43 protein-coding genes, 2 pseudogenes and 1 riboswitch are annotated in these 56,248 nt (G+C 71.5%); of the genes and pseudogenes, 28 read left to right on the plus strand and 17 right to left on the minus strand.

Annotated elements, in window-relative coordinates:
• A partial coding sequence (locus ABH937_RS34610) for a tectonin domain-containing protein (protein ID WP_370220541.1) occupies window positions 1–305 on the plus strand: 305 nt, incomplete at its 5' end.
• A gap of 318 nt (window positions 306–623) precedes the next feature.
• On the opposite strand, the pseudogene ABH937_RS34615 reads toward ABH937_RS34610, so the two are convergent.
• The 7 genes and pseudogenes from ABH937_RS34615 to ABH937_RS34645 form a co-directional block, all read right to left on the minus strand.
• Window positions 624–965, minus strand: a pseudogene (locus ABH937_RS34615) (diguanylate cyclase); the annotation flags it as partial.
• A gap of 374 nt (window positions 966–1,339) precedes the next feature.
• A complete protein-coding gene (locus tag ABH937_RS34620; protein ID WP_370220542.1) occupies window positions 1,340–2,185 on the minus strand; it encodes a cyclopropane-fatty-acyl-phospholipid synthase family protein in 846 nt (281 codons plus the stop codon).
• 61 nt (window positions 2,186–2,246) lie between these two features.
• Entirely contained in the window at window positions 2,247–3,821 is a 1,575-nt protein-coding gene (locus tag ABH937_RS34625; protein WP_280694326.1) for a terpene cyclase/mutase family protein, read from the minus strand.
• Entirely contained in the window at window positions 3,818–4,831 is a 1,014-nt protein-coding gene (locus ABH937_RS34630; RefSeq protein ID WP_280694327.1) for a terpene synthase family protein, read from the minus strand. Before ABH937_RS34630 ends, ABH937_RS34625 begins: the two co-directional genes overlap by 4 nt.
• Before the next feature lie 425 nt (window positions 4,832–5,256).
• Complete coding sequence (locus ABH937_RS34635) at window positions 5,257–5,955, minus strand: HtaA domain-containing protein (protein WP_370220544.1); 699 nt, start codon at window positions 5,953–5,955, stop codon at window positions 5,257–5,259.
• On the minus strand, window positions 5,925–6,938 hold the full coding sequence (locus ABH937_RS34640) for an SDR family oxidoreductase (protein ID WP_370220545.1): 1,014 nt from the start codon (window positions 6,936–6,938) through the stop codon (window positions 5,925–5,927). The genes ABH937_RS34635 and ABH937_RS34640 overlap by 31 nt, the downstream gene beginning before the upstream one ends.
• Window positions 6,939–6,952: 14 nt before the next feature.
• A complete protein-coding gene (locus ABH937_RS34645) occupies window positions 6,953–8,170 on the minus strand; it encodes a wax ester/triacylglycerol synthase domain-containing protein (protein WP_370220546.1) in 1,218 nt (405 codons plus the stop codon).
• A gap of 300 nt (window positions 8,171–8,470) precedes the next feature.
• On the opposite strand from ABH937_RS34645, the gene ABH937_RS34650 reads away from it, so the two are divergent.
• The 4 genes from ABH937_RS34650 to ABH937_RS34665 all read left to right on the plus strand — a co-directional run bounded on the left by ABH937_RS34650 (window position 8,471) and on the right by ABH937_RS34665 (window position 12,141).
• Entirely contained in the window at window positions 8,471–10,258 is a 1,788-nt protein-coding gene (locus tag ABH937_RS34650) for a fatty acyl-AMP ligase (protein ID WP_370220547.1), read from the plus strand.
• Window positions 10,255–10,545 carry an acyl carrier protein gene (locus ABH937_RS34655; protein ID WP_370220549.1) on the plus strand — a complete coding sequence of 97 codons (291 nt, stop codon included), beginning with the start codon at window positions 10,255–10,257 and terminating at the stop codon, window positions 10,543–10,545. The genes ABH937_RS34650 and ABH937_RS34655 overlap by 4 nt, the downstream gene beginning before the upstream one ends.
• Before the next feature lie 69 nt (window positions 10,546–10,614).
• Window positions 10,615–10,839: an acyl carrier protein gene (locus ABH937_RS34660; protein WP_280694334.1), complete on the plus strand. Its 225-nt coding sequence runs from the start codon at window positions 10,615–10,617 to the stop codon at window positions 10,837–10,839.
• Window positions 10,840–10,917: 78 nt separating this feature from the next.
• Entirely contained in the window at window positions 10,918–12,141 is a 1,224-nt protein-coding gene (locus ABH937_RS34665) for a beta-ketoacyl synthase (protein WP_370220550.1), read from the plus strand.
• A gap of 717 nt (window positions 12,142–12,858) precedes the next feature.
• Here the strand turns inward: ABH937_RS34665 and ABH937_RS34670 are convergent.
• Window positions 12,859–13,296, minus strand: a pseudogene (locus tag ABH937_RS34670) (2'-5' RNA ligase family protein); the annotation flags it as partial.
• Window positions 13,297–13,604: 308 nt separating this feature from the next.
• Here ABH937_RS34670 and ABH937_RS34675 point away from each other — a divergent pair.
• Complete coding sequence (locus ABH937_RS34675; protein WP_370220551.1) at window positions 13,605–14,108, plus strand: hypothetical protein; 504 nt, start codon at window positions 13,605–13,607, stop codon at window positions 14,106–14,108.
• Window positions 14,109–14,464: 356 nt separating this feature from the next.
• Here the strand turns inward: ABH937_RS34675 and ABH937_RS34680 are convergent, their stop codons facing one another.
• Window positions 14,465–15,718 (minus strand): YncE family protein, encoded by a 1,254-nt coding sequence (locus ABH937_RS34680; protein WP_370220553.1) that lies wholly within the window; start codon window positions 15,716–15,718, stop codon window positions 14,465–14,467.
• A gap of 301 nt (window positions 15,719–16,019) precedes the next feature.
• Window positions 16,020–19,133, minus strand: coding sequence for a carbohydrate-binding protein (locus ABH937_RS34685; RefSeq protein WP_370220554.1), 3,114 nt, complete (start codon window positions 19,131–19,133; stop codon window positions 16,020–16,022).
• Window positions 19,134–19,694: 561 nt separating this feature from the next.
• On the opposite strand from ABH937_RS34685, the gene ABH937_RS34690 reads away from it, so the two are divergent.
• The 9 genes from ABH937_RS34690 to ABH937_RS34730 all read left to right on the plus strand — a co-directional run bounded on the left by ABH937_RS34690 (window position 19,695) and on the right by ABH937_RS34730 (window position 31,699).
• Window positions 19,695–23,528, plus strand: coding sequence for a discoidin domain-containing protein (locus tag ABH937_RS34690; RefSeq protein ID WP_370220555.1), 3,834 nt, complete (start codon window positions 19,695–19,697; stop codon window positions 23,526–23,528).
• A 158-nt stretch (window positions 23,529–23,686) separates the two neighbouring features.
• The gene (locus ABH937_RS34695; protein ID WP_370220556.1) at window positions 23,687–23,896 is read left to right on the plus strand and encodes a hypothetical protein; all 210 of its coding nucleotides are present in this window, start codon (window positions 23,687–23,689) and stop codon (window positions 23,894–23,896) included.
• A 329-nt stretch (window positions 23,897–24,225) separates the two neighbouring features.
• Window positions 24,226–25,443, plus strand: coding sequence for an ROK family protein (locus tag ABH937_RS34700; RefSeq protein ID WP_370220557.1), 1,218 nt, complete (start codon window positions 24,226–24,228; stop codon window positions 25,441–25,443).
• A 408-nt stretch (window positions 25,444–25,851) separates the two neighbouring features.
• On the plus strand, window positions 25,852–26,880 hold the full coding sequence (locus tag ABH937_RS34705; protein WP_370220558.1) for an ABC transporter substrate-binding protein: 1,029 nt from the start codon (window positions 25,852–25,854) through the stop codon (window positions 26,878–26,880).
• Between the two features lie 65 nt (window positions 26,881–26,945).
• Entirely contained in the window at window positions 26,946–27,899 is a 954-nt protein-coding gene (locus tag ABH937_RS34710; protein ID WP_370220559.1) for a TauD/TfdA dioxygenase family protein, read from the plus strand.
• Window positions 27,900–27,986: 87 nt separating this feature from the next.
• Window positions 27,987–28,931 (plus strand): ABC transporter permease, encoded by a 945-nt coding sequence (locus ABH937_RS34715; RefSeq protein ID WP_370220560.1) that lies wholly within the window; start codon window positions 27,987–27,989, stop codon window positions 28,929–28,931.
• A gap of 14 nt (window positions 28,932–28,945) precedes the next feature.
• Window positions 28,946–29,785, plus strand: a complete 840-nt coding sequence (locus ABH937_RS34720; protein ID WP_370220561.1) for an ABC transporter ATP-binding protein — start codon at window positions 28,946–28,948, stop codon at window positions 29,783–29,785.
• A complete protein-coding gene (locus ABH937_RS34725; RefSeq protein ID WP_280694350.1) occupies window positions 29,782–30,282 on the plus strand; it encodes a flavin reductase family protein in 501 nt (166 codons plus the stop codon). Before ABH937_RS34720 ends, ABH937_RS34725 begins: the two co-directional genes overlap by 4 nt.
• Before the next feature lie 55 nt (window positions 30,283–30,337).
• On the plus strand, window positions 30,338–31,699 hold the full coding sequence (locus tag ABH937_RS34730; protein ID WP_370220562.1) for an LLM class flavin-dependent oxidoreductase: 1,362 nt from the start codon (window positions 30,338–30,340) through the stop codon (window positions 31,697–31,699).
• A gap of 28 nt (window positions 31,700–31,727) precedes the next feature.
• Here ABH937_RS34730 and ABH937_RS34735 read toward each other — a convergent pair whose 3' ends face one another.
• Window positions 31,728–34,619 carry an AAA family ATPase gene (locus ABH937_RS34735; protein WP_370220563.1) on the minus strand — a complete coding sequence of 964 codons (2,892 nt, stop codon included), beginning with the start codon at window positions 34,617–34,619 and terminating at the stop codon, window positions 31,728–31,730.
• 586 nt (window positions 34,620–35,205) lie between these two features.
• On the opposite strand from ABH937_RS34735, the gene ABH937_RS34740 reads away from it, so the two are divergent.
• A complete protein-coding gene (locus ABH937_RS34740) occupies window positions 35,206–35,580 on the plus strand; it encodes an ATP-binding protein (protein WP_370220564.1) in 375 nt (124 codons plus the stop codon).
• Between the two features lie 8 nt (window positions 35,581–35,588).
• On the opposite strand, the gene ABH937_RS34745 is transcribed toward ABH937_RS34740, so the two are convergent.
• From ABH937_RS34745 to ABH937_RS34755, 3 genes are all read right to left on the minus strand, one after another.
• A complete protein-coding gene (locus tag ABH937_RS34745; protein WP_370220565.1) occupies window positions 35,589–36,995 on the minus strand; it encodes an NAD-binding protein in 1,407 nt (468 codons plus the stop codon).
• A gap of 181 nt (window positions 36,996–37,176) precedes the next feature.
• Window positions 37,177–37,968 (minus strand): neprosin family prolyl endopeptidase, encoded by a 792-nt coding sequence (locus ABH937_RS34750; protein ID WP_370220566.1) that lies wholly within the window; start codon window positions 37,966–37,968, stop codon window positions 37,177–37,179.
• Between the two features lie 510 nt (window positions 37,969–38,478).
• The gene (locus ABH937_RS34755) at window positions 38,479–39,843 is read right to left on the minus strand and encodes a helix-turn-helix domain-containing protein (RefSeq protein ID WP_370220567.1); all 1,365 of its coding nucleotides are present in this window, start codon (window positions 39,841–39,843) and stop codon (window positions 38,479–38,481) included.
• Between the two features lie 825 nt (window positions 39,844–40,668).
• On the opposite strand from ABH937_RS34755, the gene ABH937_RS34760 reads away from it, so the two are divergent.
• Both ABH937_RS34760 and ABH937_RS34765 read left to right on the plus strand, forming a co-directional pair.
• Window positions 40,669–41,901 carry an alpha/beta hydrolase family protein gene (locus ABH937_RS34760; RefSeq protein ID WP_370220568.1) on the plus strand — a complete coding sequence of 411 codons (1,233 nt, stop codon included), beginning with the start codon at window positions 40,669–40,671 and terminating at the stop codon, window positions 41,899–41,901.
• A 245-nt stretch (window positions 41,902–42,146) separates the two neighbouring features.
• A complete protein-coding gene (locus ABH937_RS34765; RefSeq protein WP_370220569.1) occupies window positions 42,147–43,610 on the plus strand; it encodes a GuaB1 family IMP dehydrogenase-related protein in 1,464 nt (487 codons plus the stop codon).
• A gap of 85 nt (window positions 43,611–43,695) precedes the next feature.
• Here the strand turns inward: ABH937_RS34765 and ABH937_RS34770 are convergent, their stop codons facing one another.
• On the minus strand, window positions 43,696–45,333 hold the full coding sequence (locus tag ABH937_RS34770; RefSeq protein WP_370220570.1) for a cellulose binding domain-containing protein: 1,638 nt from the start codon (window positions 45,331–45,333) through the stop codon (window positions 43,696–43,698).
• 195 nt (window positions 45,334–45,528) lie between these two features.
• The gene (locus ABH937_RS34775; RefSeq protein WP_370220571.1) at window positions 45,529–46,242 is read right to left on the minus strand and encodes a DUF5995 family protein; all 714 of its coding nucleotides are present in this window, start codon (window positions 46,240–46,242) and stop codon (window positions 45,529–45,531) included.
• A 188-nt stretch (window positions 46,243–46,430) separates the two neighbouring features.
• On the opposite strand from ABH937_RS34775, the gene ABH937_RS34780 reads away from it, so the two are divergent.
• Window positions 46,431–47,435 (plus strand): DUF6777 domain-containing protein, encoded by a 1,005-nt coding sequence (locus ABH937_RS34780; RefSeq protein WP_370220572.1) that lies wholly within the window; start codon window positions 46,431–46,433, stop codon window positions 47,433–47,435.
• Window positions 47,436–47,440: 5 nt separating this feature from the next.
• Here the strand turns inward: ABH937_RS34780 and ABH937_RS34785 are convergent, their stop codons facing one another.
• On the minus strand, window positions 47,441–48,046 hold the full coding sequence (locus ABH937_RS34785) for a hypothetical protein (protein WP_370220573.1): 606 nt from the start codon (window positions 48,044–48,046) through the stop codon (window positions 47,441–47,443).
• A gap of 264 nt (window positions 48,047–48,310) precedes the next feature.
• A riboswitch (FMN riboswitch) is annotated at window positions 48,311–48,438 on the plus strand.
• A gap of 201 nt (window positions 48,439–48,639) precedes the next feature.
• Between ABH937_RS34785 and ABH937_RS34790 the strand changes: the two genes are divergently transcribed.
• From ABH937_RS34790 to ABH937_RS34830, 9 genes are all read left to right on the plus strand, one after another.
• Complete coding sequence (locus ABH937_RS34790) at window positions 48,640–49,335, plus strand: riboflavin synthase (protein WP_280694363.1); 696 nt, start codon at window positions 48,640–48,642, stop codon at window positions 49,333–49,335.
• A complete protein-coding gene (locus tag ABH937_RS34795; protein ID WP_280694364.1) occupies window positions 49,332–49,979 on the plus strand; it encodes a nicotinamide mononucleotide transporter family protein in 648 nt (215 codons plus the stop codon). The genes ABH937_RS34790 and ABH937_RS34795 overlap by 4 nt, the downstream gene beginning before the upstream one ends.
• A complete protein-coding gene (locus ABH937_RS34800; RefSeq protein WP_370220574.1) occupies window positions 49,976–51,226 on the plus strand; it encodes a bifunctional 3,4-dihydroxy-2-butanone-4-phosphate synthase/GTP cyclohydrolase II in 1,251 nt (416 codons plus the stop codon). Before ABH937_RS34795 ends, ABH937_RS34800 begins: the two co-directional genes overlap by 4 nt.
• A gap of 48 nt (window positions 51,227–51,274) precedes the next feature.
• Window positions 51,275–51,748, plus strand: a complete 474-nt coding sequence (ribH, locus tag ABH937_RS34805; protein WP_280694367.1) for a 6,7-dimethyl-8-ribityllumazine synthase — start codon at window positions 51,275–51,277, stop codon at window positions 51,746–51,748.
• A 92-nt stretch (window positions 51,749–51,840) separates the two neighbouring features.
• Window positions 51,841–52,113 (plus strand): phosphoribosyl-ATP diphosphatase, encoded by a 273-nt coding sequence (locus ABH937_RS34810; protein ID WP_145910455.1) that lies wholly within the window; start codon window positions 51,841–51,843, stop codon window positions 52,111–52,113.
• Window positions 52,114–52,170: 57 nt separating this feature from the next.
• Complete coding sequence (hisG, locus tag ABH937_RS34815) at window positions 52,171–53,025, plus strand: ATP phosphoribosyltransferase (protein ID WP_280694369.1); 855 nt, start codon at window positions 52,171–52,173, stop codon at window positions 53,023–53,025.
• A gap of 26 nt (window positions 53,026–53,051) precedes the next feature.
• Window positions 53,052–53,519, plus strand: coding sequence for a PH domain-containing protein (locus tag ABH937_RS34820; RefSeq protein ID WP_280694370.1), 468 nt, complete (start codon window positions 53,052–53,054; stop codon window positions 53,517–53,519).
• 224 nt (window positions 53,520–53,743) lie between these two features.
• Window positions 53,744–55,069 (plus strand): hemolysin family protein, encoded by a 1,326-nt coding sequence (locus tag ABH937_RS34825; RefSeq protein WP_280694371.1) that lies wholly within the window; start codon window positions 53,744–53,746, stop codon window positions 55,067–55,069.
• Window positions 55,066–56,106: a hemolysin family protein gene (locus tag ABH937_RS34830; protein WP_280694372.1), complete on the plus strand. Its 1,041-nt coding sequence runs from the start codon at window positions 55,066–55,068 to the stop codon at window positions 56,104–56,106. The genes ABH937_RS34825 and ABH937_RS34830 overlap by 4 nt, the downstream gene beginning before the upstream one ends.
• The last annotated feature ends 142 nt before the right edge of the window (window positions 56,107–56,248 follow it).

Below are 56,248 nucleotides of genomic sequence, written 5' to 3' on the forward strand. Positions count from 1 at the left end.
CCGACGGTACCGTGTGGGGCGTCAACGCGGCCGGCAACATCTTCCGGTACACCGGTGACCAGGGTTCCTCGAACCCCTGGCTCGGGATCACCGGCAGCCTGACCCGGATCTCGGCCGGGTCCAGGACCAACGTCTGGGGCGTCAACGGGGCCAGCGCCATCTTCAGGTACTCCGGGTACGACGCCAACCCGTTCGTCGGCATTCCCGGCGCCCTGTCCGACATCGGTGCGGGCGTTGACGGCACCGTGTGGGGCGTCAACGGGGCCGGCGCGATCTTCCGCTACACCGGGGACCAGCCCAGCTGAGCCCTGCCGGTGACGACATGAGAGTTCCCGGTCCGCGACGGACCGGGAACTCTCGTGGTTTGTCACGATTCGCCTCGGACGGCCGATCAGTATCCGTGTGTCCCGCAGTGGGGCCCGCCGAGTCCAGCCACACCGTTCCGCTGGTCACGCTCCGCTGTGAGGCATTGCCGAGAATGCCTCGATGCACTCACCGATGGCGCCGCAGGTGGCGCAGGTGGCGCACGCGTCGGGACCGAGTCGGGGCGGCTTCGATGTGAGCCGTCGATGGTGGGGTCGTCGAGTTCCGGGGGTGCGGCATGGGCGCCGGCTTGCGGGTGGCTATTCGGCCCAGGGGGAGTCCAGGATCGTGTCGACGAAGTCGCCGCGCTCGAAGCCGGGCACGTAGTGCGCGAGTACATCAGCGTTGACGGTGCCGAACGTGCTCTCCGGCCTGGACCGCATCCCGTCGGTGAATGCCTCCAGGATGCGCTGCTTGAAGCTGGGGCGCGGGTGCGCGGCGACAATCGCCGCGCGGTCTGCCTCGTCGACGTCGTGGTAGCCGATGCCGAGGACGTCGTAGTCGACGCCCGCGGTCACCAGTGCCACCTCCGGCTCGATGAACTCCGGGGCGCTGGGGGTGGTGTGCAGGGCGATCGCGGTCCACACGCGTCGGATGCTGTCACCTGATCCGCTCGGTCCGCCGGCTCCTCGGACGGCACCTCCAGTCTCCGAACCACCAGATCGCTGCGCCACGGCGACGGGGCTGTACAGCCCGGCGGACGAACCGCTGACGTCACCACTGGACTTGCTCCGATCAGCAGCGATGAGTCTCCGAACGGCACAGGGCGACCGGGGCCGCTCATACTCGTCAGCAGGTGCGAGTCCGATCACGCGGGGTTGGCGAACTGCTCTGTCCGGCGGCAGGGGTTCGTCCACGTATGCCGGATGTGGACGACGCTGGTCACCAGGAAGCCCTTGACCCACCTGCGCGCGCTGGCGGACGCACGGCGTGACCTGGGCCATGCCCTGGCGAGGACTTGGCCCACCGGTCGAACTCAGCGGTCGATGGGCCGTCGGGCCTCGGCGATCACGTAGCCGAGCTTCTCCGTGTAGATGGACACCCCGGTGGGGAGCAGCTCGTCCATCTGGGCGGTGAAGTCCGGTCCGTAGTGGGCGGTCAGGTCGTCGCGTTGGTCGGTGTAGCGGGATTCGATCCAGCGGATGTTCGGCCTCGCCTGGTTGGTGACGTCGTGGATCTGGACGGCCTCGAAACCGGCCTGGGTGAGGACGTCGGTGTAGGTGTCGGTATTCAGGAGGGAGGAGAAGGCGAAGCCCTGGGTGAGGAGGGTCCAGTCGTCGTCGGTGAGGTGGGCGGTCTGGACGAAGTCGGCGAGGACGAGGCGTCCGCCGGGTTTGAGGCTGCGGTGGATCTCGCGTAGGACCTGAATGCGGTCGGGGACGTGGAAGAGCATTTCGATGGCCCAGGCGGCGTCGAAGGTTTCGGGCTCGCAGGGCAGGTGCATGGCGTCGGCCCGGATGAACTCGAGTTGCGTGGCGAGGCCGGCGGTCTTGGCCTTCTCGGTGGCCTTGGCCACCTGGGTGGGGCTGATGCTGACGCCGAGGACCCGGGCGCGGGTGCGTTGGGCCAGTCGGATGGCCGGGTGGCCGGTGCCGCAGCCGACGTCGAGGAGGTACTCGTCGTCCTGGAGGTTCAGGGTGTCGATCATGCGGTTGGTGAGGCGGTTCTGCGCTTCGGGCATGGACGGGTTCGGGTCATCGTCCCAGAGCCCGAAGTGGATGTTCTCGCCGTAGAGGGCGTCGAAGAACGCCCCCATGTGGTCGTAGAAGTCTCCCACCGACTCGCTGGTGAGTGCAGGCGTGGTGCTTGGGTGCTCGGGCATGGTGGCCCTTTCCGGTCTGGTGTTCGCTCGGTTCGGCGGGCGGACTTCTGTTGGCTTGTCGTCACCCTGCCGGCTGTTCCTGCGTCACGGGGCTGAGGCGGTGGGTGAGGTGGCCGAGGGCGAGGAGGGTGAAGATGTCGGCGAGCGCGGGGACGTGGAAGCCGAAGGGGCGGGGTCCGATGGAGTCCGGGATGCTGGTGATGGAACCGTTGGGGCGTTGCTGGGTGAGCAGGTAGGCGGTGCCTCGGGCGGCGGGGGCGTGGGCGGGGTGTCCGGTGAGGGTGATGAGGGCGTAGGCGGTGCTGAGTGCGTCGCTCGGGTCGCCGTCCTGGTGACCCCATCCTCCGTCGGGGTTCTGGGAGTTGAGGACCAGGTGGGTTGCTCGGCGGGTGATGAGGCGGGCGGGGCTGTGGGGTGGGCCGGGTCGGTGGGCGGCGGCGAGGACGGCCCGAAAGAGGGTGTGGTGGCGGCTGCTGCTCCAGTCGGGTGCGAAGGAGCCGTCAGGTCGCTGATGGGAGGCGAGGTGGTCGAGTGCGGCGTCCAGGGCGGTGTGTTGGGCCGGGCCCTGGGTGCTGAGCGCGTTGGCGGCGGCGGCCGTCATGCAGGCTTCGGAGGGGGCGCCGGCCAGGTAGGTCGGGAAGCCGCCGTCCGGGGCGCGCAGGGCCGTCAGGTGGTCGAGGGCGCGGCGGATCGGGGCGCGGTGGGTGGCGGGTCCGGCGAGGTGGAGGGCTTCGAGCGCGGCGGAGGTGCAGTCGACGTCGGTGAGTTGGGCGCCTTCGGTGTAGGACCAGCCGCCGCCGGGGTCCTGGAGGTGCAGCAGGCGCTGGGTGATGCTGTCCAGGGCGGCCGGTGGGGCGCCTGCCGTGTGCAGGGCGACTGCGGCGGTGGCGGTGACCCAGGTGTCCTCGTCGGCGATGAACGGCATTCCGCCGTCCGGGCGCTGGTACGTGAGTGCGGTGCGGATGCCGTCGGCGACGAGGTCGTGCTGGCCGGGTACGGGGGTCAGGGCGTGCAGGACGGACAGGTGGATGAGGAGGTTGCCCTCCCAGAGGGTGCCCGGACGCTGGGTGGAGCGCAGCAGGGCCACCTCTCCCACGGAGATGAGCGCGTTCTGCCCGTGGGCGTGGGCGAGGATGGCCTTGACCGCGGTGACCTGCACTTGTGCCCACGGGTGCAGTCCGTGCAGGGCGAAGGCGTCGGGGCCCGGGAGCCTGGCGGGCCGGGCGGCAGCGCCGAGCAGCAGGAGGACCGCGTCGAGTAGGGCGTGTTTGCGTGCGCTGGTGAAGTCCGGTGCGTGGGTGAGGAAGTCCTCGACGTCCAGCGGAGCGGTGGTGGTCAGGTCGCCCAGGGCGGTCCGGGCCAGTAGGCGGTCCAGCGGTCGGGTCGAGTCGCGGTGCGCCGCGAGGTAGTCGATGAGCCGGGCGCCCGCCGCGGGCTCCGTGCCTGTGCGATCCAGTAGGGCTTTGAGCAGCGAGGATTCCAGGACGCGGCTGTGGCACGGGGAGCGGAGGGCTCCGTCCGCCTCGATTCGTCCCGCCAGGTGGCCGCGCAGTCGGTCGGTGGCCGTGGCGAGGTCGGTGGGGAAGGCGTCGCGCGGCCAGCGGGGCAGGCTCGCGGTGACCGCTGCCGGTCTCATGCGAGCCCGTCCGCACCGCCACCCTCGCGCAGCCGCCGGGCCGCGTCGGCACGGAGGGTGTCCGGCGGGGCCGGATCTTGGATGCCGGGCGGTGGCTCGGGGTCGGTGGCGAACCGGCCGGTGCTCGCCAGCCAGTGCAGGGTCGCGGCCATGAAGGTCTCCACCAGGTCGACGTACGCGTGCAGTTCGCGCAGGGTGTGGGTCGGCAGGTCGGAGGTCGTGCGCAGCGCTGTCGCGGTGGCGTGGAAGTCGGCTCGGCGCTGGTCGATCATCGCGGCCACCCGCATCTGGGCCTCGGCGGTGGGGCAGTTGTCCCGGCGGGCGATCAGGGAGACCAGGTTGTGCTGGCTGGCGGCGCTGTCCTGCTCGTGCGAGGCGAGGTCGTTGGCCCAGCCCGCGATGTCGGCCAACGCCCGGCGCAGGTCGCGCAGGTCGGTGTCCACCCTCGGGTCCTCCACGAGGTGGGCGTGGCCGGTGCGTTCCAGGACGTTGAGCATGGGCAGCAGAGTGATCGTGCGGCGCCGCAGTTCGACGTAGTCCGTCGGCGGCAGCCTCGCTCCGGCCCGGCGCAGGGCGGCCTCCTGCTCGCTGGCGTCCAGGAAGTCCCCGTAATCGGTGGCGAAACGTTTCTGCCACCGCTCGGGCATGCCTGGGGCTGTCCGCTCCCACAGCCCCGCCAGGAGCACCGCCTGCGGGGCCTTTGCCGCAGGAGCGCCTGGCACGAGCACCTGGCGCAGCGGGGCGGTGAAGCGTTCCAGCTCGCCCGGCGCCGAGCCAAGACCCCGGCGGTCGATCCGGTCGTCGACCCAGCAGATGAACGCCGCCCACTGCGCCGTCAGCTCCACGTCCGCCGTGCTGCCGTCCGGGAGTGCGCCGGCGGCGAGCACCGGCAGGCGCATCGCTTCCAGGCGCCGCTCGTCCCGGGCGTCGGCCACCAGACCCGTCCCGCGTGCCCAGCGCAGCAGCGCCGCCGGCTCACATGCGCCGGCGGCTGATGATCTGTCAGCCATGCGCCGATCTTGTCAGGCCATCATCAAGTTTGGGAAGGTCGCATCACGCCACTCCCGACCGTGCCGAGCAGGCACTCCGCGGGTTCCGGCCAGAGCTCGCGCAAGGTGATGATTCACCGTCAACGTCCGGTCTACGGTGAGGCCGGCCACGACAGACGGAGGACCCGATGGCTCGGAGCGGCTGCTGATCGACCCGGCGGCCGATACCGTCGCCCTCGCCGCCCACCCGCGCGCAGGCGACGGGCCGGACGGCGAGGAACTGCTCGTCCGCGCGGACCTCGTGGTCGATGCCGCCGGGCGCGGAAGCCGGCTCCCCCACTGGCTCACCCAGGCCGGCTACCGGCTCCCCGCCACGCTGACGGTCGACGGACCGGTTACGGCACCCCGGCGGGGCAGGGGCACCGTCCGGTCTCACGCCCCTGCCGCTACGGCAGCGTTGGGAAGCTCGGTGCGTTGGTGATCTCCGCGTGACCGTCGAAGGTGAACATCGTGTCGCCGGCCGCCACCGGGCTGGAGCCGAACGTGTTGGTGAAGGCCGTTGCCGCGGGCGCGCTCAGGCTGAGCGGGATGTTCCTGGTGTCGACGGCGGTCGGTGTGAAGGTGACCAGGCTGGGGGAGACCGGGAACTTGAACAGGGTGATGTTCGTGGCGGGCGCGCCGTCCTGGGAGAGGTCCGCGCTGGTGTAGCCTTCGCCGAGGCGGGTGTGGATGACCATGTTGGTCAGTTCGAGGGTGTGGCCCGCGCCGGTGAAGCGCACGCCGCCCCGGATCGGGATCTCGCCGCCCGTGAGGTTCGGTGAGACGGTGCCGGAGCCGGGGTAGCTGAGGCAGCCGCCGGTGACTGTCGCGGGTGCGATGGGCTCCATGGTCACTTGCTGGTCTGTCAGGGCCTGTGCCGCGGCTGGCACCAGGCATTCCTTGCCGTTGCCGCGCACGGGAAGGTCGATGCTGATGGCACCGGCCTGGACGGCGCCGGCGCCGACGACGGCCACCGCGGCGAAGGAGAGCGCGACCACGCGCTTCTTGCTGTTGAAGATCTTCATGCCCCCGGCAACGACCGGCGGTCCGCACGGGAACGCCGTCCGGGCGGTGATCACCCGGATGGCCCCCGGCGCTCGGGGCACGGTGCCCAGGGTGCGCAGCGCCGGACGGTGTGGGCGAGAGCGTCCAGCACGTCGGCGCGGCTCGGTTGGGCCGGCAGGTAGCGGAGCAGATCGGTGGGAAGTGCGGGCTCCTCGGGTGGCAGGAGGCCGAGTTGGGCGATCCGGGCCATGCCGTGCGAGCGGCCGCGGGCCGTCGCGGGATCGGCCAGCAGTCGTCCCTTCGGCGGGCGGCCCGCCTCCCGGAGGTGGTCGAGGCAGGCTCGTTCCAGGTCGGCTGCCGTCAGGCGGGCGGGGCCGGCGGTGGTCCAGTGGAGACCGGGTGCGGCCCTGTCGCCGCGCAGCATCGCCGCGGTGAGTGCGGTGAGGTAGTCGACGAGGGATTCCATCGGGAGGATGTCGGCCCAGTGCTCGGGGTGGACGGGCAGGCCGCCGGGCCGGTCCTGGAGCAGCGCGGTGAGCAGGGCGTGGGGGAACTGCTGGCGTGGTGCCGTGACGGCGTCGCGGGCGGCGAAGAGCAGGGCCGCGCGTACGACGGCGACCGGTTGGCTGGTGCGGGTGGCGAGTTCCTCGGCGCGGCGTTTGGAGTGGCTGTAGGCGCGCAGGGAGCGGGCGACCAGGTCCTCGCCGGGGATGTCGAAGGCGGCTGCGGCGGAGGAGAGCAGGATGACGGGGACGTGTGCGGCTTCGGCGAGTTCCAGGATGCGGCGGGTGCCCTCGGCGTTGACCTGGTCGAAGCTGGCGAGGTCGGGCGGGGCGAAGTCGGTCAGGCCCGCGCAGTGCACGACGGCGTCGATTCCGGCGGCGAACTCCCTGTACTGACTGGCGGTCAGGCCCAGGCGGTGGGAGGTGAGGTCGGCCTTCAGGCAGGTGGTGGCGCCCTCGGGTCGGCGTCGGTGGACCAGTGCGGTGACCTCGTAGTGGGCGGTGAGCGAGGTGAGGAGGCTGGTCCCGATCACGCCGGTCGCGCCGGTGAGCACAACGGTGGGACGGGAGGCGGCGGTCATGGTGTCCTCGCAGGTTACGGGTGGGTGGTGGCGGCCAGTTCGCGGACCTCGCGCGCCCACAGGCCGGGTAGGTCGCGGACGTGCTGGTGCCGGGTCTGCGCGGTGGCGCAGAAGGTGGCGTGGCCGCCGTGCAGGAACAGAACGGTGGAGAACAGGTGGCCGTCGGCGAGCGGGGGCAGTGCGAGGCCGCCGGTGACCGGCGAGTTGTCGAAGGCGAGCGGGGTGGGGATGCCCAGCAGGGTGGCGCTGGCGAGGGCGTCGCCGGGAGAGACGACGGTCGAGGTGTGCTCCCACATCAGCTCAGGTGGCATGCGCTCCAGCAGCCGTCGGGTGCGGTCCCGGGGCAGGCAGTTGGTCTGTTCGGCGACGCGCGCCAGCCGCCGCTCGGCAGCGGGGTCGTCCACCGGCAGCAGCACCCGCGTGTAGCCGATCCGGTTGCCCCGGTCCTGGCGCTCGTGGCGCAGACGCAGGCTGAAGGGGACTCGCACGGGAACGGGTTGGTCCCGCTGCGCGGGTGCCAGCCAGTTGCGCAGGGCCCCGGCGAGGGCGGCGAGGTAGACGTCGTTGAGGGAGGCCCCCGACGCCCGGCTGACCGCACGCAGCGCGTCGGCGGGAACGCCGGCCGCCGCCAGCAGGCGGCTGTCGCTGCGGGGCGGTGTGCTCGCCCCACGGCCGCTGGTGGGTGAGTCGCCGGCCGGGACGGCCGGGGCCCGTGCGTCGAGCAGGCGGCTGATCGTGTGGGCGACGGCCGCGCCGTCCTGGGCGGCGTGGTGGACCCGGTAGGCGAGCAGGTACTCGTCGTGGCGTCCGGTGTCGATCAGCCACAGGCCCCACCGGGGCCGGTCGGCCGGGACCGGCTGGTTGGCCATCAGCTCGGCGCAGTGGGCCGGATCGGCGGGGCCGTCGATGCGGTGCACGTGCTGGGCGGCGTCGAAGGCGTCGGCGCGGCGCCAGTGCTCCCGGCGGGCCGGGCCGTCCAGGTGCTCGGCGAGTACGGGCAGTTGGGGCAGGCGAGCGCGGACCAGGGCCGCGACCCGTCCGGGCGTGGGGGCGGGGCCGCGCAGCCGTAGGACGGCGCCGATGACGAAGCCGTCGTGCGGGCGCAGCCGTGCCCACTCCAGCATGCCCCGGTCCTGGCCGGCGTCGGGTTCCGCCGCCGGGTCGCTCTCCGCCATGTGCCGCACCGGGCTTCGGGCGTCGCTCACCGGGGCGGGCGCCTGCGCCTGGTTCACCGCTGCTTCGCCTCCTGGGCCCTTCGGCAGACTCCGCCGCACCGCCGCGCGACGCAGGCTCTCTGTCAACCGAACGGTCCCGCGCCCGGTTTGGTTACGCCACGCCGGCTGACCACGCGTCGGCGCGCCAGTCAACTCCCCATCGCTCGAACGAGGGAAAGACCGCCCCGAATACACCCCTCGCCGCTCGCGCGGTTGCGCTGGGCTTCGGCGTTGCGATCAGCTTGCCCCGCAGCCGCGCACCTTGCCCCAGCCGGCCGCCCACCTCACCTCGGCTGCCCGGCGAAAGGGGCCCTCGGCATGCGCGACCGGTCCGCTCGCGGCCTCGCTGCCCCGCCGCCGGGCGGGCAGTGGGAGTGGGAGCCGCTGCCTGCGGTGCTGACCGGCCACGCGGCACGGTGCCCGGACCGCCCGGCGCTCAGCTTCGTGGACTACAGCCGCGATCCGGACGGTACCTGGCGGACACTCACCTTCGCCGAGGTGGACCAGCGCGCGCGGGCGCTCGCCGCCGCCCTCGAATCCCGCTTTGTGCGCGGAGCGCGCGTCGCCCTGCTCTGTCCCCAGGGGCTGGAGTACGGCCTGGGGTTCCTGGCCTGCCTGTACGCCGGGATGATCGCGGTGCCGCTCTTCCCGCCGGAGGACTCCCGGCGCATCGCCCAGCTGACGGCCGTGCTCGCGGACGCCGACCCGGTGTGCCTGCTGACCGACAGCCGCCATGCCGACAGCTGCCAGGACCTGACTCACCGACCGGTCGAGGTGTGGCCGGTCGACGAAGCCGAACCCCACCTCGCACCGCACTGGTCGCAGTACCGGGCCGACCCCGCGGAACCGGCCTACCTGCAGTACACCTCCGGCTCCACCGGCCACCCTCGGGGCGCCGTCATCACCCACCAGAACCTGGTTGCCAGCACCCGGCAGGTCATCGACGGCTGCGGCCTGTCCTCCGACACCCCCGTCGCGAGCTGGCTGCCGCTCTTCCACGACATGGGCCTGTCCATCGGCGTGCTCGCACCGATCCTCGCCGGCGCGCACCTCGCCCTCATGTCCCCCCTGGCCTTCGCCCAGCGTCCGCTGCGATGGCTGCGACTGCTCGACGCGCACCGCGCCCACTTCAGCGGCGCACCGAACTTCGCCTACGACCTGTGCGTACGCCGGATCCCGGAAACAGACCGCGACGGCCTGGACCTCAGCAGCGTCCGCGTGCTGACCAACGGCGCCGAACCGGTGCGCACCGGCACACTGCACCGCTTCACCGAGGCGTTCGCCGCCGGCGGGCTGGCCCCCGACACCCTCAAGCCCAGCTACGGTCTGGCCGAAGCCACCGTGCTGGTGGCGTGCAACCGTATCGGGCAACGCTGGACCGAACTGCGCCTGGACACCGAGGCGCTGGCCGCCGGCCACGTGCGTGTCCTGAACGACCACCAGGCGCCGCCACGGCTTACCACGGTGGTGGGTTGCGGCAGGCCCGTCGGCCAGGACGTGCGGGTAGCGGACCCCGAGACCCGCGTCGAGCAGCCACCGGGAACCGTCGGCGAACTCTGGGTACGCGGCCCCAACACCGCGAACGGCTACTGGCGCCAACCCCAGGACTGCGCCCAGCTGTTCGACCAAGTCCTGAAGACCTCCGACGGCTTCGAGAACGGCTGGCTGCGCACCGGTGACCTGGGGTTCCTGCACGACGGCGAGCTCTTCGTCCTCGGCCGGATCAAAGACGTGATCATCATCAACGGCGCCAACCACACCCCCGGCGACATCGAGGACACCGTCGGCCGCGCGATCCCCGAAGCCGTTCCGGGCGCGGTGGCCGCCTTCGCGGTACCGGGCGGCGACGGCGAGGGTGACCGGCTGGTCGTGCTGGTGGAGCTGGCCGCCGGCCCCCGCCATGCCCAGGACATCGGACTGCGTCGCCGGGTCATGGCCGCTGTCGGCGAGCACCACGGTGTCCGCCCTCACGACATCCTCGCACTGCGGCGCGGCAGCCTGCCGCGCACCACCAGCGGCAAACTCAGGCGCGGTGACTGCCGCGACCGCTACCTCACCGACCGGTTCGCCCCGGCCGCGCCCACAGACACCAGGACGACCCCGTGACCCGAGCCCCCGCCCCTGCGGACGTCGCCGGCTGGCTGACCCTGCGCCTGGCCGCCCTGCTGGAGATCCCCGCCGAGGAGATCGAGCCGACCGTGCCCCTGGACGCCCTCGGCGTGTCCTCCCTGGAGGAGCAGATGCTCACCGCTGACCTGGAAGCCCGGTACGGACTGGCGCTTCCCCTCACGGACATGCGGCGCCACCCCACCATCGCCGCGCTCTCGGCCCACCTCGCCGACCTGGCCGCCGCACACGACCGCAACGCCGAGGACTCCGTACCGCGCCCGTGACCACAACCACCGCAGGCCCGGCCGCACCCCGGCCGGGCCGCGCCCACCCCGACGGACCGGAGAACCCCCGTGTACGACAGGATCGTTGAGCTGCTGTTCGAGATCGGGATCGACACCTCGCACGCCAGCCCGCAGACCACCTTCCGCGAGCTGGCGATGGACTCCCTCTCGATGACCGAGCTGACCGTCATGCTCGCCGACGACACCAGCCCACTGCCCACCGGCTGGACCCTGGACACCACCCTGGCCGATGCCGCCGCACACCTCACCCCCTGCCCGACGACACCCCGGTGACGACGACGCCATGACCGGCCTGCCGGCACTCGAAACCCGGATCCACCCCCAGCACCCACGAGGCAGGACCGGAACGCGATGAGCCGACCCGACATCGCCGTCACCGGACTCGGCATGCTCACCCCCGCAGGCATCGACGCGGCAGCCACCTGGCGAGGCGTCTGCGCCGGCGAGACGACCGCCGCCACCTGCGACCAACTCGCAGGACTGCCCGTCGACTTCTGCTGCAGAGTGCCCGCCTTCGACGTGGCGCAGGCCCTCGGTCGGCGCATCGCGCACCGCCTGGACCGCTCCACCCACCTCGCCCTGCTGGCCGCCCAGGAGGCACTGCGTGACGCCGCGCTCGACCCACTCGCCTGGGACGCCGCCCGGGTCGGAGTCGTCATCGGCAGTGGCCTGGGCGCCTCCCACACCTGGGAGAGCCAAGGCCGCGAACTCCACGAGCGCGGCCCAGGGCGGATCTCCCCACTGCTGATCTCGATGATCGGACCCAGCACCCCGGCCAGCGAGATCGCCATGGCCTGCGGCGCCCACGGCCCCGCCCTGGCCACCGGCACCGCCTGCGCCTCCGGAGCGACCGCGATCGCCGTCGCCCGCGACCTGCTCACCACCGGCCAGTGCGACATCGTGCTGGCCGGCGGCACCGAAGCATGCACCACACCCCTGATCACCACCGGCTTCGCCCAACTCGGCGCACTGTCGACCCGACGCGACGACCCCGCCACCGCCTCCCGGCCCTTCGACCAGACCAGGGACGGCTTCGTACTGGCCGAAGCCGCCGCCGTCCTCGTGCTGGAGCGCGCCGACCACGCCGCAGCCCGCCGACACCCGCCCCGGGCGCTGCTCGCCGGATGCGGCTCCGCCACCGACGCCCACCACCCCACCAGCCCCCACCCGCAGGGCCGCGGCATCAAGCAGGCCATCCGCACCGCACTGGCCGACGCCGACCTCAACCCGCACGACGTGCGCTACGTCAACGCCCACGGCACCGCCACCATCCAAGGCGACGCAGTCGAAGCCGACGCGATCAACGCCCTACTGCCGCACGGCCCGTCCGTCACCTCCACCAAAGGAGCCCTCGGCCACTCGCTGGGAGCGGCCGGCGCCGTCGAGGCCGCCCTGACCATCCTCAGCGTGCAGCACTCCCTGATCCCGCCCACCGCCAACCTCGACACCCCCGACCCGGCCTTCGACCTGAACCTGGTCACCAAGACCGCCACCCACGAACGCGTCAGCGCGGCACTCAGCACCTCCGTCGGCTTCGGCGGCCACAACGTGGTCCTGGCGTTCCGCAGTGCCTGATCAGGCGGCCGAACCCGCTACAAGCAGAGCCGGACCATCCCTGGAAGACGTCAACAGCCATCGGCACGGAGGGCGCCGGCGCGGCCTTCAAACGCCGAGCCGGCACCCCGTGGGCACCTACCCGTCTTGCCCGGCGGAGGTGCCGCCCTCCAAGCGCCGGCGGATGCTGGCGTACTTCTCGGGCCCCCACTCGGGAGAGGCAGCCAGTTCGGCCTCCACTGCTCTCACGCCCGGGGCAAGAACCATGCGCCCACTGAGTGCAGCTGCTGGCCACCGGCAGTGGGCGGCATACCGGATACTCAGCGCCGCCGTGGACATCGGTTCGACTGGGACGACTCGGTCGGGTGATCTCCGGCGGGTGCGGCATGAAGGCAGGGCCTCTTGGCCAGCTCAGGGTTGGTGAGACCGAACGAGCTGCTCAGGAGGCCCTTGTGTCGCAGTCTTGCGTTGCCGTGCCCGTGTCGTCCAACTCGGTTGCCCGGTCGTGTGACCGCCTCGCGCACCGGTTCGGGAATGCGGACGCCCGTGCGGACCGCGAGCCGCGGTATCCGTCGGACATGACGGACGCGGAGTGGGCACTGAGCGCTACCACCGTGAATGGGCCAGAGCCGTTCTTTTCAGAGCTCTGCCGCTTGCCGGGCCTTGGTGCGGATGGCGGTGGCGCGCGACCACGCCATCCCGACGCGTCCACCTGCCGACCCACCGGAAAGGCCCAGTTCAGCATCCCTGCAGGGCGAAGGACGCCCGTTGCCGCCAGATCCTGCCGTCGTGCACCATGAGGTCGACCGTCGAGACGCGCGCCGTAATCGGGAGGGAATCGGCGAGGGCGGCCTCGATGTCGTCCAGGACTCCGGGTTCTTGATGCTGGGCGATGGTCAGGTGCGGTACGAGGTCGGTGAACTGGCCTTCGAATGGTGGGGCTTCCGGCCACCGATCAGCGATCGCCTGGGTGAGTTGCCGAAGCTGAGTGTCGGGCTCGGGGACGAGATACAGGATGCCGGGGAATCGTCCGCACGTCTCGAATCGCACGTCGAAGGCTTGGTGGCCGGCCAAGGCGTCAGCGATGGCAGCGCAGACGTGAGTGTCTATCCGGACCTCCTGGAGGAACGGGAACAGCACGGTCACATGGGCTGGAACACCGGCTCGGGCGGCGGGATCGAGCTGTTCCCGCTACACGCGGACGGCCGGCTCCGCCTCCGGGAACCTGACGATGAGTCCGGTCTGTCCTGTCTGGAACGTGCTGGAACTGTCGTCTGCCATGGAACCGCATGGTGTCACCTACAGGAGACCCGCGCGTTCAGATTTCAAGGCGTCTTGAACTGCCCGGCCATCGGCCGCAGCGGAGTACAGGGAAGCAGCCGCCTACGGGGATCACGCTGTCATTTCTCGGGCGCTGGCACGAGTTCCGTGATCGACGCTCTGAAGTTGCGCAGGTCGGCGCGACCGTAGGGCATGCTGTTCCGGTGAGTGATCGTCAGACAGCATGGCAAGCGTGGCTGAGCAGCCTGGATGCGCCGCGACAGGCCGTTGCGCTGTCACTATGTGCCCAATTCGAGGCCCTTGGGGCGCTTGACGGTGCGGACTGGGCCAGGTCCGAGATCAGCGAAGACCTGCCGCACCTCGCCCGCTTCCGGCTGCTCCGAAGCTTGTGGCGCAGTCCGATCGACTGCTGGGCCGACCCGGGCGCGCTCGATCAACTCCCGGCTGCCCAGCGGCTCGTCGCTGCCGGAGCGGACAGGGCTGACCTGGTTCTCCTGGCCCGCGCTGTGGCCTATGAAGCGGTGTTCACGACGCTCGAGGAGCTTGACGCCGGTGGCGACGTGAACGTTTCGGAGGTGGGTGTCGGCTGGGTGGTCATGGAGGCCAGAGAAGACGGTTCATCGACCGGGCGATGCCTCTCGGGACTGCACGAGGAACTCCTCACCATGGATCCGAGCGGACGGGATGGGGTTGACCTCTGGAGATAGGGCTGATCCACTCGACCTCCTTCCCAACCTGGTTGACCTGGGCAAGGTCGTGAGCAAGGCGGAGACCGCGGAGCGCGCGCTGCAAGTCGTGTCAGTTGGGTGGCTAGGTCGGGGCCGTGGCAGAGTTCAGGGAATTTCCCAGGCGAGGGTGTTCACGAACCTGGCCGAGTCCGGAAGCTCTGCAGTCCTCAAAGCCTGGGTGAACCAGGCCTGCCGGGCCGCCCCCACCTCGACAACGCGGGCCCCTCAGAGATCGATGACGGGACAGGCCTTGGTGCTGCTCCGCGTTGGTTCGTGGAGGGGTGTTGGCCAGGCTGGCTCGTCGCCGAGGTAGAGGTAGCAGGCACGCCCCGGCCTCACGGCATTGTGGCGGTGTCGATCTCCTGAATCTGGTTCGAGTCGTGGTCCGAGACGAGCAGGCTCTTCCCGTCCGGGCTGAGAGCGAACTCGCGGGGGAAGGCGCCGGTGGGGATGCGTCCGAGGACGGCCGGCTTCCCTGCGAGCGCGGCCTGGGTGTCCACCACGGTCAGGCCGGTGGTGGCGCCTGCGGTGTGGAACCGGTCGGAGTCCGCGGTGATGACGCGGCTGCCGCCCTGGACCAGGGCGAGGCCGACCGGGGCGGTGCCGACCTGGATGGAGGCCAGCAGGGCGTGTTGTGGGTCGCCGGTGAGCCTGCCGGCGTCGAAGGTCAGCAGGGCGTTGCTGCCCCGCGCGGTGACCCACACAGTGCGCCCGTCCGGTGCGGCGACAACCCGCACCGGCTGGCAGCCCACGGCGACGCTGGTCAGCAGGGCCTTGTCCGGAGTGGACTCCAGGGTGGAGAGGTCGATGACGCTGAGCTCACCGTGCTTGGAGTCCACCGACCCCGTCTGGTCCGGGGCGACCTCGCTGGTGGCGTACAGCCGCCGCCCGTCGGGGGAGATTGCGGTGCCGACCACGGCGTCGCCGAGCGGAAGGTCACCGATGTCCGAGGCCTGGCCGAACCCGGTGCGAACCGCCGTGCGCAGATCGAAGACCTCGATGTCGCCGTGGTGGCCGGTCCCGGCGTCTCCGTACTCCTGGCTGACGAAGGCATAGCGGTCGTCGGGTGAGACAGTGACCTCGATCGCGCTGGTGCCCGCCGTCCCGGTGAGCGTTCCCAGCACGGCCCCCGCTGTGCTGGCCGCGGCCTTGGCCGCATCCACCACGATCGCTCCGCTGCCCGCAGCAATGAGCAGTTCTCTTCCGTCGTGGGTGAGCGCGATCCCGGTGGCTCCCTCCTTACCCAGGCTGGCGGCCGGAAGCGGGACCGTCCGCACGAGTCGGGGCGTGCCGCTGTCGGTGGACAGCACTCCCAGCGCCGACTGCAACACGGTGAAGGCGACGTTTCCCTTCGGGGCGTAGACCAGCCCGAACGGCTGGGCCGGGACGGTCAGACTTGCGCTGTGGACGCCGTTGAGCTGCGGCTGCGCCGGCGCGGGCCCGGACTGGCAGGTCGGTGGTGACACCGACGGCAGCGCCGAACCGGGTGTGGGCGATCGTGAGCTGACGATCCGCTGGCACGCCGAGCCGGTCAGGCCCACGGCCAGCGTCAGCAGGAGTGAGCACAGCCGCTTCCCCGCGAAGTCCATCCTTCTCCTTCCGCCGTTTTCCCGAGCTGCGGTGATCGTGCCGGAGGACCTTGTGGATTCCTTGTGAGCGTGGCCGCATCCGGGCCGGGCGGGGCGACCGGAGCCGAGATCAGGTTCCCGTTCGGCGTCACGGGCGGCGGTGTCACGGCCGCCAGGTTCGTCGGTGTGGCCGCGTCGGCGGCTACCGTCGAGCTGGCGACAGCGGCGGTGGCAGGGCCGGCGGTCACCACCAGCTTCGCCGCCAACTGCGAGACCACGGCTTCCGCTTGGGCTCTGCGGCGCCGTGCTGGTCCGGACCGTGCTACTGGTTCCAGATCTGGAACTCGGAGATCTGACCGGCGGGCCAACCGGTGTTCGCGGTGATGGTGGCCCGCCAGTACTGCTGCGAGGTGGCGGGGAAGGTGATCGTGACGGTGTTGTTGGCCGACGGGGTGAACGTGTAGGCGGCCGACGCCTTCACGGTGTTGAAGGTCACCCCGTCCGTCGAGCCGAGCAGGGACAGCGTCTCGTCGCGCGCGCCCCAGGTGGCGGGCAGTTGGAGCACCACCCGGCTCACCGACTGGGCCGAGCCCAGATCGACCTGGACCCACTGCGGGAGCAGGTTGTTCGCGCTCTCCCAGTACGAGTTCTGGTTGCCGTCGGTCACGTTCGACGACGGATACACGTCCGTGTGCGAGGACTCGGACGTCGGCTTGCTCGCGGCGAGGTTGGTGCTGGTGGTTCCAGTGCCGGACAGCGTCACGGTGGTCGGGGTGTTCGATGCGTTGCCGGTGATCGTCAGGGAGCCGCTCCGGGTGCCCGAGGCGCTGGGCGTGAAGCTGACGTCGACCGTGCAGGAGGCGTTCACGGCGATCGAGCTGCCGCAGGTGTTCGTCTGGCTGAAGTCACCGGACGCGGTGACCGAGGAGACCGATGCGGCTGCCGTCCCGGTGTTGGTCACCGTCACCGCCTGCGAGGCGCTGGTGGTGGCCACGGCCTGGCTGCCGAAGGTCAGCGAGGACGGGCTCGTCGTCAGCGTGCCGGTTCCTCCGCCACCGACGGCCGCGAACTGCAGGCTGTTGACGTTCCAGCCGCCGCTGTCCTGGTTGAGGGTCAGCACCTGTTGTCCGGCGGGCAGCGCCACCTGGGTGGTGACGGTGGTCCAGGTCTGCCAGCCGCCGGTGGCGGGGATGTCGACGTTGCCGCTGAGGTTGGTTCCCGACGCGTCGGACAGGTGCAGGGCGCCGGTCACGGCGGCGGGAGCGGCGACCCGCAGGCTGACCGTGTACGTCCCGGCGGTGGCGACGTCGACGGTGTAGCGGAACCACTGGCCGCTCGTGGTCCAGCCGACGTCGTAGCCGCCGCCGGTGTCCGAGGTCGTCTCCAGGTCGACGCCGTCGGCCCGGTAGCTGTTGGCGTTGCCGTTGACGGACGTGGCGTTGTAGCCGAGGCCCTGGCCGCCGGTGTCGTAGTTCTCCGCCTGGACGAGGCCGGGGACGGCGGCGGCGCTGCCGCCGTACGGTCCCTCCGGGCTGCCACCCTGCCAGCTGTTGCCGCTCGCTGTCGCGGTGAAACCGCTGGAGTTGCTGAGGAACGGCGACATCCCCGAGCCCAGGCCGGTGACGGTGTTGCCGGTGATGGCGGCCGATCCGGTGGGCGCGGGGTAGAACGGCGGTGCGATCACGATGCCGTTGCGCCAGGGCGAGGTGACGGTGTTGTTCTGCAGGATCGTGTTCGTGGACGTGGAGAAGCCGACGCCGTCGTACAGCGCGTTGACGACCGTGTTGTTGGTGGCGGTGACGTGGTCGACGACACCGACGTTCTGACCGTCGCCGCCGTTGCCGATCTGTAGGGCCGGCTGGCCCTGGCCGTAGCCGTTGCCGCCGGATCGGACGATGACGTTGCCGTTGACCGTGGCGGTGAGCAGGTCGTTGCCGTTGACGCCGAAGCGCCCGGCGCCCAGGCCGATGTAGCGGGCGGTGTCGGCGATGTAGTTGAACTCGACGTCCTGGTTGCTTCCGCCGTAGATGCCGATGCCCTTGCCGCCCCACGGCGCGATGACGGTGTTGTGCGTCATCGTGATGTGCGACATGGGTGTGTAGTAGGTCTTGTTGCCGCTTGAGTCGGTGTTGTAGTTGACCGAGTTGATGGCCATTCCGTCGTCGCCGGTGCTTCGGACGAAGTTGTTCGTCGCGGTCAGGTTGTTGCCGACGGAGTTGTTCAGCGACACGTTGTTGAGGTTGATGCCGTCGGCCCAGATCGCGGTGAGGCGGCTGTTCTCGACCGTGCCGCCGGTGCCCGACGCCCAGAAGCCGGACTCGGTGTGCTGGCTCCAGATGTCGTTGGCGACCCAGTTGGTGCCGGAGGTGTCCATCGCTCCGCCGCCGCCGTCGACCGTGGCCCGACTGGTGGCGTCGGAGTCCAGGTGGAAGTCCTGGACGGTGCACGAGGTCAGCTCGAAGAGTGCTGCCAGGGCGACGTTGTTGGGCAGCGGGACGTCCCGGTAGATCGTGCTGTACCACGGGCCCGCGCCGGCGATGGTGATGCCCTGGGCGCGCAGACCCGTCGTGCCCTTCAGGTAGAAGGTGCCGGCGGGGATCCAGAGGACCTTGTTCTGTGACTGGGCCTGGTTGATGCAGTTCTGGATGGCCGCGGTGCTGTCGACGGCACCGCTGTCGGCGGAACCGTTCGTCGGGGTGTTGTCCGCCACCGCGCCGCAGCTGGTGATGGAGATCGAGTTGGCCGGTTGTGCCAGCGGCGGCGGCGGGTTCTCCACGTCGATGACGTCGACGTAGTAGAACGCGGCGGTGTTCGCGGCGTCCTTCTGCAACGTCAGGGTGCTGCCGGGGGCGATCGGTGCGCCGGTGAGGAAGGTGTGGGACTCGTCGAAGTACTGCCGCGGGTTGCCGTCGGCCGGATTCTGGCTGCTGCCGTTGTAGTTGCCGCTGTTCTCGTAGAACCAGCTCTGCTTCGAGTTGAGGTTCAGCGCCTGCCGGAACGTGCCGTCGACGTAGAGGTCGAGCGTCGCGGTGCTGCCACCGCCGGTCGGGGAGTCCGGGATGCTCACGCGGAGGTTGACCGCGCTGATCGGCGCGCCGGTGGTGTTCGTCCACTGGACGCTCTGCCCGGTGCCGGTGAGCTGAACGTACGCGTGGCCGGAGGCCTCCACGGCCGCGCTCGAGTACTGCGTGGTCGGCGCCGAGGTCAACGACACGACGCTGGCACCCCCGGCGAGCGTGCCCGCCTCGCCCTCGAAGCTGGTGAACGGCACCGTCGCCCCGACGCCGGCGGCCGCTGCGGTCGGCGCCGTCGCCCCAACGCCGGCGGCCGCCGTGGTCGGCGTTGTGCCGAACGCGGCAAGCGTGCAGCCGGTGAGCACCGCCGCGACGGCCGCACTCATCCAGCGGCGTGGGGCGAGGTGCGGTGTGCGTCTCATCGAGGGTCCTCCCTGGTCGGGCACACTCGGGCGGCACTCAGCGTGCTGGGAGGAACGTAACCTGACGGATACTCATGAGCAATAGGTCGATGCAGCTCTGCAAATTCACGACTCAAACGCAAAACTCTGCGATGGCGAGGTGCGGCGAGCTGTACGAGGCCGCCGAACTGGACGGCGCGGGCGTGCTGCGCAGGATCTGGCACGTCACCATTCCGCGGCGGCACGACCGGGCCCTGGCTTGCCCCGTGGGAACCGCCCGACACCATCACCTGCAACGACCGCCCGCCCGTCGTACCCCCGGCCGCCCCCACTCCCTGGCCGTAGCCTCGCCCCGGGCCCGACGCGGGGCCAAGAGATTTCGTAGCAAGGAAGGGATCTTGCAGTCTTTGTTAGATGTCTTGCGACACCTGGTCGGAAACCATACGCTCCGCACGGACTAGGGGTGTCTGCCCCGTCGGCCGGTCGCCCCTGGCCGCCTCACCGCTCAGCTCCCACCCCCCACCCGTGAGGGAGACCATGTCGTCCACCACACGTTCGACAGCGAGAGGCCGCGCAGCCTCGATGGCTCTGCTCGCCCTGCTGCTGGCGCTGCTGCCGCTGCTCCAGCCGGACCGTGCCAGCGCGGCCGGCACCAACCTGGCGCTGGGCAAGACCATGAGCGAGTCCAGCCACACCCAGAACTACGTCGCGTCCAATGCCAACGACGGTGACGCGAACAGCTACTGGGAGTCCGCCAACAACGCCTTCCCGCAGTGGCTGCAGGTCGACCTCGGCGCCTCGGTCGCGGTGAACCAGGTGGTGCTCAAGCTGCCGCCGTCCACCGCGTGGAACGCCCGCACCCAGACTCTGGCCGTTCAAGGCAGCACCGACGGCAGCGCGTTCACCGACCTGGTGGCCTCGGCCGGCTACACCTTCGATCCGGCCACCGGGAACACCGTCACCATCAACTTCGGCCAGGCCACCACCCGTTACGTCCGGCTGAACGTCACCGCCAACACCGGCTGGCCGGCCGCCCAGGTCTCCGAGTTCGAGGTCTACGGCCCGACCGGTGGCGCCCAGCCGCCGGCGGCGCCCACCAACCTCGCCTACACCCAGAGCTCCAGCGGCGCGGTCACCCTGACGTGGACCGCCTCCACCAGCACGGGTGTGGCCGGCTACGACATCTACGCCAACAACGCGCTGCTCACCTCGGTGCCGGCAAGTGCGACCAGTTACACCGACAACCCGGCCACCACCGCCACCGTGACCTACTTCGTCCGGGCCAAGGACGCGGCGGGCAACCAGTCGGCCAACAGCAACAGCGTCACCCGCACCGGCTCGCAGGCCACCGCGCCGACCGCGCCGAGCAACCTCGCCTACACCCAGCCGGCCTCCGGCCAGGTCGCGCTGACCTGGTCGGCCTCCTCCGACGCGGTCGGGGTGACCGGCTACAACGTCTACCGCAACAACACCAAGACCGCCTCGGTCAGCGGCAGCACGCTGAGCTACACCGACTCGGTCGCGGACAACCTGACGGTCTCCTACTACGTGACCGCGACCAACGCGGCGGGCCTGGAGTCCACGCAGTCCAACACCGTCACCCGCACCGGCTCGGGCGGCTCCGCGACCAACCTGGCGCTGCACAAGCCGATCGACGGCACCGCCTACACCTACGTCTACGCGCCGGCCAACGCGAACGACGGGGACACCACCACCTACTTCGAAGGCTCCTCCTACCCCTCGCAGTTGACCGTCCACCTGGGCGCCAACGCCGACCTCAGCTCGATCAAGGTCAAGCTGAACCCGGCTTCGGTCTGGTCGGCGCGGACCCAGACCATCGCGGTGCTCGGCCGTGAGCAGAGTTCCTCGTCCTTCACCACCCTGGTCGCGGCCCAGTCCTACTCCTTCGACCCGAGCGCCAACCAGAACACCGTCACCATCCCGGTGGCCGGCCGGGTGGCCGACGTCGAACTCTCCATCACCAGCAACAGCGGTGCGCCCGGCGGCCAGGCCGCCGAGTTCGAGGTCTACGGCACTCCGGCGCCCAACCCCGATCTGACCGTCACCTCCAGTTCCTGGAGCCCGGCCTCCCCGGTGGAGACCGACTCGATCACCACCTCGGCCGTGGTGAAGAACGGCGGTACCGCGGCCTCGGTCGCCACCGACGTCAACTTCTACCTGGGCACCGCCAAGGTCGGCTCCACCACCGTCGGCGCGCTGGCCCCCGGGGCCACCCAGACGGTCTCCGCCACGATCGGCACCCAGACCGCCGGCAGCTACCAACTCACCACCAAGGTCGACGAGTCGAAGAAGAACATCAACCTGACCGCCGACCAGAGCTACACCAACCCGACCAGCCTGCAGGTCGCCCCGGTGCAGTCCGCCGACCTGGTCGGCACCCTGAACTGGACCCCGAGCACCCCGGCGGCCGGCAACTCCGTCAACTTCACCGTCACGGTGAAGAACCAGGGCACCATCGCCACCACCGCGGGCAGCCACGGCATCACGCTGACGCTGCTCGACTCCTCCGGTGCCACGGTCAGCACGCTCACCGGCTCGGTCAGCGGGGCGATCGCGGCCGGCGCCACCGCGGCCCCGGTCGGCCTCGGCTCCTGGACGGCGGTCAACGGCAAGTTCACCGCGCACCTGGTGCTCGCCGCCGACCCCAACGAGCTGCCGGTCAAGCAGCCGCACCTGACCAGCGACACCGCGGTGTTCGTCGGCCAGGGCGCCAACATGCCCTACGACTCCTACAAGTCCACCGACGGCACGCTCGGCGGCTCGGCCGGCGTCGTGGGCCCCAACCGCACCATCGGCGACATCGCCGGCGAGGCCACCCAGCGCATGGCCGTGACCCTGAACAACTCGGGTGACTCGGTCAGTTGGACCTCGCGGGAGGCCAGCAACACCTTCGTGCTGCGCTACTCGATCCCGGACGCGGCGGGCGGTGGTGGCATCAACGCCACCCTGGACCTGTACGCCAACGGGCAGTTGGTGCAGCCGCTCAACCTGAGCTCGCACTACGCCTGGCTGTACGGCGCGGAGACCAGCCCCGGCAAGAGCCCCAGCGCCGGCGGGCCCCGGCACATCTACGACGAGTCCAGCTTCCTGCTGAACCAGTCGTACCCGCAGGGCACCGTCTTCACCCTGAAGAAGGACGCCGCCAACACCTCGCAGTACGCGATCGACTTCATGAACCTGGAGCAGGCCACCCAGGTGGCCAACCCGGACCCGGCCCACCTGGTCGTCCCGGGCGGCTTCACCCAGCAGGACGTGCAGGCCGCGCTGGACAAGGTGCGGATGGACACCACCGGCACCTGGACCGGGGTCTACCTCCCGGCCGGCCAGTACCCGGTCTCCGGCCGCCTGCTGGTCTACGGCAAGGCGGTCAAGGTGGTCGGCGCCGGCGTCTGGTACGCCCAGTTCGTCGCGCCGCAGAACCAGACCGACACCGACACCGGCTGGGACCTGCAGAGCGGCGCCTCCGGCTCGACCTTCACCGGCTTCGCCTGGTTCGGCAACTACAACACCCGCCAGGACGGACCCGGCCACACCTGGGACCTGCGCAACCAGTCCAACATCACCATCGACAACGTGTGGATCGAGCACAACGTGGTCGGTGTCTGGGGTTCGTCGAACGTGCAGAACTCCACGTTCACGAACATGCGCATCCGCGACACCATGGCCGACGGGATCAACCTCACCAACGGCAGCCAGGGCAACCTGATCTCCAACGACGAGGCCCGCAGCACCGGTGACGACAGCTTCGCGCTGTTCGCCGCACAGGACCAGAACGCGGGCGCCAAGGAGGAGAACAACACCATCCAGAACGTCACCGCGATGACCCCGTGGCGGGCGGCCGGCGTGGCGGTCTACGGCGGCGGCGGCAACACCGTGCAGAACTTCACCGTCTCCGACACGCTCTGCTACTCGGGTCTGACCATCTCCTCGCTGAACTTCGGCTACGCCTTCGAGGGCTTCGAGTCCACCCCGCAGACCGTCATCCGCAACTTCACCCTGGCCCGGGACGGCGGCCACTTCTGGGGCAGCCAGGTGTTCGGCGCGATCTGGGCCTTCTCGGCCACCCAGCCGTTCCAGGGCATCAGGGTCAGCGACGCGACCATCACCGACCCCACCTACAGCGGCATCATGTTCCAGACCGACTACTCCGGCGGCACCGCCCTCAACCCGGTGACGGACACCGTCTTCACCAACACCACCATCACCGGAGCGCACGCGTACAACGACGCCTACGGCACCGGGAAGTCCGGCTTCGGCATCTGGGCCAACCCGCTGCCCGAGCCGGGCCAGGGCCCGGCGGTCGGCTCGGTCACCTTCAACCACCTGGTGGAGAACAACGACGACGTGAACATCCAGAACACCACGTCCACGTTCGCCATCACCGTCAACCCGTAGCCTGACAGTACGTCACATCGCCGGCGCGGACCCCGACACGCACCCTGGGGCCCGCGCCGGCTCGTCGGGGCGCTGGCTCGGTGTTTAATCCCGGCGATCATGGTGGAACGCCGCGTATGGTCGTGAACCTCCCGATGGCGAAAGGAGGTTCACCGTCCATGGGGCTGTTCAAGGACACGCCGCCCAGCGAGCATCCGGACTTCACGCAACTGCGGTTCATGGCGGCCGGGTCACCGTCGTGGTGGAAGCAGAACCGGCACAGGGTCCTCGCGATCGCAGGTCTCCTCGGCGGGTTCTGGCTCGCCGGACACCATGACGCCACCCCCAAGACGTGCGCTCCAGCCAGCATCTCCAGCAGCGCTCACTGATCCCGAAGGAGGCCCGGTCCCGCGAAGCACCGCGTGACCGGGCTGGGGTAGAGCCGCAAGTCCGCGCGGCACAGCGGCGGCTGATCGGCGGGCAGGAGTCGAGCGCCCACTGCCGCGCACCGCGCCGCGCCGCCGCCGACCTGGCTTCGCAGGACTGCCATGCGTCTGTAACGTCCAGCCATTGACCGAGTGGCGTCGCCTTGCCACGATCTGCGCATGACCTCCGCGACCTGTCCTCGCCGCCGGTAGCCCCACAGTGGGCCGCCGTCACCGACGCCACTGAACCGTCCCCGGCTCCGCCCCGGGGTTCCCTGGAGCGAGGACCTCCGATGCCTCTCGCGCTCGTCGCCGAGCCCACGCCGCCCCCTGCCGCCGACAAGCCCGACGGAGCGACCGCCGTGCTCAAAGTGGCCTTGGACCACGGTCCGGTGGCCCGCGCCGAGATCAGCCGGGCGACCGGGCTCAGTCCGGCCGCCGTCTCCCGGCACACCACCGACCTGCTCGCGCTGGGGCTGGTCCGCGAGCCGCCGCTGCCGAAGGCCGCGCCCCGGCCCGGCCGCCCGCGGATCCCGCTGGACATCGACACCGGACAGCATCTCGCCGCCGGGGTCCACATCGCGGTTCGCCACCTGACCTTCTCCCTCACCGACCTGCGCGGGCGGGTGGTCGCACAGGAGCAGGTCGCTCGCAGCACCTCGTGCGGCCCGTCCTCCGACGGGCTCCAGGACCTGCGGGCCGTCGCCGGTCGGCTGCCCGACTTCCTGCGCCGGCACGTCGGCGGGCGCTCGGTGCTCGGCCTGGGCGCGGTCACCGGCGGCTGGGTCGACCCGGACCTGGGGACCGTGGTGGAGAACACCGCCCTCGGGTGGCGGGACGTCCCGCTGCGCCGGGCGTTGCAGCAGGCCACCCGGCTGCCGGTGCACGTGGAGAGCCACGCCCGAGCCCTGGCTCGCGCCGAGGTGCTGTTCGGGGCCGCGCGCAGCGACGACCTGGTCCACCTCTTCGTGGGCAACGTCGTCGACGCGGCCATCGTGGCGGGCGCCACGCTGCTGCGCGGTCGCCGCAACGGTGCCGGCGGCATCGCCCACCTGCCGGTGCCGGGGTCCGAGTTGCGCTGCCCGTGCGGTGCGGTGGGGTGCCTCCAGGCCACGGTCTCCGATCGCGCGTTCGCGGTGCGGGCTGTCTCCGAAGGCGTCATCGCGCGCCCGGACATCACGCTGCTGCTCGACGCGGCCCGGGCCGGCGACACGCGAGCGCTGGAACTCTGCCGGACCCGGCTGCGCCTGGTCGCCACTGCCGTGACCCTGCTGCTGGACATGATGGGCCCGCAGGTCCTGGTGGTCACGGAGGCCGTCACCGTGCACCTTCCGGAGCTCTTCCCCGTCCTGCGCGAGGAGGTCGCCGCCCGCGGCCCACGGGCGGGCGGGGAGTTGGTCCGCCCCGGCTCGTTCGGCAAGGACGTGTTGGCGGTCGCGGCCGGCGCGCCGGTGCTGGCGGCCGTCTACCAGGACCCGCTCGGGCTGCGCACCGCGGGGAGCTCGCGGTGACGGACATTACTTCCGGACCGTCACAAATCATTGCCCAGCGGAAGCCGCCCCGACAGACTGATCGCATGGACGCACAGCGCAAGGCGACGATCCGGGGAGCCGCCGACCGGCACCCCGTGAACGCCTTCCGCGTGCACCACTTCGCCGGGCTGGGCTGTTAGGCCACAGTTCGTTCCGCGACCTCCCGGACGCGGCTTCCCGTGACCACACCGGGGCGCTGAAGCCAGTTCGCCTTCACCTGGTTTCACTGGCCTCCACCCGCCTCCACCCGCCGCGACCGGCGCGAGCGCTTCGGCGCTGCCGACCCGCCGCGGGTCGCCCCCCTGCCCTGGCGCGCCTGCCGGCCCGCTGCCCCGCGCCGTGTCCGCGGCGATCGCCATGCCCGTCGCACCCCTCCCGAGGAGCCGCATGAGACCCCGAGCAATCCGCAGCGTCGTCCGCGCGCCGGCCCTGGCCGCCCTGCTGTCGTTGGTGGCCGCCTGCGCCACCGGCGCAGGCGCCGATACGTCCTCGGGCGCCGCCGGATCAGGGCAGATCACCTTGCACGTAGGCGATCAGGGCAAGTACCTGCAGACCCTGCTGGAGACCTCCGGTCAACTTCAGGGCCTGGGTTACCACGTGGTCTTCGACCAGTTCAACAGCGGTCCGTTGGTCAACCAGGCCTTCGTCGCCGGAGCGGTCGACTTCGGCGTGATGGGCGACACCCCGGCCATCTACGCGGCGGCCGCGGGCGTCCCGGTGGATGTGGTCGCCGCCAGCCACACCGTGGGACCCGGCTACACCCTGGTCGCCCGACCCGGCTCCGGAGTCCGCAGCCTCGCCGACCTCAAGGGACACAAGGTCGCCTACTCCAAGGGCACCGCCAACCAGGGCTTCCTGATCCAGGCGCTGGCCACAGTGGACCTCGAACAGCAGGACGTCACCCCGGTGGACGTGCCGCTGCAGAACATCGGCGAGGTGCTGGAGTCCGGCACCGTGGACGCCGCCACGGCCTCGCCCCAGGACCTGATCACCTACACCCGGGCGCATTCCGGTGCGGTCTCGCTGATCAACGGTCAGAACGTCTCCTCCGGCTACACCTTCTGGTTGGCGACCCGCAAGGCACTGGGCGACCCGGCGCGCCGCACGGCGCTGCTGGACTTCGTCGGCCGGATCGTCAAGGCCAACAGCTGGAACGTCGCCCACCCGGACGCGTGGATCGACGCCTACTACGTCAAGGTCAACAAGCAGACGCCCGACGTCGGCAAGCTCATCTGGCAGGCCTCCGGGGAGACGAGGTTCGCCCCGGTGGACGGACAGGTCGTCAGTGCCCAGCAGCGCCAGGCGAGCCTCTTCCTGGCCAACGGCCAGCTGCCCAAGAACGTAGACGTCTCCGGCGAGTTCCCCGCCGACGTGCAGGGTGCCTTCAACGCCGTGGTCGCCGCCGAGCAGAAGTGACGCTCCGTCAATCTCTCTGCAGCATCAGCCCATTCGTACCGTCAGCCATAGTGAAGGGAATCATCATGAGCACCCCCACCCTCTCCGTGCGCCAGGTCGCCGGACACATCGGCGCCGACATCGACGGCGTCGACCTGTCCCGGCCGCTGTCCACCGACGCCGTGCAGCAGATCAAGGAGGCGCTGCACCGGCACAAGGTGGTCTTCTTCCGGGGCCAGAGCCTGGACCACACCGCGCAGATCGCCTTCGCCCGCCAGTTCGGCGAGCTCACCTACGCCCACCCGCACGACGACACCCCGCCGGAGGACCACCCGGAGATCTTCACCGTCGACCCGCGCCGCTTCGAGGAACGCTACGGTGCCGGCTTCATCGATGAGTACCGCAAGCGCCAGTACAGCTACTTCGACGGCTGGCACACCGACGTCACGGCCGCGGTGAACCCGCCCGCGGGATCGATCCTGCGCGCCGAGACCGCCCCCGAGATCGGCGGGGACACCCAGTGGACCAACCTGGTGGCGGCCTACCAGGGCCTGTCCGCCCCGCTCCGGGCCTTCGTGGACACGCTGCGGGCCGAGCACCGCTACGGCGGCGGCCGCGCCGTCGAGCGCGGCACCGAGTACGCCAGGCGCATCGACGGCAACCTGCTGGTCGCCGTCCATCCCGTGGTGCGGGTGCACCCGGAGACCGGTGAGCGGGCCCTGTTCGTCAACCCCGGCTTCACCAGCCACATCGTCGACGTAACGGCGACCGAGAGCCGGCGGATCCTGGAACTGCTCTACGCGGAGATCACCCGGCCCGAGTACACCGTCCGTTTCCGCTGGGAGGCCGGGCACGTCGCCTTCTGGGACAACCGGGCCACCGCCCACCTGGCCCCGCGCGACCTGGCGCACCTGGACGTGGCGCGCACGCTGCACCGGGTCACCCTGATCGGCGAGGTGCCGGTGGGCCCGGACGGGCGGGAGTCCGAACTGGTCCACGGCCGCCCGTTCACCGCCGACCGCGCGGTCAGCGCGGTCTGACCCGCTCGCCCGGTGGTCCGCCCGCCCGCTCGCACCGTCTCCCTCCGGGGGGCGGGTGGACCACCAGCAGAGGAGAGGATGCCGCCCATGGCGAGCACCGACGCGATCGCCGGCACGGCGCGCACCATCGAGAAACCCCCCGGTGGCCCGGCGCGGACAGCCGTGGACCGCCAGCCCGTGGACCGCCGGCCCGTGGACCCGTTGCCGTCCCCGCCGCCGTCCCCCCTGGTGGACGCTGCGGCAGTGAGCCGTTCGCGCCGGCCGCGGATCCCGCTGCCGCGCCCGCTGCGGCGGTTGGCCGGACCGCTGTTGCTCCTGTTGATCTGGCAACTGCTCGGTAGCCTCGGCGAGATCGACCCGCGGATCCTGGCCACACCCGGTCAGGTGCTGGCTGCGGGCTGGGAGTTGACCCGCAACGGGGAGCTGGCGAGCAACCTGTTCGCCTCGCTGCAACGGGTCGCGGAGGGACTGCTGTTCGGGGTGACCGCCGGCGTCGTCCTGGCGGTGGCCGCAGGGCTGTTCCGGCTGGGTGAGGAACTCGTCGACTCCACCATGCAGGTCCTGCGGGCGCTGCCGGCCCTGGGACTGCTGCCGCTGGTGATCATCTGGTTCGGCGTCGGCGAGGAGCCCAAGGTCGCGCTGGTCGTCTTCGCCACCGTCTTCCCCGTCTACATCAACACCTACGCCGGCATCAGGGGGGTGGAGAGCCGCCTGGTGGAGTCCGCCCGAGTGCTCGGCCTCGGCCGGGCGGGCCTGATCCGCCACGTCATCCTGCCCGGCGCCGTCCCCGGCTTCCTGGTCGGCCTGCGGTTCGCCCTGACCAGCGCCTGGCTGGTGATCATCATCGCGGAGCAGCTCAACGCCACCAGCGGCATCGGGTACCTGATGAACCAGGCCCAGGCCTGGTACCGCACCGACATCATCGTGCTCGGTCTGCTGATCTACGGCCTGCTGGGCCTCGGCGCCGATGCCCTGGTCCGCCTGCTGGAACGCCGCCTGCTCCGTTGGCGGCGCGGATTCGACGGCACCTGAAGGGAGCCGGACCCATGACCACCACCATCGCCAAGTCCACCGCCGCCATCGGTGCGGCGGCCGCTGAGGCGGCTGCCGAGGCCGCTGCTGCGGGGGCCGCCGCGGCCGCCGGCGGGGCCGGCATCCCGCCCGACACCGCCGTCCTGGCCACGGGCCTGCACCGGTTCTTCGAGGGCCGCGAGGTGCTTGCGGGAGTGGACCTGCGGATCCGCCGCGGCGAGTTCCTGGCCCTGCTGGGGCGCAGCGGCTCCGGCAAGAGCACGCTGCTGCGCGCCATGGCCGGGCTCGACCCGGACTACCAGGGGCGGTTGCTGGTGCCACAGCGCCGGTCCGTCGTCTTCCAGGACCCGAGGCTTCAGCCCTGGAAGCGGGTGCTGGACAACGTCGTGCTGGGCCTGCCCGGCCCGCGCGCCGGTGCTCGGGCCCGGGGGCTCGCGGCGCTGGAGGAGGTCGGTCTGGGTCAGCGCGCCGGTGCCTGGCCGGTCACCCTGTCCGGCGGCGAGGCGCAGCGCGCGGCGCTCGCGCGAGCGCTCGTCCGTGCACCCGAACTGCTGTTGCTGGACGAGCCGTTCGGCGCGCTGGATGCGCTCACCCGGATCCGGATGCACAGCCTGCTGCGGGAGCTGTGCCACCGGCACCGGCCCGCCGTGCTGCTGGTGACCCACGACGTCGACGAGGCCATCCTGCTCGCCGACCGCGTCGTGGTCCTCACCGACGGGCGGCTGGGCCCCGGCCGTGAGGTCCGGCTGCCCGAGCCCCGGCCCCGCAACCACCCGGATTTCGCCGCACTGCGCACCGCCCTGCTGACCGAGCTGGGTGTGGCGCACGACCCCGACGAGGTGGACACCCCGTGACCGACGTCCTGCCCGCACAGAGCGCCCGAATCTCACCCGACCGGTTCAGACAGGCCTTTCGCCGGCATCCGGCGGGCGTCGTCGTGGTCACGGTGGACGCCGGGCGCGGTCCGGTCGGCTTCACCGCGACCTCGCTCAGCTCGCTCTCCCTCGATCCGCCGCTGGTCTCCTTCGGCATCGCGGTGACCTCGTCGTGCTGGCCGCACGTCCGCGACGCCGGGACGGCGGTGATCAACCTCCTCGGAGCTGAACAGGAGGCACTGGCAAGGCGGTTCGCCACCAGCGGGATCAACCGTTTCGCCGAGCCGACCTGCTGGCACCGGCTGGCCGGTGGCGAGCCTGCCCTCGACGGGACGGCCGGCCTGCTCACGATCCGCATCGAGCGGCTGGTGGCCGCCGGCGACCACCGCCTGGTCCTCGCCCGGGTCGAGGAGGCCTGGCTGCCGGACGGCCACCGGCCGCTGGTCCACCACGACGGCCGCTACCACTCGATCTAGTGCCGCGTCAGGCACTAGCAGAACCACCATCAGCGACGCGATTCGGAGCAGAACCATGACCACGGCCGACCGCCGGCTTCACTTCAACCTGTTCATCCTCGACACGGGTCACCACGAGGCGTCCTGGCGCCTGCCGCAGTCCGACCCGCTGGCTCACATCGATCTCGCGTACCACCAGAAGCTGGCCCGGATCGCCGAAGCGGCGACCTTCGACTCGGTCTTCCTCGCCGACAGTCCGGCGCTCTGGGGAGACCCGGGTCAGCGGCCCAGCGGCCGGCTCGAGCCGACCCTGCTGCTGGCGGCGCTGGCCGGCGCGACCAGCCGGATCGGCTTGATCGCCACCGCTTCCACCAGCTACAACGAGCCCTACAACCTCGCCCGCAGATTCGCCTCGCTGGACCACATCTCGGGCGGCCGGGCCGGTTGGAACATCGTCACCACGGCCGGCGACGTCGCCGCCCGCAACTTCGGGCTCGACGCACAGCCGGCGCACGCCGAACGCTACGAGCGTGCGGCGGAGTTCATCGAGGTGTCGACCCGGCTGTGGGACAGCTGGCAGGACGACGCGGTCGTGGCCGACAAGGAGCGCGGCGTGCACGCCGAGGCGGACCGGGTCCGCCCGATCGGCCACGCGGGCCCGTACTTCCGGGTGGACGGCGCGCTGAACGTTCCCCGCTCGCCGCAGGGCTACCCGCTCCTGGTGCAGGCGGGGTCGAGCGAGGACGGCAAGGACTTCGCCGCGCGCTATGCCGAGGCGGTCTTCACCGCGCAGCCGACCCTGGAGGAGGGGCAGGCGTTCTACGCGGACGTGAAGCGCCGCGCCGCCGCGGTCGGCCGTGACCCGGACCATCTGAAGATCCTGCCCGGCATCGTGCCGGTGATCGGGGACACCGCTGCCGAGGCAAGGGAGTTGGAGGAGGAACTGGACCGCCTGATCCGGCCTGAGTTCGCGCAGCGCCAGCTCGCCGGGCTGCTGGGGATCGAGCCCGAGCGGCTCGCCCTGGACGAGCAACTGCCCGCGGACCTGCCCGAGGAGGATGTGATCGAGGGCGCCAAGAGCCGCTACACGTTGATCGTCGAGCTGGCCCGGCGTGAGCGGCTGACCGCCCGTCAGCTGATCGGACGGCTCGGCGGCGGTCGTGGGCACCGTACTTTCGCCGGCACGGCCGTGCAGGTGGCGGACACCATCGAGCAGTGGTTCCGGCAGGGCGCGGCGGACGGGTTCAACATCATGCCCGCCGTCCTGCCCGACGGGTTGGAGGTGTTCGCGGACCGGGTGGTCCCGATCCTGCGTGAACGCGGCCTGTTCCGCACCGCCTACACCGGTACCACGTTGCGCGAGCACTACGGTCTGCCCCGCCCGGTCAACCAGTTCGGCGTCCCCACGGCCGTGCGCGACCTGGTGGCGACGCGCTGAGGCCGCCGCACCGCGGCGTTCCAGGGCGCTACGGGTCGTGGGTCAGGGCGTCGGCGACGGCGTGTCGACTGGTGACGCCGAGCTTCTTCAGGACGCTGGCCACATGGTGTTCCGCCGTACGGGGGGAGAGGAAGAGGGCTTGGGCGATGTCGCGGTTGGTGGCACCCGAGGCGAGGAGGTCGGCGACTTCCTGCTCGCGGGGGGAGAGCTGCTCGCCGTATCCGCGGCGTCCGACCTGGGGGCGGGCTTGGCCGAGGTCGCGCAGCGTGCGCTGGCAGCGGGCGGCGTCGGACGTGGCACCCAGGCGCCGGTAGACGTCGTCGATCTCCGTCAGGTCCAGCGCGGCACGGTGCGGCGTGCCGGGGATCCGGGTGCGCGCGGCGTGCTCGGCGGCCTGGGCTGCGGGGTAGGGGCGGCCGATGCCTTGGAAGGTGGCGCGAGCACGGCCGAAGTGCTCGCAAGCCCGGGCCGGGTCGTCGTCGCGCAGGAGCAGTCCGCGGCAGAGGTGAAGGTGAGCGGTGGCAGCGGGCGCGTCGTGGTCCTCGACCGCGTGCTCGAAGTCCCTGGTCAGCTGTGTGGCCGACGCGGGCCGCCCGGTGGCCAGGGCGGCCTCGACGGCGACCGGAACCAGGGCTGAGGCTCTGAGCCAGGGCCCGTCGCGTCGCAGGCGGTCCGTTGCCGGGGCGCTGATCGCCCACGCCGTCTCGGGCTCACCCTGGGCAAGCCTGACCCGGCCCAGACCTGCGGCGGCATCAGCGGTCCACACCGCGTAGTTGCTCGCGTCTCTTGCGGTGGTGTACCTCTTCAGGGCCTGGCTCCACTGTCCGCGGGCCTCGGCGAGCGCACCCAGAACCAGCGATCCCTCGACCTCCAGCATCTGGATGTCCGGGACTTGGGCGAACAGGGACGCGTAGGCGGTCTCCAGGTCGCCCCAGGTGCCCTCGTACCAGGCGAGTTCCTGGCGCAGAATGCGGCACACGGCGTCAAGATGCGGGACGCCGGTGCGGTGGGCGAGCTCCCGGCTCTGTTCGAGCAGGGCGCCCACCCGTCGGTCGTGGCCCAGATCCAGCGCGGCGTCAGCCGCGTTGTACAGCGCTCTGGCGGTCTGCCGCAGAACACCCGGGTCGCTGCCTTCCCGGGGCAGGCGGTCGACCAGCTCCCACACCTCCGGATGCCCGAGCTGGGCCAGCACCGCGATCTTGTCGGCGCGCACCGTGGCCCGGGCCGCCTCATCGGTGCTGGCCTGCACGGTGCGCTCGGCGTGCTCGATCCAGGCCGTCGCCTCCGCGGCGGGCCGCCCTCTGAACGTCGCGTACAGGGCTATGTGACTCATCGCGTGCGCAGCCGTCTCAGGCCGCTGCTGGTCCAGCTCCTCGATGGCCCTTTCGAGCTCCCGAATGCCTGCCGGGTCGCCGGCCTGACTGGTGAGGATGAGGCCGAGTCCGACGCGGATCTCACCGCGGGTGGTGGCGGGCAGCTGGGGGTCGGCCAGGATTCGTCGCAGGACGGCCACCGACGCCGTGTACTCGACGCTGTAGGTGGCGGTGCGGCTGAGGGCCAGGGCCACTCGGGTGCGCACGTCCTCGTCCAGCCCGGGTTCGGCGAGGATGGCGTGCAGAAGGGCGGCGGCGGTGCCCTGGTCACCCAGCGCGAGCGCCTGAGCGGCGGCCGCCTCGGCCTGCGTGAGCCAGCCCTCCCGGTCGCCGAGGGCGCGGAAGTGATGGGCGATCTGCACCAGCGGGGGGTTGCCCACGGTGCGCAGGGCCGCGATCGCCCGTTCGTGCAGGCGGCGACGCTGAGGGCCGGGAATGGTCTGGTAGACGGCTTGCTGGGCGAGGGTGTGGCGGAACCCGTACCGCATCGGCCGGCTCTCGCGCAGTACCGCAGCCCCCAGCACCTCCATCAAGGCCGCCATGCCTTGCTCGGGGTCGAGATCTGCGACACGAGTCAGCACGAGTTCGTCGGCGGGCACCGCCAGCACCGCGGCGGCCTCCACCATCGCCACCGCCGGCGGGGCCAGGCCTCGCACCCGCGTGGTCACCGCCTCCCGCAGTCCGCGAGGCACCATCGCTTGGCCGAACCCGGTCGCCGGATCGACCACCTCGATGCTCAGGTGTCCCCGGCTTCCCTGCTCACTCAAGGTGATCAGGTCCTCCTCTACCACCAAGGGCAGGCCCGCACTGCGCTCGAACAGGACGCTGCCCAACGCGTGAGAGGCGCGCGGGCCCAGGGCGGCAGCGGTCAGGTTGTGGATGTCGGCTTCGGTCAGCGGAGCCAGATGGACCTCCGCGCCGCTGGTGCCCGGCGGGCGGCGATAGGCCGCACCGAGGACAGGCTCACCTACCGGCAGCTCCTCGTGCCGGTAGGTGAGCACCAGGCCGAGCTGCGGTGGCAGGTCGCGGGCCAGGAGCAGCAGCAGCTCGCGGGTGGCTTCGTCCACCCAGTGCAGATCCTCGATGACCAGGACCGCGGTGCCGCAGGCCTCCAGGACCGCGCGCGCCGCCCGTACCAGCTGGTAGCGCTCGGCCCCGGCCGCCTGCACGTCGGCGGGAGCGGGAGGCAGGTGGTCGGCCAGCTCCGGCAGCAGCGGCGCCAGGGCGCCGGCCAGTGGGGTGATCTCGGCGGCCGGCGGCAGGTAGGGGCCGGCCTGGCGCAGGGCATCGATGACCGGCCCGTAGGGGAAAGGTTCGCGCAGCGGGTGGCAGCATCCGTACAGCACCCGCCCGCCCCGGTCGATCAGGTCCGCGGTCACCTCGCTGACCAGGCGGGACTTGCCGACCCCGGCTTCCCCCTCGATCAGCACGACTGCGGGTGGATGCTCCAGGGCCCCCCGCAGGAGACCGGACTCCCGTCGACGGCCCACGAAGGCGAAACCGCCGCCGCCTGCGGGGCGGGGACCGGGATCGAAACCAACCACCATGACGCACCCAGCCGTTCACCACGGCCACGGGTGGCGGCTGCCGTCACGCCCCGCGTCACACCCCGCAACCTCGTCACCACCACGCTAACGCGCGAAGCGCGAACGGGACGCCCGGCAGAGCGACAGTCGCCCTGTCGCCCCCCACCCGCCTACCGCTGTGCGGTACCCATCGTTCTTCTCGCTCTATGGGTGTGCTTACGCGTTGATCTCACAGTGACCGCCGGCGTTCCCTTGAAACAGATGTCCAGGACATCCGGACGCTGAAATCCCGTGCAGTCCAGCTGCCCCTGCCATCGCTTCCGCACTCTCCCGCCATCAGGGACCTCTCAGGACAGGGGGCAGCGTCATGACGATCGGTGAAGCGGACGGCCCGCCGATCCTGCGGCGCCCGCCGCTCGCGAACACCCCGGCGCTGCTCGTCCCGCCCATGCGCCGAGGACCGCGTCGCCGCACGACTCCCCGCCGGGAAGTCCCCTCCTCCCTGCGCGGGCGCCTGGCCTGCTTCCTGCTCCAACTCACCCGCCCGATTCCCCAGCCGCACCGAGATGAGACCAGATCTCAACGGTTCGATCGCCACCCCACATCCGTGGCCGCCGCGCGGAGATTCACCCGCGACTGCCTGGTCGGACAGCCCCTTGAGGAATCGGAAACCGCCGAGCTGCTCGTCAGTGAACTGGTGACCAACGCCGTGCGCTACGGAGCCGGCCCGATCCTGCTCACCGTGACCGTCCTCGGCAGGTCGCTGCGGTGCGAAGTCACCGATGCCCATCCGGCAGCCCCCTGTTTCAAGGAGGCCGCCGCCGACGACGAATCCGGTCGGGGCATGCAACTGCTCCATGAGCTGTCCCATCGCTGTGGCGTCCGTCCGGCTCACCCGGGAAAGACGGTCTGGTTCGAACTGCGGTGTGCGGGCTCGACCGACGCTTCCGTGCACTGCCTCGACCGCTTCGCCGACCCGTAGCGGCCGGCTCAGGAGCAGGTGGCGTCGGCTCTGGGCCGGTCCGGCTGCTCCGGTGGCCACGCGGCGATGTGGTCGCAGTCGTCGCGGGCCGGGACGGGGCTGGCGACCAGGCCCTTGCCGGGCAGCTCGAGGTAGTCGCAGTCGATGTCGGCCACGACGAATTCCGGTTGTCCACCGGTCAGTTGGGCCACGATGAACGCGGCGCTCGCCCGCGTGACGTCACGGGTGTGTCCGAGTGGCAGAAGTGACCGCGTTTCGGCGATGGCCTCGTTCTCCCCGGCCCGCAGCACCACACGGACACCAGGTGCCGCGCCGTGCGCGGCGACGGCCACGGCGATGTTGTCCAACTCGTCCGATCCCATGGCAGCCAGCGCCCGCGCGCGGTGCAGTCCGAGTCGCTGGAGTACGTGGCGGTCCTCGCCGTGGGCGAGTACGACGGGTATGCCCAGTGAGCGGGCCAGTCGGAGGTGGGCGGCGGTCGGGTCGCGTTCGATGGCGACCACGGGGATGCGCAGTTGGTGCAGTGCCTGGCACAAGCGGATGCCCACGTGTCCCAGTCCTACGACCAGGACGTGGCCGGACCGGGGTAGTGCGCGCGGGCCGAGGATGCCGACGAGGCGCGGGCCGCTCATGCGGTTGACGAGGCCGGCCGTGAGCAGCGCGGTGAAGCCGAGCGTCGCCAGCATCATGGCGCCGGAGACCGCTTGGTAGGCGGTGTGCCCGGGGTGCGTGACGGCGGGTCCGACGGCTGTGACGACCCGCGCGGCCTCGACGAACGCCGTCCCGACCGGTTCGTGGAAGGCCGTGCACAGCCAGGCCCAGTCCAGACCCAGCACGGCCGTGATGCCGGCGAGTCCGCCGAGGAACATGCGGGTGTCCGCGTCGTGGGGCCGCAGTTGTCCGCTGAGCCGCCCGAGCAGGGATCGCCACCGCGCGGTCGCGGAGTTCTGCCATGCCGTGTGTGTCGGGCGGCCGTCCTGCCGTCGCACCGCGTGTCCCGTCCGGGACAGCGCCAGGAGGTCGGGGGCCGCACAGAGCCCGGCAAGAGTGGGGGCCAGCAGTTCGGCCGGGGAGAGGGTTGTGCAGTGCGGCAGGAGGGCCTGGAGCTGTTGCGCGATGGTGCGGTCGAAGACGGTGACGACGACGGGTGCGGCAGGGCTGAGGTGCCGGACGGCGAGGGCGTAGCGGAGTGCGGTGACGTCGTCGCGTGTCAGGACGGCTACTCCCGCCGGTCTGCCCGCCAGGGCTCGTCCGAGCTCCTGGTCGTCGGGTGCCGGGAGGTGGTGTACCTGCCGGCGCTGTTGGCGCAGAGCGGCGCAGACACGTCGGGTGAGGTTGGTCGTCCCGATCACGACGAAGCCGCCCGTGTCGGGCTCGCGGTCCGAAGTGGCGGGGCCGGCGGAGGTGTTGTGCACAGCGAGGCTTCCTCTGGCTGTGGTGGGCGGACGTGGCGGGGCCGGGGGAGTGGGTGGCGTGCGTGATCGACGCACGCCACCGGTGGCGGGGCTGCTGGCTGTTGGTCAGGGGGCGTGGCTCCGGGCGGCCGGTGGGGGAGGTGTCCGGAGCCACGCCCGGTCAGCGGGGCCTGACGCGGCCCTAGCAGGCGCCGCCGGCGCCGGGTCCGCCGAGCTGGAACGAAGTGGCGGTGGCGCTGCCGAAGTTGTAGTCAGCGGGATCGGTCGCCCGCACCGCGAAGTTCGGTTGGTCGTTGGACCCGTAGAGCTGGTAGTTCGAGATGGAGGAGGAGGAGTTGGACCGGCTGCCGCAGGAGCCGTCGCCCATCCAGCTCTGGCTGACCTGGTCGGGGTCGGCGACTTCACCGAAGGCGCTGACGAGTTGCGCGCTGGTGAACGTGTCGGCCTGGGTGGTGGGGTCCTGCCAGAGCGAGTCGGGGAAGTCGCCGACGGCGTGACCGTTGTAGTAGATCCACCAGGCCTGGGTGTTGGCGTCGTGGTCGATCTGGTAGGTGGCGGTGACGCCCGAGGTGACGGGCATACCGGGCCAGGCGCCGGTGCCGGTGGCGGGGACGAAGCCGCAGCCGTTGTAGCACGAGACCTGGCCGTTGACCCAGTGGAAGACGAACAGGTGCGGCAGGTAGTCGCCGTTGACCTGCGGGTCGACGGTCCAGCCCACCTCGATGGTGGACTGCTGGTTCGCGTCCTGCACGGACAGTTCCTGCAGTGAGTGGCCTTGTGCGCTCGCCACGTAGGGGGTGGCCTGCATCATGGTGACGCCGGCGCCGGTGGCGTTGGTGTTCTGCTGACCGGAGACGTAGCTGAACCACGCGCCGTTTCGGTAGGTCGCGGCGTCCGCGCTCTGCACGGGCAGCAGGAGCGAGAGCCCCAGCGCCGCCGCGCCGAGCGTGGTGAGTGTTCTTCGGATGGACATGACTGACCCTTTTTCTGTGGGGGTTCGTCCCGGGGACGGGCTGGTCCCGGGAGGTTGGGGGCCTGGCGCCGACAGTTCGCGCTGTCGGCGATCGCCACCTCGGGTCCGTTCGTGAACGCCGAGGTGGTGCCCACGCGTTGACGTATCCCGCCGGAGCGGTGGCGCGGGTGGTCGCGGGCCCGGCCGGGTGGCTCGGGGAGGCGACGGCAACGTGGGGGCGCGTGCGAGGCCATCGGGCGGTGCGGCGAGCGTGGCGCAGGCAGCGGGTACGGCCGCCCCGTGCCGGCCCATCCCCAGCGCCCGGGCGACCTTCACGGCCTTCCGCTCCCGCAGAGATCTCACGACAGCGCAGCACCGCGGCCGGCTGACCGAGCCCAAGGGCGAGCACTGATACTCGTGAGATAACTTCAGTTACATGGCTGGTTAAGTTAGGGGTAACCGACGGAGCCCCGCAACCCCTACCGCCAAGTCGCTTTCGAGCGGCAGGAAACGGCGGCCGCCGCGGCGGTCTCAGCCGTGTCGCTCGGGTGGCACGACGGGGACGGCCGGTGCCGGGCCGAGCGTCGTGGTGCCGGGGTGGGCGGCGCGCAGCAGGCCCTGGCGGTAGGCCGCCACGGCCTCATCGGTGCGCTCGAGACGGTGCAGCAGGTCTCCGAGCATGCGGCAGGCGTCGGCCAGGTCGCCGGACGCGCCGGCCTCCTCCAGCAGGGCGACGGCGGCGCGGTAGTGCCGCTCGGCCGCGTCGGTGTCGGCGTGCTCCTCTCGGATCGAGCCGAGCAGGCGGTGCGCGGCGGCGGCGTGCACGGAACCGTGGCCGAGGCCCAGGTCGCCGAGCATCCCGGTGAGCAAGTCCGCAGCCTCCTCGCCACGGCCGCGCCGCCACCACACGTCGGCGAGTTCCACCTCCACCTGGAGGGCGTAGAACTCCGCCCCGGCGGCGCGCAACATGTCCCGCGCGGACTCCAGCTCGGCCTCCGCCGCAGGCAGTCGACCGTGCTGGGTGTGCAGGTAGCCGCGCATCCAGTGGCAGTGCGCCAGGTCGGTGCGGATCTCCCACTGCTGGTACACCGTCTGTGCCTTGACCAGGTAGGCCTCCGCGTCCTCGAAGCGGCCCTGGGCCGCGAGTGTGCGGGCCACGCCCCGGTGCAGGTTGGCGACGGATACGGGATCGTGCACGCGTGGCGCCAGCTCCAGGGCGTGGTTCGCCGCCTGTCCGGCTCGCTCGTAGGCGCCCATGTCCAGGTAGAGGGTGAGTACCGTGGTGTAGAGCAGCAGCAGCGCGTCGGGGTCGGCCAGGCCCTGGTCGTTGAGCTCGTCGAGGGTGTTCTCCAGCAGGTAGCAGGCATAACGGAGTTCGCCGGCAAGCCGCAGTGTTCGCGCCCGCCCGCGGATCGCGGCGACTCGGCGTGGCAGCGGCTCCTCCGCGAGCAACTGCTCGGCCTCTTCGAACCGGTCCCGAGCGGTCGTGAGGTCGCCGCGTTCCAGCGCGCAGTCGCCGAGCGCGACGAGAACCTCGGACCGCAGGTCGGTCAGGTCGAGTTGGACGGTCTGCTCCAGCAGATCGCCCAACAGGTCTGCGGCGGCGCCCTCGCCGGTGCCGAGCAGGCGGCGGGCCTCGCTCAGCCCAAGCCGCAGTCGGGCGCGCAGGCCGGTGGGAATACCGGTGGCCAGCTGCTCGTAGCTGGTGCCGAGCTTCTCCGCGAGGTAGCGCAGCGCGGTCTCGGAGGGACGCCCCTTGCCCGCCTCCAGGGTGGAGACGTAGGCAGCGGTGTACTGGGGCTCCGCGAGCTGCCGCTGGGTCAAGCCGAGTTCGGTGCGCAGCCGTTGGATGCGCTCGCCGACCTGCTTCGGCTCGCCGGTACCCTCCCCGGCCATGGGGCATCCTTCCTGGTCCTGGTTGCGGCGATCTGATCGCCCGTCATGGTCCGCTCATGGCCAGGCTCCCTCAGCGGGAGCACGGCCGAACACTCCTATCACAGCGCCGCCGCGGCCGTTCCCTCCCGTTGCGCCTGCTTCCTCCCGTGCTGCCCCTTCTCTCCAGGCTCCGTGACCGAATCGCAACCGTGGCGGCGGGACTACTCGTCGGTCGGGGATTGCCCAGGCCATCCGTCCGACCTAGGTTAACCAGCTAAATAACCAGAGTTACACAGCCATTTATGTTCCCCGTGTGTCGCTGACTCCGCCATCGCGCTGCTCAACTCACGCGTCCCCGCGGATGAGCTCCCATCCCCGCTCCTCCGCTCCCATCGTCCGCTTCCGCGCCCGCCAGGACGCGACCGCCCTCCGGAGGCCCCTGTGATCACCCACCACATGATCAAGTCCGTCCCGACCGGCCTCGGCCCGCTCCGACTCACCAGCACCGTCCGTGAGCTGCCCGGCTAGTACGGGCCGGGCCCGATACCTGCTGCGCGCGCGGGTCCAGCGACACCCCGCGCCACAGCGGCTGCGTGCGGGTGGGAAGTTGCGAAGCCGCCGCAACGGCGCCGGTTCGTCGAACACCTGGCCGGCCGCTGACCTGGCACGGGAGGACGACGCCGCCGACCGCATCGGCCCCAGGATGTAAACCCGTGGGCCGATGCCGGCGCGAGTGATCGATCGGTGGGCTGATGTCGCACGCAAGGGGCACGTGACAACGTTCCCCCCGTGCCCACGGACTGGCCGTCGCGGCATGATTGACGATCCGTCACCCCAGGGGGAGCCGTGACCACCACGCCGTTCACCGGCCGCAAGGACCTGACGCGCCGCCGCATGCTGGGAGCCGCGCTGACCGCTGGAGCCGCCGTGCCGCTTGCCGCCATCGCCGGGCCCGCGTGGGCGGCGCCGGGCGCCCCGGCCGCTCCGCCCGCCCCCGGCCCGACGCGGCTCACGCTGCCCGTGCCCACCGGGCCGCACCCGGTGGGCACGGTCCAGCTGCACCTCGTCGACCGGTCGCGCCCGGACGACATCGCGGGCCCCGGGCACTTCCGCGAGCTGATGGCCACCGTCTGGTACCCCGCCCGGGACGTCGAGCGGTACCCGCTGGCGCCCTGGATGCCGGCCGGCGCCCTTCAGGCGTTCCTTGCCGACGTGGGATTCAGCGCCCTCGCCCCCCTGGCGCCGCTCACCGCCGGCCACGTGGGCGCTCCGGTGCGGCGGTCGGGCCGGCGGCTGCCCGTCCTCGTGTACTCGCACGGCGCGCACAGTCACCAGGGCGACCACACGATCATGGTCCAGGAGCTGGCCAGCCACGGATACGCGGTTGTGACGATCGCTCACCAGTACGACACGTACACCGAGTTCCCGGACGGCCGGATCGCCGTCCCCAGCGACAACCGGAACGCCCCCACCTACCCGGGGGACTTCGCCGCGGACCTCCGCTTCGTCCTCGACTGCGTCGAGCAGCTGGCCGCCGGGTGCAATCCGGACGTCGACCGGCGGGAGCTGCCGGCCGGGCTGCTCGGCTCCCTCGACCCCCACCGCATGGGCGCGTTCGGCTGGTCGAAGGGCGGGACGGCCACCGCCTGCGCCACGCTCGCGGACGAGCGCATCCGAGCCGGGCTGAGCCTCGACGGCCCGATGCAGATGAACCCGCCGCTGACCGGCGACCTGGACCGGCCGTTCATGATGATGACCGCCGTGTTCACCCGGGCCACCGATCCCCAGGCCGCCGCGTTCTGGTCGCACCTGCGGGGCTGGCGGCTGAACATCCAGGCCCAGGGCGCCGTTCACGTGTCGTACGGCGACAACGAGGCGCTGTTCCCCCAGGTGGCGAAGCTGCTCGGATGGAGCGGGCAGCAGCTCCAGGGCACGATCGGCACCCTCGATCCCGACCAGGGGGTGAAGATCCAGCAGGCGTACCCGCTGGCGTTCTTCGACGAGCACCTGCGCCATCGTCCAGGGCGCCTGCTCGACGGGCCGTCTCCGGCCTTCCCGGCGGTGACGTTCCTCCCGTGAGTACCGGCTGGGGGTGCGGGCTGGTGTCGCACGGGCGGGTGCACACGGGGTTAGAGGTTCCTACAATCCCGCAGGGCCCGTAGCTGGCTGCTGTTGTGTGGATCTTCAGCGTTTGCGTGTGAACTGGCTTTCGAGCTGGGTATCCGTAAGGATCGACGGTTGGGTGCGGGGCGCCCGAGTGCGCTCGGCCGACCGGCCCTACCTGCACCCGAGGTCTACCCTCCCGAAGTCAGAGAGCCCCGTTCATGCGCTTCTTGAACCCCCAGACCGGCACGATCGACGACCGTTATTCGGGACCGTACGACCTGACGTACGACGACGTCTTCATGGTCCCCAGCCGCTCCGCAGTGGGCTCCCGGCAGGGCGTCGACCTCTCCTCGAACGACGGGACCGGCACCACCATCCCGCTGGTCGTGGCCAACATGACGGCGGTCGCCGGCCGGCGGATGGCCGAGACGGTGGCGCGGCGGGGTGGGCTGGTGGCCATTCCGCAGGACATCCCGACCGAGGTGATCGCCGAGGTGATCGACTGGGTGAAGCAGCGGCACCTGGTGTTCGACACTCCGGTCACGCTCGCGCCCGGCGCCACGGTGGCCGACGCGCTGGCGCTGCTGCCGAAGCGGGCGCACGGGGCGCTGGTGGTGGTCGAGGGTGGCAAGCCGGTCGGTGTGGTGGCGGAGAGCGACTGCCAGGGGGTCGACCGGTTCACCAGTGTCTCCCAGGTGATGTCGCGCGATCTGCTGCTGCTCGACGAGGGCATCGACCCGCGCGCCGCCTTCGAGCGGCTCAACGAGGGGCACCGCAAGGTCGCGCCCGTGGTGGACGCGGCGGGGATGCTGGTCGGCATCCTGACCCGCAAGGGCGCGCTGCGCGCCACGCTCTACACCCCGGCGGTGGACGCCGCCGGCAAGCTGCGGATCGCGGCGACCGTGGGGATCAACGGGGACGTCGCCGGCAAGGCCAAGGCGCTGCTCGAGGCCGGTGCGGACGTGCTGGTGGTGGACACCGCGCACGGTCACCAGGAGTCGATGATCAGCGCGCTGCGCGCCGTGCGCGGGCTGGACCCGAAGGTGCCGATCGTGGCCGGCAACGTGGTCTCCGCGGTGGGCGTGCGTGACCTGGTCGAGGCGGGCGCGGACATCCTCAAGGTCGGGGTCGGCCCGGGCGCGATGTGCACCACCCGGATGATGACCGGCGTGGGGCGCCCGCAGTTCTCGGCGGTGCTGGAGTGCGCGGCCGAGGCGCGCCGGCTGGGCAAGCACGTCTGGGCGGACGGCGGCGTGCGGCACCCGCGCGACGTCGCGATGGCGTTGGCCGCCGGCGCGTCCAACGTGATGGTCGGCTCCTGGTTCGCCGGTACCTACGAGTCGCCGGGCGACCTGCAGACCGCCGCCGACGGCCGCCAGTACAAGGAGAGCTTCGGCATGGCCTCGGCCCGCGCGGTGCTGAACCGCACCGCTGAGGAGTCCGGCTACGACCGGGCCCGCAAGGCGCTCTTCGAGGAGGGCATCTCCACCTCGCGGATGTTCCTCGACCCGGCCCGCCCGGGTGTCGAGGACCTGATCGACTCGGTGATCGCGGGCGTCCGCAGCTCCTGCACCTACGCGGGCGCCAGCAGCCTGGAGGAGTTCCACGAGAAGGCGATCGTCGGGGTCCAGAGCGCGGCCGGCTTCGCCGAGGGCAAGCCGCTGCACTCCAGCTGGGCCTGATCGCCCGCGCGCCCGGCGCAACGCACGGCCGAGCCCCCGACCGCCTGGGAGAACCAGGTGGTCGGGGGCTCGGCCGTCTGCGTGCTCAGCCCTGGTAGCCGGCCCACATCTTGGAGAACTCGTACGGCGTCTGGGTGATGTTGGTGCACTTGTACAGGGCGCCCGTGCAGGCGTTGCCGTCCCGGGTGACCTCCCAGAAGGAGAGCTCGCCCAGGTGGTTCTGCTGGGCGAAGGTGAGCAGCTGCTGGGCGTCCGAGAGGCCGAACACCTCGTTGGTGTTGTCGTTCTGACCCAGCATCGGGGTGACGCCGACCATCGCCCAGGTCTGCGCGCTGGTCAGGTTCGGCCAGACCTGAGCGATCTGGGCCTGGGTGGACTGCGCCGACTGGATCGCGTACTTGCCCATCTGGCCGGACGGGTTGGGGGCCTCGCTGTCGCCGAAGTCCATCGCCATCACGTTGACCATGTCGACCTTCACCCCCGCGGCCGCTGCCGACTGCAGGACGTAGACGCCGTCCGCGGTCAGGCCGCTTGGCAGCACCGGCAGGGTCAGGCTGACCAACAGGTCGCGACCCTTGGCCCGCTGGGCCGCCTGGACGGCGGCGATCGCGGCCGAGCGGCGGTCGATCGAGGCGTGGTCGGAGACCGCGGCGCCCTCGATGTCGAAGTCGATCCGGTCCAGGCCGTAGGCGTCGACCACCTTCTGGTACTGGGCGGTGAGGCTCGGCACGTCGGCGCAGGACTGCGCCAGCTCGGTGCCGTTCGCGCCGCCGAAGGAGGGGCGGACGTCGCCGCCGGCGGCCCGGACCGCGTCGAAGTCGGCCTTGTCCCAGCCGGTGCCGGGGTCGTAGGCGTTGAACCAGCTGGCGGTGCAGGCGCTGGTGCCGTTCACGATGAAGCCGAGCGAGAACTGCTTGAGCCCGGTGGTGGCGGTGATCTGCGGCAGGTTGGGGGTCGGGTAGGCACCCAGGTCGACGAACGGGGCGGCCACCCCGGCGGAGGTGCCGCTGCCGGCCACCCCGGTCACCGCGGCGGACTTCGCGGACTCGTTGCCGAGCGCGTCGAAGGCGGTGACGGTGAAGGTGTGGCTGCTGCCCGCCAGCAGGCCGCCGACCGTGACCGAGGTGGCCGTGGTGGTCGAGGCGACCACCGAGGAACCTTCGTAGACGTTGTAGCCGGCCACGCCCGAGCTGTCGGTGGAGGCGTTCCAGGAGAGCGAGACGGCGTCCGGACCGGTGCCGGCGACCGCCAGGCCGGTGGGGACGGTCGGCGGCGTGTTGGTGACCGGGACCCCGGCACACGGCAGGTTGTCGATCAGGCAGTTGGCCGGCAGCACCTGGCTGCTGCCGGTGGTGATGTCCATCCCGACCACCGGTGCGCTCGCTCCGGGGGCCAGCGCGGCGGCCCAGCTCGGCGAGGTGAGCGTGTAGTGCGTGCCGGTGCTGGTCGCGCTGCTGGTGAGGGTGCCGTTCCAGGAGCTGCTGACGCTCTCCCCGGCGGGCAGGTCGAAGGTGAGCGACCAGGAGTTGACGGTCGCCCTGGTGTCGTTGGTGATCGTGTAGTCGGCTTCGAGGCCGCCCTGCCAGCTCTGCGGCTCGGTGAGGGTGGCGACCAGGCCGGTGATACCACTGGCGGCCTGTGCGGTCGCCGGGAGCGAAAGGGGCAGGACGACACCGGTCAGCAGGGTGGTGGCGACCAGGGTGGGCAGGGTGACACGCCTCATGGGCGGGCCTCCTCGGCGTGGGGCGGCGCACGAGCACGCCGCCAGGACAATGTGGGGGTGTGCCGCGGCATCCCCACATTGGTAGAGACCAATAGCTGCGTCAAGAGAGCTGTGGTGAACCGGTCATGATTTAAGGTCAGCTCAAGGTCGGACCCTGATCCCGCCCGCCGCCACACCCTCGCTGCGCCGCCGCCGTCACGCCACCGGAGTGAGCAGGGCGCGGCTGACCATCCCGACCGTGCCGTCGAGCGCGGCGACCAGCGCCTGGTAGGCGAGCGGCGCGTCGCGCAGAGCGCGCAGCGCCAGCACGGTGGCCCAGGCGGCCTCCCGGGCCCGGTCGATGCTCCAGACGCCGATCACGTGCAGCAGCGGTTCGGCGGCCTGGACCGGCCCGGGCTCCGGCAGCAGCTCGGCGCGGATCTGGGCCTCCACCTGGGCCAGCAGGTCGTTGATCCGCTGGTAGTCGGCCTCGAAGGAGACCGGGTCGCGGCCGAGCCGCCGAGCGGTGTCCAGCACGGCGAGCGGCAGATCGTGCTCGATGTGCGTGTTCATCCCCGAGAGCGCGGCCTGCAGCGGGTGGATCCCGGGTCCTCGGCGCAGCTCGAAGAGCGGTCGCCAGCAGGCCTGCGGGGGACTGCCCACGGCGTCCGCGTCCACCGCGGCCAGGTACCGGCCGGCGAACAGCGCGTCCAGCACGGCCAGCGCGGCGGGGTCGGCGAAGTAGCCGGCGTCGAGCTTGGTGGCGACCAGCTCGGTCACCGTCAGGTACATCCGGTGGAAGACGCCGACGCCGTCGCCCGGCGGGAAGCCTGGCGTGAGATCGCGCATCCGGGCCAGCACCTGATCGACCGTCAGGGGCGTCGTACCAGTCGACGTATCAGTCGACGTATCGGTCATCGTCTCGGTCATGACCTCACCTCCATCGCCGAGGGGAGGTCCAGCCTGTCAAATCGGGCAGCTGTGCGAAATCGACCGAGCGGGTGATCGATCCACAGGGCTGACGGACCATCAGATCGTCCTGGAGCGGTTGACGGTGCGTGGGCCGTTCACCGCAGCAGCGGTTGCGGGGGCTGGGCCGTGTGCACAGACAATGGCCCGTGAGCGCTGAGACACCGTCAGACCGGCCCGACCGACCGAGCGAGCGGGCCGCCCCCAGCGGGTCGAGCGGGGAGGGCGGGGCGAGCGGGGCGGGTGAGGCCGCTGGGTCGGCCAGCACGCCACCCCCGCCGGTGCCGCCGCGCACCGTGGTCGGTGCCGCGGGCCAGGGGCCGAGGCCACCGTGGTGGCACCGGCGCCGCTCGCTGGCGGCGGCCGCCGTTCTGGTGGCCGTCGTGGCCGGGCTCGCGGTGATCCTGGTGGAGCGGCAGCCCGAGTCGAGCGGAGCCACCGGGTCCGCTGCGCCGGAGGTGACCCTTCAGGCGGCGGGCGACCCGGGTCGGGACCCGTACACGCCCTCCGTCGCCGTCCCGCCGTCCGGCAGCCCGAGCGCTTCACCCGCCCCTAGCGCTTCACCCGTCGCCGTCAGCGCCTCGGCCGGTCCGGGCGGTGTACGAACCGTGAACGGCGGGTCGGCCGGGCTCTACGGCGGCACCGAGCAGGCCGCCGGCTGTGATGTCGCCGAGCTCTCCGACTTCCTGACCAGCCACACGGACAGGGGGCACGCCTGGGCCGCCGCCGAGGGCATCGACATCGGCGGGATCCCCGAGTACCTGTCCACGCTCACCCCGGTCGTGCTGCGGGTCGACACCCGGGTGACCAACCACGGCTTCGTCGACGGCGCCGGGACCGGCTTCCAGTCCGTCCTGCAGGCCGGCAGCGCGGTGCTGGTGGACGACCGCGGCGTCCCCCGGGCCCGGTGCGCCTGCGGCAACCCGTTGCTGGCGCCGACCACGGACGCGGCGGCGCCGCAGTACGCCGGTGGCCCCTGGCCCGCCTTCGACGCCGGCGCGGTGGTGGTCGTCCAGCCCGCCCCGGCGCCGGTCGGCTCGCTGGTGCTGGTCGACCAGAACACCGGCCAACTGTTCACCCGCCCGGTCGGCGGCACCGGCACCGGCGACCGGCCGACCACTGCGCCGACCGCACCGGCCCCCTCGTCACCCTGAGCGCCTCAGTAGTGCCAGTGGTGGCCGCCGCTCTCGGTGACGCAGGTGATGCTGGTGCCGTGGCTGTCCACGGTGGACTCCCCGAGGTCGGCGGTGGGGCAGAACTCGCCGGCCCGGTAGAAGTTGCCGCTCGGCGAGAGGATCACCCCGGCGGTGGCGGGGCCGGCCGGGGCCGCAGGGGTGGTGGGGTCGGCCGGCTGCGGCTCGGTTGTCGCGGGCTGCGTCGCCGGCGGGGTGGGCTTGGGCGCCGGCGGGGTGGGCTTGGGCGCCGGCGGGGTCGGGGTCGGCCGGACCGTGCTGGGCCGCTCCGTGGGGGAGGGCGACGGGGCAGGTGTGGGAGGGGCGGGCGTGGGCGTCGGCGTGACCACCGGGGCGAGCGAGGACGCCGTCGCCGTCGCGGGCTTCGCGGTCGCCGGCTTCGCGGTGGCCGTCGTTGCGGTGGCCGTCGTCTTGGTCGGTCCGACCGCGGCCGCGACGGCGACGAGCAGCACCAGCAGCCCGACCGGTATGCCGCATCCGATGCCGGCTATCTTGAGGCCCTTGCGCGGCCGACGCGGCGCCGGCTGCTGCGGCCGGCCCCAACCGGGCTGTGCGGGAGAAGTGTTGGGCATGATGATCCTCTGCCTGACGCGCGAACAAGTGGTGGCGGCACAGCCTGTCAGCTCGTCCTGACCTACCGTCAGGTTGTGATCATGCTGTTATCGGAAGAGTCGAGAAGGCTGCTGATGGCGTGCTCGCCGGTCTGACGGCCGGGTCCGAACGTCCACGTCGCCGACATTCCCGGGCGCCGAGTGAAACAGAGCACAGCACCACCCCCTCCCGCCGCGCTCGCGGACCGTGGCAGAATGACGGCAATGCAGTAAGCAGTGACGTTCAGCGCACTCCGGGGTCGGTGAAAATCCGAACCGGCGGTTACAGTCCGCGACCCGTCCGCAGCCAGCGGCCGGTTGACCAGGTGAAATTCCTGGACCGACGGTTAAAGTCCGGATGGGAGGCGTGCGCGACGGATCAGGTGTGGTGCCGCGGTTCCCCTCCCGGGGGTACCGCGTTCGGCAGGTGGTGTTCGACGTTCGGCGTACGGTCCTCGCTCTCGGCGAGGCGGTGCGCGCTCGGTCGGCCCTCCGGCCCGTACACCCGACCCGTGTGGTCTTCCCATGATTCTTGCCGCCCCGGAGTCCGCGCCTCTAGCGCGAGGAGAACCCGGGTGTTCACCGGCATCATCGAAGAGCTCGGCGAGGTCGTCTCCATCGAGGAGTTCGGCGACTCCTCGCGGATCCGCCTGCGCGGCCCCCTGGTCTGTGCCGACGCCCGGCACGGCGACTCCATCGCGGTCAACGGCGTCTGCCTGACCGTGGTCGACACCCCTGAGGAACTGGCCGCCGACACCGGCGAGTTCAGCGCCGACGTGATGGCCGAGACGCTCGACCGGTCCAGCCTCGGCGCACTTGGCCCCGGCTCGCGGGTCAACCTGGAGCGCGCGATGGCGCTCGGTGCCCGGCTCGGCGGCCACCTGGTGCAGGGGCATGTCGACGCCACCGGCACCCTGCTCGGCCGGGCTCCCGGCGAACTGGACGAGGACGGGCTGCCGCGCTGGGAGGTGCTGCGTTTCTCGCTGCCGCAGAGCATCTCGCGCTACCTGGTCGACAAGGGCTCGATCACCGTGGACGGCATCAGCCTCACCGTGGTCGAGGCCGCCGCCGACACCTTCACGGTCAGCCTGATCCCGGCCACCCTCGCGCTCACCACGCTGGGCGGCAAGGCGGTCGGCGAGCCGGTCAACCTGGAGGTGGACGTGCTGGCCAAGTACGTCGAACGGCTGCTCGGCGCGGGCACCGTCCCGAGCGCCTCGGCCGTCTCCATCCTCGGCACCGCCCCGGCCGGCTCGAAGGACGCCTCGTGAACTGGCTCAACAGTGTCGCCTTCTCGATATTCGGCGAGCACGTGAAGTGGACCGACATGATCGGCAACCTGCTGGGCCTGGGCGCGCTGGCGCTCGGCTGGCGGCGCTCGATCTGGAGCTGGCCGGCCCAACTCCTCTCCGGGGTCGTGCTGTTCGGCGCCTTCGCGTCGGGTCACCTGTCCGGTCTCGCGGGCAAGCAGGTGATCGTGATCGTCACCGCGATCTGGGGCTGGTTCCAGTGGCAGCGCGGCCGCCGGGACACCGGTGAGGTCCAGGTGCGGTTCGCCGGCTGGACCGAGCGCGCGGTGCTGGTCGGCGCCACGGCGCTGGCCACGGTGGGCCTGGCGCTGCTCTTCACCCACTACTCCTGGATGTCCTGGAGCCCGTGGTCGGACGCCTACATCTTCACCGGCACCCTGGCGGCGATGGTCGCCCAGGCGCGCGGCTGGGTGGAGTTCTGGATCGCCTGGATCGCCGTCGACGTGGTCGGCGTCCCGCTCGCGTTCAACAACGGCTACGCGTTCTCCGGTCTGACCTACAGCATCTACTTCGTGCTGGTGCTGTTCGGCCTGCGCGCCTGGTGGCTGCGCGGCCGCACCCCTCGGACCACCGCCACCTCGACCCTGCAGGGAGCAACGGCATGAGCAGCACCGCTATCGACCTCACCCTCGACCCGGTCGAGCGCGCCATCGCCGACATCGCCGCCGGCCGCGCCGTGATCGTGGTGGACGACGAGAACCGCGAGAACGAGGGCGACCTGATCTTCGCGGCCACCGCCGCCACGCCCGAACTGCTCGCCTTCACCATCCGCTACAGCTCCGGCGTGATCTGCGTGCCGGTCACCCAGGCGGACGCCGACCGGCTGAACCTGCCGCCGATGACCCAGGTGAACGAGGACCGCAAGGGCACTGCCTACACTGTCTCGGTGGACGCCCGCGAGGTGGAGTCGACCGGCATCTCCGCCGTCGACCGCGCCCTGACGGTCCGTCTGCTGGGTGAAACGACCAGCACCGCAGCCGACTTCACCCGTCCGGGGCATGTCTTCCCGCTGCGCGCGGTGGACGGCGGGGTACTGGTCCGCCCGGGCCACACCGAGGCCGGCGTGGACCTGGCCCGGCTCGCGGGGCTGCCGCCGGCCGCCGCGATCTGCGAGGTGGTCAACGACGACGGCACCATGGCCCGGCTGCCCGAACTGGTCGCCTTCGCCCGCGAGCACGGCCTGGCGATCATCTCGATCGAGGACCTGATCGCCTACCGCCGCCGCACCGAGCTGCACGCGGAGCGCGTCGCGGTCACCAAACTCCCCACCGTGCACGGCGAGTTCACAGCGGTCGGCTACCGCGGCACGATCGACGGCACCGAGCACATCGCGCTGATCGCCGGTGGCCTGGATGCCGCCGGGCGGCTGCCGGACGGCGAGGACGTGCTGGTCCGGGTCCACTCCGAGTGCCTGACCGGCGACGTCCTCGGCTCGCTGCGCTGCGACTGCGGCCCGCAACTCCAGGCCTCGCTGGCCCGGGTGGCCGAGGCCGGCCACGGCGTCGTGCTCTACCTGCGCGGTCACGAGGGGCGCGGCATCGGCCTGGGCCACAAGCTGCGCGCCTACCAGCTGCAGGAGCAGGGCCGCGACACGGTGGACGCCAACCTGGAGCTGGGCCTGCCCGCCGACGCCCGGGAGTACAGCGTCGCCGCCCAGATGCTCACCGATCTCGGGGTGCGCTCGCTGAGCCTGCTGACCAACAACCCCGAGAAGCTGGCCGCGCTCAGCGAGCACGGTCTCAAGATCAAGGGCCGGGAGCCGATCCCGGTGCAGGCCGGCGAGCACAACCTGGCCTACCTGCTGACCAAGCGCGACCGGATGGGCCACGACCTGCCGTGGCTCGTCGGCTGACCCCACCAAGCCCCTACCCGACGTGAACTGCACGAGAGGAAACCGAACGTGAGCGGCCACGGAGCACCCGAGCTGACCGTCGAGAACGCCCAGGACCTGAAGGTCGCGGTGATCGCCGCCCAGTGGCACACCCAGGTGATGGACGGGCTGCTGGCCGGCGCTCAGCGCGCCCTGAAGGAGCTCGGCATCGCCGAGCCCACCGTCATCCGGGTGCCCGGCACCTTCGAACTGCCGGTCGCCGCCAAGCGTCTGGCCGAGCGCGGTTACGACGCGGTGGTCGCCCTCGGCGTGGTGATCCGCGGTGGCACCCCGCACTTCGACTACGTCTGCGAAGCGGCCACCCTCGGACTGACCCAGGTCAGCGTGGACACCGGCGTGCCGGTCGGGTTCGGCGTGCTGACCTGCGACAACGAGGAGCAGGCGATCGACCGGGCGGGCCTGCCCGGCTCGGCCGAGGACAAGGGCCACGAGGCGGTCACCGCGGCGGTGGCCACCGCCGCCACGCTGCGCGCGCTGGGCTGAGCGGCGCTGCTCGGGGGAGCGTCCCAGAACGGTGTCCACCGTCCGGGACGCTTCCCACCGGCCGCGCGATACCACGTATGGTGAGTCCCATCATGGCTTCCAAGACATTCGAGGAGCTCTTCGCCGAGCTCCAGCAGAAGGCCGCCACCGGCGACCCCGCGTCCTCCCGCACCGCCCAGCTCGTCGAGCAGGGCGTCCATGCCATCGGCAAGAAGGTGGTCGAGGAAGCCGCCGAGGTCTGGATGGCCGCGGAGTTCCAGACCAAGGAGCAGACCGCCGAGGAGATCTCGCAGCTGCTGTACCACCTTCAGGTGATGATGGTCGCCCGCGGCCTGACGCTCGACGACGTCTACGCCTACCTCTGACCCACCCGCACGTACCTCCTGTCACCGCACCGCTCCCACGCGAAGGATCTTCCCCTCATGCTGCGCATCGCCCTCCCCAACAAGGGTTCGCTCTCGGGTCCCGCGGCGGAGATGCTCCATGAGGCCGGGTACCGCCAGCGCAAGGACCCCAAGGAACTGGTCCTGGTCGACCCCGAGAACCAGGTGGAGTTCTTCTTCCTGCGCCCGCGCGACATCGCGGTCTACGTCGGTTCGGGGCGCCTCGACATCGGCATCACCGGGCGTGACCTGCTGCTGGACTCCGCTGCCGGCGCCGAGGAGGTCCTCGCGCTCGGCTTCGGCGGCTCGACCTTCCGGTTCGCCGGTCCGGCCGGTCCGGCCGAATCGCCCAAGGACGTGCTGGGTCTGCAGGGCCTGCGGATCGCCACCTCCTACACCGGTCTGGTCGAGCAGCACCTGGCCGAGCACGGCGTCACCGCGACCGTGACCAAGCTGGACGGCGCGGTGGAGACCGCGGTGCAGCTGGGTGTGGCCGACGTGATCGCCGACGTGGTGGAGACCGGCACCAGCCTGCGCAACGCCGGTCTGGAGGTCTTCGGCGAGCCGATCCTGGTCTCGGACGCCGTGGTGATCCGGCCCAAGGGCGCCGGCGATGACGCGGGGGTCGAGCAGTTCATGCGTCGGCTGCAGGGCGTCCTGGTGGCCCGCCGCTACGTGCTGATGGACTACGACATCCGGGCCGAGAAGGTCAACGAGGCGGTCGCGCTGACCCCCGGTCTGGAGTCGCCGACCGTCTCGCCGCTGCACACCGAAGGCTGGGTGGCGGTCCGCTCGATGGTGCTCCGCAAGGAGGCCCAGCGGATCATGGACGACCTGTGGAGCATCGGCGCCCGTGGCGTCCTGGTGACCAACATCCACGCCTGCCGCCTCTGATGAGCGCCTCCGGGAGTACCGCCGCCGTGCCTGCCGCCGCCACCGAACTGCCCGCCCTGCCGCTCAGCTGGGCGCCGCGCCGCAACCGCCTGGTGCTGCTGCCGGCCAGCGCGCTGCTGGTCGTGGTGTTCGTCGGCATGGCGCTGCTGCTCCCGGCCAGCTGGCAGCTGAACGACCGGATCCTGCTCACCATGCTGGGCCTGATCTTCGCCGGGGTGGGCCTGATGCTGGCCCGCCCCCGGGTGGACGCGGACGCGGACGGGGTGACCGTGGTCAACTTCGTCCGCACCCGGCGGCTGCAGTGGGCCGAGATCGTCCGGGTGAACCTCCGGCAGGGCGACCCGTGGGTGACCCTGGACCTGGCCGACGGGACCTTGCTGGCCGCCGTCGGCATCCAGCCCGGCGGCGGGCACGAGCAGGCGGTCCGGGCCGCCCGTGGTCTGCGCGACCTGGCCGAGGCGCACGGTGCGGCGGCCGAGCCGGCCGGCGCCTGAGCCCGGCCGAAGCCGGTCCGGACAGGTCCGGGGCATCCGAGGAACAGCTGTGCGGCCCCCTGCCAATGCATCGAACAGGTATCGTCTAACCTGGTAAAGACAGGGCAAAACGCCGCCCTGGCCCTGGGCCCGCGACCTTTGGAGTGACTCCCTCCCTCGATGGACGATCCGTCCGGTAGTACCCCCGCCGTCTGGCTCCCCGAGCTTCGAGAGCGGGCGGCGCTGTGACCACCGCCTGGCTCCTGCTGCTCGGCGCGTTCCTGCTGATCATCGCCAACGGCCTCTTCGTCGCCGCCGAGTTCTCCTTCGTGACCGTGGACCGCGGCGCGGTGCAGCGGGCCGCGCAGGCCGGCGACCGCCGCGCGGCGGGTCTGCACAAGGCGCTGCGTCGCCTCTCCTTCGAACTCTCCGGCGCCCAGCTCGGCATCACCGTCACCTCGCTGGTGGTCGGCATGCTCGCCGAGCCGGCCCTCTCCACGCTGCTCGGACCGGTGTTCACCGGGCTCGGCGTGCCGTCGGGCGCCGCCACCGGGCTGGCCGTCGTGGTGGGCATGCTGGCCGCCACCGTGCTGCAGATGGTGATCGGCGAGCTGGTCCCGAAGAACTGGGCGATCTCCCGCCCGCTCCAGGTGGCCCGCGCCGTCGCCGCGCCGCAGCGCGCCTTCTCGGCCGCCTGCCGGCCGCTGATCGCGGCGCTCAACGGTTGCGCCAACCGCCTGGTACGGGCGCTCGGGCTGGAGCCGATGGACGAGCTGGCGCACGCCCGCACCCCCGGTGAACTGGCCTTCCTGGCCCAGCACTCGGCCAAGGCGGGCGCGCTGGAGCCGGACGCGGCGCTGCTCTTCGTGCGCACCCTGGGCCTGGCCGAGCTGACCGCCGAGAGCGTGATGACGCCCCGGGTCGACGTCGCCGCGCTGCAGCAGGACGCCACCGCGGCCGACGTGGTCAACCTGACCCGGGCCACCGGCTTCTCGCGCTTCCCGGTCTACCAGGACAGCCTGGACGAGGTCACCGGGACGATCACCCTCAAGGACGCGCTCGCGGTGCCGGCCGAGCACCGCGCCGAGGCGCGGATCGCCGAGCTGGCCGGGCCCCCGCTGCTGGTGCCCGAGACGCTGCCGGCCGAGCGGCTGCTCGAACAGCTGCGCCACCGCCAGCCGATGGCGATCGTGATCGACGAGTACGGCGGCACGGCCGGCGTGGTCACCCTGGAGGACATCGTCGAGGAGATCGTCGGCGAGGTGCGCGACGAGCACGACCCGGGCACCATCCCCGAACTGCTCGCCGTCCCACCGGTGGCCGGGCAGCCGACCTGGCTGGCGGACGGCCGGGCCCGGCTCGACCAGCTGGCCGGGATAGGGCTGAACGCCCCGCACGGCCCGTACGAGACGCTGGCCGGGCTGCTGGCCGACCTGCTCGGCAAGATCCCGGCCCCCGGTGACCAGGTGTCGCTGCCCGGCTGGGAGTTGACCGTGCAGGCGGTGGACCGCCACCGCACCAGCCGGGTGCGGGTCGTCCGGCTGCCCGAGTCCGGGGAGGAGGGGCGATGATCTTCCTCCAGCTCTTCGCCGCGGTGCTGCTGCTGCTCGGCAACGCCTACTTCGTCGGCGCCGAGTTCGCGGTGATCTCGGTGCGCCGCAGCCAGGTCGAGCCGCTGGCCGAGGCCGGCGACCGGCGGGCCCGGCAGGTGCTGCACGGGCTCGGCAACGTCTCGGCGCTGCTGGCAGCCGCCCAACTGGGCATCACGGTCTGCTCGCTGCTGCTCGGCGCGCTCGCCGAGCCGACCATCGCCCACCTGCTGGAGGGGCCGTTCCAGGCCGTCGGCATCCCGGCGGGGCTGGTCCACCTGGTCTCCTACGCGCTGGCGCTGGCCCTGGTGGTCTTCCTGCACATGGTGATCGGCGAGATGGTGCCGAAGAACGTGGCACTCGCCTCGCCGGAGCGGGCCGCGCTCTGGCTCGGTCCGCCGCTGGTCCGCCTCGCCCGGCTGCTGGCGCCCGGGATCCGCTTCCTGAACGCCTTCGCCAACCGGGTGCTGCGGCTCTTCAAGGTCGAGCCCAAGGACGAGCTGGAGTCGGTCTTCACCGCCGAGCAACTGCTCTGGATCCTCGGCGAGTCGCGGGCCGCCGGGCTGCTCGCGGCCGGCGACCAGGAGCGTCTGGAGGACGCCCTGGAGCTGGGCCACCGCCCGGTCCGCGAGGTGCTGCTGCCGTTCGACCAGCTGGTCACCGTCGACCCCACGGTGACCGCGCGCCAGCTGGAGCAGCAGGCGCTGGCCACCGGCTTCTCCCGCTTCCCGGTGGTCGACGCGGACCGGGAGATCCTCGGGTACCTGCACCTCAAGGACATCCTGGAGATGGAGGACCTGGACACCCCCGTCCCGGTCCGCCTCTGGCGCGCGGTCACCGTGGTCGGCGAGCTGCTCCCGCTGGACGACGCCCTCACCGCGATGCGCCGCGCCGCCGCCCACGTCGCGGCGGTGACGAGCACGACGGGGGAGGCGCTGGGGCTGGTCACGCTGGAGGACGTGCTGGAGGAGCTGGTGGGGGAGATGCACGACCCGGACCACCGGCACGTCGCGGCCTGATCCCGGTCCGACGATCGGCGGCTGGGACAGGGCCGCGCGCCCGGCGGGAATTATGAAACACGCCCTAGCTTGATCTTTAAGCAATCGCCTCGAACGAGCCGTCGAACTTGATCACTCGTATCGGTAACCGCCGTACGCGGAA

Origin of the sequence: Kitasatospora sp. GAS1066B, from assembly GCF_041262605.1 — a bacterium.
Classification (GTDB): Bacteria; Actinomycetota; Actinomycetes; order Streptomycetales; family Streptomycetaceae; genus Kitasatospora.

Bases quoted from the DNA above. Each gene is read 5' to 3' on its own strand.
- ABH937_RS34685 (WP_370220554.1), bottom strand. From the start codon at position 19,133: ATGAGACGCACACCGCACCTCGCCCCACGCCGCTGGATGAGTGCGGCC.
- ABH937_RS34630 (WP_280694327.1), bottom strand. From the start codon at position 4,831: ATGGCTGACAGATCATCAGCCGCCGGCGCATGTGAGCCGGCGGCGCTG.
- ABH937_RS34800 (WP_370220574.1), top strand. From the start codon at position 49,976: ATGAGCAGCACCGCTATCGACCTCACCCTCGACCCGGTCGAGCGCGCC.
- ABH937_RS34750 (WP_370220566.1), bottom strand. From the start codon at position 37,968: ATGTCCATCCGAAGAACACTCACCACGCTCGGCGCGGCGGCGCTGGGG.
- ABH937_RS34730 (WP_370220562.1), top strand. From the start codon at position 30,338: ATGACCACGGCCGACCGCCGGCTTCACTTCAACCTGTTCATCCTCGAC.
- hisG (WP_280694369.1), top strand. From the start codon at position 52,171: ATGCTGCGCATCGCCCTCCCCAACAAGGGTTCGCTCTCGGGTCCCGCG.
- ABH937_RS34735 (WP_370220563.1), bottom strand. From the start codon at position 34,619: ATGGTGGTTGGTTTCGATCCCGGTCCCCGCCCCGCAGGCGGCGGCGGT.
- ABH937_RS34785 (WP_370220573.1), bottom strand. From the start codon at position 48,046: ATGCCCAACACTTCTCCCGCACAGCCCGGTTGGGGCCGGCCGCAGCAG.
- ABH937_RS34650 (WP_370220547.1), top strand. From the start codon at position 8,471: ATGCGCGACCGGTCCGCTCGCGGCCTCGCTGCCCCGCCGCCGGGCGGG.
- ABH937_RS34640 (WP_370220545.1), bottom strand. From the start codon at position 6,938: ATGACCGCCGCCTCCCGTCCCACCGTTGTGCTCACCGGCGCGACCGGC.
- ABH937_RS34715 (WP_370220560.1), top strand. From the start codon at position 27,987: ATGGCGAGCACCGACGCGATCGCCGGCACGGCGCGCACCATCGAGAAA.
- ABH937_RS34700 (WP_370220557.1), top strand. From the start codon at position 24,226: ATGCCTCTCGCGCTCGTCGCCGAGCCCACGCCGCCCCCTGCCGCCGAC.
- ABH937_RS34710 (WP_370220559.1), top strand. From the start codon at position 26,946: ATGAGCACCCCCACCCTCTCCGTGCGCCAGGTCGCCGGACACATCGGC.
- ABH937_RS34775 (WP_370220571.1), bottom strand. From the start codon at position 46,242: ATGACCGAGACGATGACCGATACGTCGACTGATACGTCGACTGGTACG.
- ABH937_RS34620 (WP_370220542.1), bottom strand. From the start codon at position 2,185: ATGCCCGAGCACCCAAGCACCACGCCTGCACTCACCAGCGAGTCGGTG.
- ABH937_RS34720 (WP_370220561.1), top strand. From the start codon at position 28,946: ATGACCACCACCATCGCCAAGTCCACCGCCGCCATCGGTGCGGCGGCC.
- ABH937_RS34810 (WP_145910455.1), top strand. From the start codon at position 51,841: ATGGCTTCCAAGACATTCGAGGAGCTCTTCGCCGAGCTCCAGCAGAAG.
- ABH937_RS34755 (WP_370220567.1), bottom strand. From the start codon at position 39,843: ATGGCCGGGGAGGGTACCGGCGAGCCGAAGCAGGTCGGCGAGCGCATC.
- ABH937_RS34765 (WP_370220569.1), top strand. From the start codon at position 42,147: ATGCGCTTCTTGAACCCCCAGACCGGCACGATCGACGACCGTTATTCG.
- ABH937_RS34690 (WP_370220555.1), top strand. From the start codon at position 19,695: ATGGCTCTGCTCGCCCTGCTGCTGGCGCTGCTGCCGCTGCTCCAGCCG.
- ABH937_RS34770 (WP_370220570.1), bottom strand. From the start codon at position 45,333: ATGAGGCGTGTCACCCTGCCCACCCTGGTCGCCACCACCCTGCTGACC.
- ABH937_RS34665 (WP_370220550.1), top strand. From the start codon at position 10,918: ATGAGCCGACCCGACATCGCCGTCACCGGACTCGGCATGCTCACCCCC.
- ABH937_RS34625 (WP_280694326.1), bottom strand. From the start codon at position 3,821: ATGAGACCGGCAGCGGTCACCGCGAGCCTGCCCCGCTGGCCGCGCGAC.
- ABH937_RS34830 (WP_280694372.1), top strand. From the start codon at position 55,066: ATGATCTTCCTCCAGCTCTTCGCCGCGGTGCTGCTGCTGCTCGGCAAC.
- ABH937_RS34695 (WP_370220556.1), top strand. From the start codon at position 23,687: ATGGGGCTGTTCAAGGACACGCCGCCCAGCGAGCATCCGGACTTCACG.
- ABH937_RS34705 (WP_370220558.1), top strand. From the start codon at position 25,852: ATGAGACCCCGAGCAATCCGCAGCGTCGTCCGCGCGCCGGCCCTGGCC.
- ABH937_RS34680 (WP_370220553.1), bottom strand. From the start codon at position 15,718: ATGGACTTCGCGGGGAAGCGGCTGTGCTCACTCCTGCTGACGCTGGCC.